The organism is Alistipes sp. CHKCI003 (assembly GCF_900021155.1).
Lineage (GTDB): Bacteria > Bacteroidota > Bacteroidia > Bacteroidales > Rikenellaceae > Alistipes > Alistipes excrementavium.
The window spans coordinates 1-57,671 of record NZ_FCNT01000006.1 but is presented as its reverse complement, the minus strand read 5'-3'; the positions used below and the strand labels follow the sequence as shown (position 1 = coordinate 57,671).

Sequence of the window (57,671 nt, the reverse complement as noted above, 5' to 3'; positions counted from 1 at the left end):
AATTGTCCTATCGAGAAGCTGGGCAGCACTTCATTCTCCATATAAGTCGAATTTTTCGACAAATATAAATCATAGAACAGTAATATTTAGTACGTTTTCACCTATTTTCAACTTTTAGAACAACAGCCGCGACGTCGGGGACTTTAATGCCCCGCCGCTTTACCGGACCTTTGTATCGAGTAAAACAAGTAAAATCCGAACCATGAAGAATCACTGGATGAAAACGGCGCTCCTCGCAGCGCTCACGGCCGCGGCGGCCGGATGCGGCGGCCGCACGCAGGCTCCACGGGAACGGACGGTCCGCGTTCGAACCGTCGCGGCTGCCGCCGACTCGCTGGCGCAGTCGCGCGAATACATCGGCGTCATCGAAGAGGAGACGGCCTCGGTGCTGAGTTTTTCCGTTCCGGGAACCGTGAAGCACATATCGGTGCGCGAGGGGATGCGCGTCCGCTGCGGCGAACTGCTCGCCGAATTGGAAACGGCCAATCTGCAAAGCGCCCACGAGGCGGCACAGGCCACGCTGCATCAGGCCGAGGATGCCATGCGACGTTTGCAGCAGCTCTATGACAAGGGCAGTCTGGCCGAAATCCAGTATGTCGAAGCGCAGACCAAACTGGCACAGGCCCGCTCGGTCGCCGAGATAGCAGCCGAGAATCTTGCCGACAGTCGTCTCACGGCCCCGTTCGACGGCGTGATCGGCCGCCGCAGCGCGGATGCGGGCGAAAACGTCATGGCCGGACAGCCCGTCCTGACGCTCTTCGACACGCATACCGTCCATGCGAAGATCGCGGTTCCGGAAAGCGAGATCGCCTCGCTCCGCACGGGCGACCGCGCCGTCGTCCGCGTGGCGGCGCTCGGCGACCGCACGTTCGAAGGCACGATAACCGAACGGGGCGTCGCCGGCAATGCGCTGTCGCACACCTATGAAGCGAGAATCCGGCTCCGGAACGGCAACGGAGCTCTCCTGCCGGGCATGGTATGCAGCGCCGCCACGCTGGACGCGGATGCCGCGCCCGCCATCGTGCTGCCTGTGCGGGCCGTGCAGGTCGCGCACACGGGCAGCCGTTATGTCTGGACCGTGCGCGACGGCCGTGCCGTCCGCACCGAAGTGGTCGCAGGAGCGCTCACCGCACGGGGTGCGGTCATCCTCGCAGGTCTTCGCAGCGGCGACCGCGTCATCACGGAGGGAGCCCACAAAGTCGGCGAAGGCACTAAAGTGGAGGAGCTATGAGACGTGCGGGATTCATCGAAGGGGCGATGCGCTACCACCGCATCGTCTGCCTCATCGCCCTGCTGCTCGTCGCACTGGGCATCTATGCCCTCTCGACGATGCCCAAACAGGAGTTTCCGCCCTTCACCATCCGGCAGGGCGTAGTCGTGGGCGTCTACCCGGGCGCCACGTCGAACGAAGTGGAGGAGCAGCTCGCCAAGCCGCTCGAACGCTTCCTGTTCACCTACGGCGAGATCAAGAAGGCCAAGACTTACTCCATGTCGCAGGACGGCGTCTGCTACATCATGGTGGAACTCGACGACGACATCCACGACAAAGACCGCGTCTGGTCGAAGATCAAGCACGGCATCGCGGGCTTCAAGTCCCAACTGCCCGCCGGAGTGCTGGCACTCGTGGTGAACGACGACTTCGGCGACACCTCGGCGCTGCTCATCTCGCTCGAATCGGAGGAGAAGAGCTACCGCGAGCTGGAGAGCTACCTCGACGATCTGGAAGGGCGTCTGCGGCGGATCGAGTCGGTCTCGAACCTGCGCCGTTACGGTTTGCAGCAGGAGCAGATCGGCGTCTACATCGACCGCGACCGCCTCGCGGCCTACGGCATCGACAACAAAGCGCTCATGGCCCACCTCTTCGCACAAGGTTTCACCACCGCGGGCGGGTCGGTCGAAAGCGGCGGATCGGAACTGCCGATCCATTTCGCCGCGAGCTACGATTCGGAATACGAAGTCGCGCAGCAGATCGTCTGGAGCGACCCGGCAGGCAATGTCATCCGGCTCAAGGACGTCGCGCGCATCGTGCGCGAGTACGACGATCCGGACAGCTACATCACCAACAACGGCCGCAAATGCCTGATCCTCTCGATCGAAATGCGCGAAGGCCACAACATCGTCGCCTACGGCGAGGAGGTGGACGAAGTGCTGTCCGAGTTCCGTGCCTCGCTGCCTGCAGGGGTTGCGATCGACCGCATCGCCGACCAGCCCAAAGTGGTGGGCGATTCGGTTCGCTCGTTCGTGCGCGACCTCTTCGTCTCGATCGCCGTAGTAATCCTCGTCATGCTGGTGCTCTTTCCGTTCCGCTCGGCGATCGTCGCTGCGGTCTCGATCCCCGTGAGCGTCTTCATCTCGCTGGCGGTGATGTACGTCGCGGGCATCCCGCTGAACACCGTTACCCTCGCGGCGCTGATCGTCGTGCTGGGCATGATCGTCGACAATTCGATCATCGTGGTGGATGCCTATCTGGCCAACCTCGACGCCGGCATGTCGCGCTGGTATGCCGCCGTGCGCAGCGCCAAAGATTATTTCGGGTCGATCCTGCTGGCCACGTGCTGCATCTGCATCATCTTCTACCCGCTGCTCGTAACCATGACCGGACAGTATCTCGACTTCCTCAAAGACTTTCCGTGGACGCTGACCATCTCACTCATGATGTCGCTCGTGCTGGCCATGCTCTTCATCCCCTATCTCGAATACCTGCTCATCCGCAAGGGCCTCGCCGCCGACCGGAGCAAAGCCCCCAAGAAGTTCGACATGCTGGGCGCCGTGCAGCGCTGGTACGGCCGTGCCCTCGACTGGACCTTCCGCTGGCCCCGGCTCACCATGCTCGCCGCCGCCGGATCGGTCATCGCGGCCGTCGCGCTGCTCATGGGACTCGACGTGCGGATGATGCCGCGTGCCGACCGCGACCAGTTCGCCGTGGAGATCTACCTGCCGCAGGGTACGGCGCTCGGCCGCACGGCCGAAACGGCCGACAGTCTGCGCCGCATCCTCGCAGCGGACGGACGCGTGAAATCCGTAACGTCGTTCATCGGCACCTCGTCGCCCCGGTTCCACATGTCCTATGCGCCGAACATGCCGTCGAAACACTATGCGCAATTCATCGTCAACACCGTATCGGTCGAAGCCACGCGGCAGTTGCTCGACGAGTACACCGACCGCTATGCCGACTACTTTCCCGGTGCCTACGTGAAATTCAAGCACCTCGACTACCAGACCGTCGCCAACCCCATCGAAGTCCGTTTCCGCGGAGAAGACATCGCGGCGCTGAAAGAGGTCGCCGACTCGTTGATGCACCGCATGCGCTCCATCGACGAACTGGTGTGGATCCACACCAACTTCGAGGAGCCGTTGGCGGGCGTCGAGGTCCGGCTCAAACCCGTCGAAGCGGCGCGGCTGGGCATAACGAGAGCCTCGGCCGAGCTGGAGACCGCGACCGCATGGTCCGGTTTCGCCGCCGGCACGGTCTGGGAGGGCGACTATGCGCTTCCGATCGTCCTGAAGGACGACGGCGCCGGCGACACGCCCGACCGGATCGGCGACCGCTATGTGGCCACGGGTATCCCGGGCGTCTCGGTCCCGCTGCGTCAGGTGGCCGACATCGTACCCGACTGGCACGAGGGGCAAATCGTCCGCCGCAACGGCGTGCGCACGCTGAGCGTCATGGCCGACGTGAAACGCCACGCCAACGAATCGGCCGCCTTCGGCAAGGTCGCCGAAATTCTCGACCGCGAAATCACGCTGCCCGAAGGAGTTTCGGCCGAACTCGGCGGCATCGTCGAAAGCGACCGCGAAATCGTCGAACCGATCGTGGAGACCATCGTCGCCGGCCTGTTCATCATCTTCCTCTTCCTGCTGCTGAACTACAAGAAAGTCTCGCTTTCGGTCGTGTCGCTCGTCTCGATCACGCTCTGCCTGTTCGGCGCCGCGTTCGGACTGTGGATCACCGGCACCGCCTTCGGACTGACCTGCGTACTGGGCATCGTGAGCCTGATGGGCATCGTCGTGCGCAACGTAATCATCATGTTCCAGCACGCGGAGGAGCTCCGCCGCAACCGGCACGTTCCGGCCCGCGACGCGGCCTACGACGCGGGCAAACGACGCATGCTCCCCATCTTCCTCACCTCGGCCACGACGGCCGTGGGCGTCGTGCCGATGATCGTCAGCAACAGTTCGCTCTGGACCCCGATGGGCATCGTCATCTGCTTCGGCACGGTAGCCGCCATGATTCTCGTGGTAACGGTGCTGCCCGTAACCTACTGGCAGCTTTTCGGCAACGCTAAAACGAATTCGGACTATGATACGAAATAAAATCCTGCTGCTCCCGGTCCTGCTGTGCACCGCATCGGTCTGCGCGCAGACGACCTACACCCTCGACCAATGCCGCACGATGGCGCTGGAGCACAACGTGAAAATCCGCAACGGAGCGCTCGACACCCGCATCGCGGATCAAAGCGCCAAAGAGGCCTTCACCCGCTACTTTCCCCAGATCGCGGCCGCGGGAACGATCTTCCGGTCGAGCGATCCGATGCTGCGGGCCGACATCGCGCTGCCGGATATTCCGGCACTCGCGGCGCTCGGATTCCCCGCGTCGATGCCCTTCGAACTGATGGACCGTGGCAAGGCCGCGGGCATCACGGCGATGCTTCCGCTTTTCGCAGGCGGGCAGATCGTCAACGGCAACAAACTGGCGCGCGCGGGCCGCGAGGCCAGCGCATGTCGGCAGACGCTCACCGAGAACGAAGTCGCAGCAACCACCGAACGTTATTTCTGGCAGATCGTGGCCCTCAACGAGAAACTCCGCACGATCGAAGCCGCCGAAGCCCAGCTCGCGGAGGTATACAAAAACGTCTCGACCGCCGTGGAAGCGGGCATTTCGACCCGCAACGACCTGCTGCGCGTAGAGCTCCAGCAACAACGCACGGCCAGCGACCGCCTCCGCGTCGAGAACGGACTGAAGGCCGCGAAGCTCCTGCTCCGCCACCAAACGGGAATCGAGACGCGCGACTTCGAGGTCGCATTCGACGGATTTCCCGCCGTGGAGCCGCCCGACCGCTACTACCTCTCGCCCGAGGAGGGGGCGGACCGGCGCGCCGAAATGCGCCTGCTGGAAGCTCAGGTCGAAGCGGCCCGCTACCGCAAACGGATGGCGCTCGGAAAAAACCTCCCGACGGTGGGTATCGGCGCAGGCTACGTCTATCACGATTTCACGGACAAAGACACCGATTTCGGGATGGTCTTCGCCAGCGTCTCGCTGCCGATCTCGGCATGGTGGGGCGGCTCGCACGCCCTCAAGCGCGAGCGGCTCAAGCAGCAGCAGGCCGAGAACGACCGCGAAGATGCCCGCGGCATGATGCTCGTCGAGATCGAATCGAAGTGGAACGATCTGCAAGAGGCCTACAGCCAGATTCTCCTTTCGGAACGCTCGATCGCCTCGGCCACGGAAAACCTGCGCCTCAACAACGACTATTTCCGCGCCGGCACGGTCCCGCTCACCGACCTGCTCGACGCGCAGACCCTCCTGCAACAGAGCCGCGATCTGCGCACCGACGCCTGCACGGCCTACTACGAAAAACTCACGGCCTATCTTCAGGCCACGGGTCGTTGACCCCGAGAAGCACCTCGGGAAAGGAGAGCCGCAAGCAGGGTAGAACGGTCGCTGCAGCAGATGCGGACGCCCCGATCGGGAAAGCGGACTAAGCCGCGGCACCGGTCCGCCCGATGCCGCAGCCGCAACGGGCTGCCGCTTCGGAAAGCAGCGGCAGGGACGGCGGTTCGCCCCCACGAGCTCCCGCGGCTCCGGTCGGTCAGGTCGGTCAGGTCGGTCAGGTCGGTCGGGTCGGTCCCCGGCCGCGGAAATTCCGACGGGACCGGCTCGTGCGGACCGGTATAGCGGCGCACAGGCAAAAATCTTCGTTGCTTTGCGCGGAAATCAGAAAATAAATGCTACCTTTGCACCGCTCTCAGGAGAGATGCTCGAGTGGTTGAAGAGGCGCGCCTGGAAAGCTCGTATACGTCTCAAGCGTATCAGGGGTTCGAATCCCCTTCTCTCCGCCAGAGGATGAGGATGTTACGACAAGTAACATCCTCATTTTGTTTTAGTTGCGCATCTAACTGTTTGATTGTTTGTCCGTTCAGCGTCCCTTTTTTGCTGAATATGACTACTTCAGGACGGCAAACAACTGATTATCAACAGGCAAATATCCACCTAATAGACATCTTGCGGTAACCTGTTCGTAACCGCAATAGACATTGCGCGTAACCCGACTACAAACGTCTGAAATACGACTACTTCTGACTATACTGCTTTGGCTTTCAGTAAATTATTGATATTTAACTTTGTATCACCAAATAACAGAGAGTATGAAAGCAGACAAAAAAGCAAGCAAGAACACCTTCAGCGTGATTTTCGTCATTCAGAAGGGCAAATGTCGTCCTGATGGCAAAGCACCCATCGTAGCACGCATTACCGTCAACGGGGAGATGGTACACTTTTCGACCAAGATGTACATAGAACCCGAACGATGGCTTCCCCTGGAGTACAAGACTAAGGGACAAATTCATGAGGAACAGGTGATCAACAGCACCCTGTTCGATTTTCACGCCACGATCAAACGCAAGTACAATGATATGATTTATCGCGGCGAGGTAATAACGGCAAGTAAGATCAAGAGTTCCATACTCTGCCAGGACGAGCGCAGTATGACACTCATTGCGTTGTGCAATAAATACATTGAGGACTACGAGAAACTTGTACTGACACAGGACTACGGCCAGGAGTCCTTCTTCCGATATAAGGTTTGCCGCAATCGCCTGCAGGAGTTTCTCCGGGATGAGTTCAAGGTAAGTGACCTTCCCTTGCAGGATATCAACAAGCGTTTTCTGGACAAACTATACCTTTGGCTACGCTCGGCACATCGGCTCAACAATAATACTGCAGTAAAGTTTATCCACCGCTTTGCCTCCATATACAAGATGGCAAAAGACAACGGATGGGTTGCAGCAGACCCTTTCAAGCAACAAAAACTACACCTTGACAAGGTGGACCGGGGTTATCTTACGATCGAAGAGGTTTCCCGTTTGTACAATAAGGAATTTGAAAGCCTGCGGCTGGAGCAGGTCAGAGACATATTTATATTCAGCTGCTATACAGGATTGGCGTACATTGATGTTTACAACCTCACGGAAGACCAGCTGAATGTATGGGCTGATGGCAATACCTGGATCAGTTTTCATCGACAGAAGACCAAAGTCCCGTTCAACGTGCGACTGCTGGATGTGCCGCTCCAGATTATTGAGAAATACAAACACTTCCGTAAAGGCAAACGTCTGCTCCCCGTACCGTCAAACCAGAAGTGCAACGAGTATCTGAAAGAGATTGCCGAAGTCTGCGGGATCAACAAGAACATAACTTTTCACGTTGCCCGTCACACTTTTGCCACAACCATTACCTTGGGAAATGGCGTGCCAATCGAAACCGTCTCAAAGATGCTTGGGCATACGAATGTGCGCACGACACAAATCTACGCCCGTATCACCGACCAGAAAATCAACGTAGATATGGAGAGTCTCGCCGCGAAGCTCAACGGAATCTTCACTGCTCCCCTGACTCCATCCAAGGAGTCTGTCCGTCGAGAGCAACATCAGCGTGAGGTACAGAAGTTCGCAGTAGCGGCCGGCCTGGCATAAAACCACTCCTCCATAGAGCCGACAACGGCAACCAGGCACCGACATAAGGTGCCTGGTTTTTCATTGCAATGTCCATCCCTTGCTTGTGGCGATTGCTTTTTGTGTTTCGGAGAGCTTGGCAAGATTCTTTGCTCCCAGCGTGCAGGTCTTATCCGTCACGCCATCGGCTAAAGCATTAAGCAGGGAGAGAAGACTCTCAAGCGTAAGTTTTGGGCAACCGTTAGCCCAAATATCTACCGAGATCGTACCGGTAAAAGATACACTCTCCAGGTTTCTGCAGGCGGTGAATGTAGTATCAATCTGCGATTTCACATTACTGAAGTCGAGAGGCTGGACAATTGTCACCAACGAAGAGCAACCGTGAAACAACTCCGATGCGGAGGTTATGGCCGAAGTATCCAATCCTTCAATACGGGTCAGAGTCTCGCAACCATAGAATGCCCACATCATATTGGTGACATTGGCCGTTTCAAGGACTCCGACCTGCGTGAGAGCCGTACATCCGTAACACATCTGATACATAGATGTCAACTGTCGGAAATCCAAGTATGCAGGCAATTTGCTCAATGACGTATTACCCTTAAAAAGTTGGTATCCCGATCGGACGTACTGTATACCACTCGGAATTTGCTTTACCTTGTACGCAAGTTCGTACAAAGTGTCCGTTAAGGTTGCAGAAGCCCCTTGGGCAGCGATATGAAGGGCAAAGAGCGAACGTACTTGTGAAAGGCGTGATATGAGAGGTGTAAAATCAGCCATAAGTTATCCGATGATTTGTGCGAGTGAAGCGGCAAGTTCCGCTATTCCGAGCGAATCCTCCAACTGAACGATCAATGATTCATAAGTTATTGCGTATGCCTGCCCTCCGCGCTCTATTTCCAACAGGTCGGTAGGCGACATTGTGCTGGTTTGCGTAAGATCTCCGATGGTTACGCCGTTTGCTGTTTCTGCCATACAATATATTTATTCAGTGTATTCTTCAAAGCAACACATTTGCAGGTAAGTTACCAACCACCAGCACTTGCCCGCATATATCCCGGGTACGGCAACAAGTTGCAGGATTCCCGCATAACACTTCACTCGTTGCATCCTGTCAAATCCGAAATCATTCTGCTTGATCGATGAGAGTATGCCCGACTCGGCATCGTCTACGGCAAGGATGATATCTGGAGAGGAGCGTGTTCTCACAGGTGTGTCATACAATGTCAGCACATTGCCGATATACTCGTTTGAGGTCGGAAGATTGATCCATATTTTATAGTCCTGATATTGCTCGCCAATTGTTTGCAGATTCATATTCCTGTCCACGGTGTACTTCCGTGTAGCGGTGTTATAGCGGGTGCCTTCTTCTCGCAATGTTTTGAATGGAATGCGTATATGCCCCGAGAATACACCCGTAGCCATTTCTATATGTCCATCTTCGTAGATTCGGGTCTTAGCCGTACCTGCATTCTGTATACCATCTGCTCCGGCAAAGAGCATCAGTTTACCGTGCTTCTCATCGACCGTTCCCGAAATGGCACTGCCGGCCATACCGGCCACAACCCGGGCATTATTCTCATCCTTTACCCCGACAAACCCTGACAATACCACACCGCTTTGACCATCTATTTCAGTCGTTACATCGCGGAAATTATCGCGCAGATATTCCAGGTCACTCTGTTGTCCTTGCTCTTCGGATGCGGCACGTATCGTTTTGACGATTATAGCGCGAGCCTCATAGTAAGCTGCAATATCCTGGAAATCGGGTTCGATGGTAATATACTCGGGAGTTGACCGGGTATATTTCTCGATAGCCGTTACCGCCAAAATATAGGCATTGACATAGTCATCCCACGCGGCATCCTTTTTACGGATGATGCGCAGCTGCGAATTTGCAATGCGGCCGGCTGTGGCGGTTACGCGTCTGTACTCTCTGACAAGATAAGTGTCGGCATCGAGAAGCAACTGCTCATACTCGGAACGTATGTCCTGCAAACGCTCTTTTAGAAAGGACTTCTCGACGGGGGACACCACTTCATCGGAGTTTATCTTTGCCAACGTATCACAAGCAGAATCGAGTTCTGCCTGAAGCGCATCAAGGTCTGTACCCTCCTCCGGGCGCAGGGGATCAATGCGTCCGAAACGTAATACTCCCCCCTTGAATGAGATTCCGCAACCACTTGTGCGGTTATATAGTTGCACGTCACCCGTTCGTGAGTCGAACCAGTTATCTCCCAATACGTCGCTTATGTATCCCTGGAGGTAGACGTTCTTCAGATAGGCAGAATAACCGCGCATATCAAGCCCGTGTGCTGCAAGATTCGCCAAATCTCCGAACTGTGCCGCGATGTTCTCCACTCCGATCGTCCAGGTATTCATTCCCACCAGATAGCGGTCATAGGTTCGCGTTGTATAGTGCGAAGCCTGGCGTGAGGTATCGGTAGTATTGCCTATTGCCACGATGTTCATCATCTCTATCGGATGATACGCAAAACCCTCGCGCAGTTCATATCTCCACTCTCCGAAAGTCTGCTCATCGAGACACTCAACCAGCCGGAAATAGCAGGTTGTAAATCCGGCAAAGGTCCGTATGCCTTTTGAGTCATCGCTGTCCTCCGTAGGCTCCGTGAAGTTCCCCACCGTTGAACTTTTGAAGATGCCCATACAAAGATCATCCCTACGCAACGATGCAACCTCGCCAGGTTCAAGTTTAAGGCTCAAGCGGCAATGGTCCTTGTCTACGGCCAACACGACACCGGCTCCCGGAGCACTCCATTTATCACCCACCGTGGTCTCGACACGGTTATAACGGAATTCAGGCACGTCCAGAAACTCCTCAAGGCGCAAATTGCGCATATAGGCATTGCCTTCGACCGAGAAGTTTCCTTGAATAGATCCTCCCGAACGGTTCAGTTTCTCATCAAGAGCCGACTGTAATCCTTGCACCTGGGCTATGGGATGCGTGTGTGCCTTGGGCGCTACCCGTTCCTGCAACTCCTTACCACGGATTTTCATCGAGGCCTCCGCCTGCGGAACATCAACAATGAACTCAAACTCATCGAAATGCTCCATCTGCCCTGCGGCCGAAGCCAACTCCTGTATGCGGATCTCGTTCATAAAATTTTATTTGTTTTTATTCACGCAATTAACTATCTTTGAAAAACTAACCACTACAACTATGAACAAGTTCTGGACTTTTATTGCAGGAGCCTTTTCAGGTATCCTTCTGACGATCGTTGTTCTGTTGATCATTGGTTCTGCCAAAGGCGAATCCTCCATCCCCGGCCTTACCACATTTGAAGAAAGAGGACAGATGATGGAAGCAGAACAATACAGCATCATACAGACATTAAGTGACTCATACGCTTTAGCCATGGAGATCAGCCTTGACAGGTTTAACGACCTTGATATATCCTCCTTGCCTTCCATGCTGACTCCCGTTTTACTTATTGGTGACGAAACCACGCATTTTTATGATGGTCTTGAAGTTAAAGTCACGAACAACAAGCGTTTCTATCAAGTGGGAACTTATAAATACGAAACCAAATCGGAGGATTGGAAAACTGTCCCGGCTGTTATGTTGCTTGAGCAGAAGTAACTGCGACCTATCCTCCTAAAATCGAGGTTTTGAAGTTCTCCTTGCCGAGGACATAGACCAAATCCCGACCCTTGGCAGTCAATTGACCGCCAAGGGTTATTTGTATCTTCTGCGATGCTCCGGAAGCCGGGAGCATAGCCTGCAGTTTCGACAAGGGCGCAATCACTTCAGGGTCTGCCACTGCATTGGGATTATCTCCGACCAGAGCGAGAGTCTTGCCATATGCCAGGCCTCCCGTTGCAAGAGCCGGGACACTATCCTTTGCATTCTTGTTGATGAGAGCCGTCATAATGGCAGCCGCAGCAACCATCGCTGCGCCTACGGCAATCGCGGCCCATGGATTCGCAAGCACAGATTTTAGAGCCGTTTTGAACGCAATAATCATCACTCCGAACTCGATAAGCTGCGCACCGATATTACGCAGAAACGAGGCAAACTGCGTAAGTATGGCTTTGAGCAGACCTCCGAATCCGAGATCTCCGGCAATGATTTGCCCCAATGCCTCGGCTGCAGCCACAATGCTGTCTGCAAGAAATGCGGATACCTGCTCATCGAAGCGTTGCATTGTTGTCGCCACGGTCTGTGAAACGTGTTCCAGAGCAACGGAAAAAGCCACTCCTTTGTTTGTCAGCGTCTGTGTATAGTTCCCCACCATCGCCACCGTGTCGGCAACATTCTTCTGCAGTAGCGTGCTGTTATCCGAGGCCCACCCATAGATGCCTTCACGCACCGAAGCCCATATCGCCCTCATCCGACGTGAGTATTCCGATGCAGCTATCTTTATATCATCGATCTTCAACTTCGGTCGGGGAAACGAAATCTCCATCTGCGGAGTTACAACAGCAGTATTCTTCCCGATCGGGGCAAGATCCGCCGGTGTTATATTTTGTAGCTGTTGCAACTCCTTGCGCAAGCGCTCAATCTCCACATTGCAGGCGGCAATATCCTCAATGGAACTCTCCGGCAACAACTTTTTCTTTTCGAGTTCTTCGATCTGCTTTTGCAGATGTCCGATCAACCCCAAAGAGGTTTCACCATGCCCGGCAGCCTGTTGCATCTTCTCCATCAGAGTTTCACTCTGTTGCTCGGCTACGGCCATCATGCGATTCATCTCCTCCTGTTGCTTCTGCTCCTGAGCCTGCATCTCTTTTTTGCGTTCTATGGCCTTTGTAAGCAGTTCATACTCCTTACGAAGTGGAGCCATCTGTTCAGGATCTGCAATCTTCTGAATGGTAAAACCCGCAATGATGCCATTGGGAACAATCCGGTTTTTTGTCGTAGCAGCCGCAATCTCTTTTTGCTTTTTCAGGTTCTCCTGCAATTTCCGCTCAAGGGTGGCCAAATCATCAGCATTGGCCAACTCATCGACCATTTTTTGCTTCTGTACCTTGGCATAGGCAAAGGCGGCCCCGAGAGCCAGCAGTGCTGAAACAATCAGACCTACAGGAGAGAGCAATGCCGTAAATCCGGCCGCCAGCATAGGGATGATCTTGATAACGCCTCCAATGCCAAGCGTAAGCGGTCCAATGGCTGCCACGACACCGGCAATCGCAACAACGACTCTCTTTATTTCCGGAGAAAGCGTCTGAAGCCAGGATACGATACCAGAGAGTGCCTTCGTGACCTTTGTGGCCAAAGGCATCATTGCAAAGCCGATCTGCTCAAGAAAATCGCCCCATGCATTCTGGAGTTGGCGCATGACACCTAACCCAACCGAAGCCGCGCCCTCGGCAAAACCTTTATAGTTCTTCAGAATAAAATCTACGGCTTCTCCATTTTTAAGTTGCTCTGTCGTCAGCTCCTTGAGTTTGGGAATGCTTTCGCCCAACTCACCCGTGAGCCCTCCGTAGGTCTTGGCAAGATTCTTTACAGCTGAGTCAAGCGTCATTCCGGTTGCGGCTGACAATTGCGCTGAAGCTTCGATGACTCGGCCAATCTGCTCCTCGGTCATACCCAGCGATGCAAGATAAGCCTGCTGACCGATGATAACCTCATCACCCAGCACTGAGCGTGATTGCAGTTCTCCGGCTTGAGCAATAAGCCTTTGTTGTACATCACTGCGGCCGCGCAAAGCTGTCAACAACCGTTTCTCGGCCTGTTGTTGGGTGTCGGCATTCTTCAACGCCACAACCCCCAGGGCTGTCAACGGAGCGGTGAGTGCAACCGAAAGCGTCTTGCCTACCGAGGAGAGTTTCTTCTGAAGAGACTCCATACTACGCTCCACCTGCCGGGCTTTCTGTTGAAACTCATAGGAATCCGCTCCAATCTTTATCAGAAGGTCGGCAATACGTCGGCTCATATGCTCTACGGTTTGTGGGTCTTATATAGTTGCCAACCCTGCTCCACATCGGCCAGAATGGCCGCACGACCATTCTCAACTCGGGAGATGGCCGCCGCGATACGCACCATCAGATCGTGATCGGACATATCCACATTGGACTCGGCCGGTAGCCCCGCACTCTCCGCCACGGCCCGGATATAGCCCTCGGTGTAGTTCTCAACGGGAGGTGCATAGCGGGAAATAATCTCGCGAATAGTACGTACTCCACGTTGATAATAGGAATCCAGCAGTACAAAGAGAGCCCGATACCCCCATGCCATCGATTCAAACTGTTTGAATGCCGGGTCTTTCGATGGCTGAACTTCACCCAGGTAGCGGGTGGGTGATTTGCGGATATTACCCGGGTTGCAGTTTCGCAAGCCTCGCGGTAGTTTTCTCTGTACCATAATGTTATTGCTTGTTTTGTTTGCGGGATCTGTCCAATTCGGCTCGTTTGACCAGCACGGGGCATTGCTCCGGAGGGGTCGTGCATTTATAGGCCTGGCGGATAACCAGACGATTGCGTTCCAGTTCCACATCCTTATGCTCGATAATGATCTCGAGTTTATCCACCTTTTCTTCAAGTTTCTCCACGCGGCCATCGAGCCGTGTAATCTGCTCCGATTGAATAGCCACAACCTTCTCTGTATTCTCCAGTTCCGCGAGATCGGCCTCGGCCATCTCCTTTCGTTTCTTTGACCTGAAAAAGAGAAGCGTCCCGACAAGACCACTTGCCAGCACGAAATTCAAAACAATGCTTACTATCTCCATAAAAGTTCAAATTAGTTTGGCGACACATATTTGTAGATTGCTCTTTCCCGGACGATATAGAGATCTCCATAGATGTAGAACAGCCCCAGGACGCTCTCCCCGGAGGCTTCCGTATTGCCTATGTATTGATGTGCATAGGTATGCAGATCGCAGATTGTTGGCGAGTCTCCAGCAAAGGCAATCTCCGCCAACGTGTGGTCACAATAAGTCGCGACATCACCGATACGTGCAATGAAGATATGATCGGTAATCGAAGTGCGCCGGTACAGGTTAAGCGAACCGTTCTCGTTGATGAGCATATATTTGTCCGAAATGGATACGATATGTTTGCCGGCCCCGATCTTGGTAAACCCTGAAATCTGGTGATAACGGCTATCATTGAACCCCGCCTCACGCGAAGTGCAGATGGTGAGGCAACCGTTCGTATAATCGACATGCACAAGATCTCCATAAAACTGGACATAGTTCAGTCCTCTATGGTACACAGATTCCTCTCCGGCAGAACGCAGTTCCGGTTGCTGGAAGTAGAGGTAATAACTTCGGGAACCATCAACGCGATTGATGGTATAACCCTGCACCAACAACGAAAAATAGCCGCTTCGATAGGTAGCCCAACCCTGGTACGTCTCCGGATAGATACTCATCACCTGTTGCACCGTACCACGATGGTCGCAATAGTAGAAGGTCTTGTTCTCCTCCCGCACAAAGCCCTCTTCAGCCGGGAAAACCTCAAAAGGATGCGAAGATCGATAGATTTCCCGCAAGGATCGCGAAATGACATCAAAGACGAAAAGCCGTCTGTCTGCACTCTGCACAAACAGAAAATTCAGGCAACGGATGATCCTCTTCACCGTAAAAGGCATTTCGACAATCTTGATACAGTCATCACCTTCAGAGGGTTGGTCGCTCTCGATCAGGCCGGGCATCTCCGTAAGTTCGCAGTTACTCATATCTTCAGCTGCCAATAATTCAATGGAATTTACCGAATAGGCCGCCTTCAGATATTTGTCATCGCATAATACGGTATTCATATCAAGATGTGCCGAGGTAAAGACATCACCGGCGAGTCGCTTGCTCGGCAGTTGTTTGTAGCGTAACGCGCCCTGAACAATATGGCCGACAAGCGTATCGTAGTCGTTCCGACCCTTCGTATGCCACAAGCGTGTAGGGTTGCCATCCGCATCAATAAAATAGAGCGCATAAAGCAAATGATCATTCGGTACATCCGGGATGTCGCTTACCGGGAGCGTGATATTCATCTCCACATTGTTGGCCGGATTTATAAGACTCTCCAGATGCAAGCCTTTATCATAGACCTCTCCGGCATCAATCGTTATATTCATTGCCGAGAAGGTGGCATTCTCCATATGTCCCGAGGTAGAGCCGATACGATCGCTATCCGAGTAGTTGATCTTTCCGATGAGTGTTTGTCGGAAGTAGAACTGCCAGGTGCCGTCCTTGGGAATTCCGGCAATTTCGATTTTGATGTTCTGTTCGGCTCCGGTTTTGACCTCCGACACGATATCCGTTTCTGCGCTTGACCAGGCTCCCGATTCCGTAAGATAATAGATTGCGCCAGCGGCTACAAGGCGCACACCATAGTGTACGCTTACGGAATAGTTCTCCGAGGGCGGTGAGTAAATACCCCAGCTCCATTGGCGATGATAGGTCTTGATGGAGAACTCCCATGCTATAGGATAATTGCACTGCCTGACCTCCCGTCCTGCCGTATAGATACTCTCGCCCTGGTGGGCATCATCTCCGCAGAAACACAAACTGTCACCGCTTTCGGTGAAGTCCAGGAATCCATAAGGATCATTCCACATCTCCTTATCGAAGAACCCCAGGCGGCCGGCAATGTTGTCGAGCGATTTGTTTTTGACATCGACCGTGATTCTGCGCAATGCAGGGACAATATCAAGCGTGCTCTCACCCATAACATAGATGCCGCGACTCCACATATTTTCCATGATATCACGCCCTGCGGAGGTAACTACGACAACTCTCGGCTCGGCGACAAGACGCGTTGCCTCGTTGTCTGTGGCAATGATACCCTGAGGCAGTTCAGAGCCGATCTCAAAGAATGTGACGGGCCGGGAGGTTTGGTACAACGATATGGCCCGGCGAATGTGTAACGCACCACTCGACTGGAAAATCTGTCCGGCAAATGGCAAAAGACAGAGTTCCAGAATATCGCGGTAGGTCGGCTTCTCATAGACATAGTAGAGTCTTTCCAGGTCGATGTAGGTCTGCGTGAGCGGGGAAAGGCTTTCGTTCATACCATCGGCATAAAGATCGAGCCAATCCGAGATTGGCATATCCAACTCCATCAGCTCCAGGCTACGAGACATCAACTCAAACAACGATTTCCGGCCCGATACACCGATCGTCATCAGATCGTAGAAGAGATAACTTGACAGGAGATTGAAACCATCGACTGCCTTGATCGTAACCGTATAGGGAGGGGCTGTAAAACTCTCCGAATAGAGATCGGCAGTGACGAAACCTCGCCAATAGAGTGCGCCACCACGATAGACCGATACACGAAATTGCCGCGGATCGGAAGTAAACAATGAGAGATAGTGAAAATTCTGTGTGCAGAGAATATTGATACTTGCCTCCGAAGCCTTGATCGGGGCATAGAACTCATCTCCCCGTTTCTCCCAGGTGATCTTCAACGGATCATCTCCATCGAATGTCATCTCCTCAGCAGATGCCGTATAGCCGCGCTCGGCAATCTCTACGCGCCACAACACCCCGAAATGCTTGCTTCGCATCTCGGCATAGTATTTCAAGCCAAAGTCTGCCATACATCTCCGTTTGGAGGTAAAAGTAGCTGTTCATGGCCTACTGACAGACGAACACTGTTCACCTATAAAAAAACCGAGACCTGTTGCCAGTCTCGGTTGCGGGAGGGAACAACAAATATCACCCTATCCGTACCCAGGAGTCTGCTTCGGGAATGACAGCCAGCCCGCCCCATGTCCCGTGCAGTTGTCCGAGGGAATCGATCATCTCAACGACTCCCTCACGACCATCATAGCGGTCGTCCTCACCTTCAAGATGGATGATCCGGATGCGGTCACCAATCTTAATGTTTTCGCTCTTTGCCATATGTTATTGGTTTCTGTCTTCACATTTCCATAGCTCCGCAAGCGCAGCGCGAATCTCATCATTAATCCTTTTGTTGGCCGCAAGAAGTTCATCATAACGTCTTGTGCAACTTTGCATCCTGGCACGCAGGGAGGTCATCTCCTCACGATTCCTTTCGAACTCGGCCTCAAGGCGGTCGATCTTGTGATGTAGACACTCCTTACCATGCTTCATAATATACTATATATGAACAATTTATCGTATTGCAAACATAATATTGCCTTTTGAAATACGCAAGTCTACGCCCGGATTATTGACCTTATTTTCAGGAATATACATAAAATGCATATTACTTTGTAAAGAAACTTGTATATTTGTGACAACACACAATCTAACAAAAACTACATATGAAGAATCTTAAAATATTACTTGCTCTTTTATGCGCAATAACTATTAGCAGTTGTGCATCACTTAAGCCTGTGTCTGTATCACGACAAAACCCCATCACTGGATATAGATATGCATATATTACACCTACATCCGGCTTAACATCAAGCAATAGCGGTGTTTATGGCAATGCTTATGGTCTTTATGGTTCTTCTCAAACCAAAAGTGTTAATCCAAGTGACATTATTTCAGGATCTCTCATAAAATATGGTTTTACTATTGTCCCAGAAATAACATCAGAGATTGCTGAAAAGACAATAATTGTCAATTATGGGGAGAGTGGCAGACGAAATGTTTTCTGGGGATACACGATTGAAATTACGTTACAGATTTTAGATGCAAACAACCACGAAGTCATCTGCACAAGCACTGCAGAAGGCATGGGCTCAACAGAGGCTGATGATATTCGAATCGCAATAAATCGTGCATTAGAGGGAATATTTACATCTAATGACTAATCTAAAATAGGATGTCAAAAAGCTCTCTAATTTATTAAGTTTAGAAGTTCGTTGTTATCCACTCCTCCTGACGGCGACGCGAGACTTTCGATGCAGTAATGGTTCGCTCGATACGGTGGATATGCCAACCGTATTCCCGGACATACTGCTCAATGAGCCGATGAGGGAACATCGTCAGCATAAACTTTCCCCTGACCTTTGCAAGCGTATCGAGCAAGTGTTGAAAATCCTCCTCGTTGAACGTGCCATTGTAATGCCCGCAATCACTTCCCACATAGGGAGGATCGACAAAATGGAATGCCCGATCGCAATCATAACGGCGGATAAGATTCGTGCCATCCTCGCATTCAACGGTCACATTCTCCAGGCGCGAACACAACTCCTCGGTAAAGGCATCTTTGGCATTGCGCAATTTCTGTGAGGTCGTGCCGGTTCGGTCGTATCCGAATGTACCGTCAAGCATACTTGCAAAACCCAACTTCGAACATACCCATACGGCCCAGGCCCGTTCCACGGGCGTGAAGAACATCGGATGTTGATTGATGTGTTTGGCGTGTGCATGGATTTCGCGGCTATGAAGCGTAGAATCGATCATCTCTTTGAGTGCCGCATACTTCTGTTGCGCCACACGGTAAAAATTCACCAACTCGGTGTTGGTGTCATTGATCACCTCACAGTCTGCCGGAGACTTGGCAAAGAGCACGGCACATCCGCCACAAAAGGCCTCGGTATATAACGAGTGGTCGGGAATAAGCGGCAGAATATGCTTCAGGAGAGTCTGCTTCCCTCCATAGTAAGATATGGGAGTCTTCATCTAAAACTTCAATTTCAGGATTAACAGTAACAGCAACAACGCCACAAGTGAAACTGCAAGCCACTTAAGCCAAAGCATCCCTGCAGTGTTGGGGCTCTCATCGACTTGCGACTGCTCCTCGCTGCGCGCTGCTGTATTGATACGGCTTCGCGAAATGCTGTCCGTATGAGTCGTTCGATCAAGAGCAGTTTCAATCTTGGTGTGAATAATGCGCCTGGGGGTCGGATGCGATACCGACACTTCGGGCATCAGGTCTTTGGCAACAAGCGTATCGGTGGGCGGCAACTGCGGTCGTGGAAAGTCCGAATATTCGATGATCGTCTGATGGAGCGTTGCCGTCATATGTTCCATCTGCTCATGGATAAGACGCACAAGAGTCGAGTCCGAGATTTCCATTGTTGTATGCTGGTGCGTCTGCACATTGCGCAGGGGCGAACACCCGGACATTAGAACAATCGCAAGAATAAGGATTATTTTTTCACACATTGCATCATCTGCTTTACTCGTTTCTGCCGCTCTTCAAGAGTCATCATATTGTTGGAGGGGACATTATCCCATGGCATCGGGAACATCTCCACCATCGGTTTCCGGTCTTTGCGCTCCAGCTGGATACTCGTCAATACCCACACCGACCACCGCTCTCGCTCCCAGTCCTGACGCTCGCGATCGCGTTCCCGTTTGGCCCAGCCCAACCAGGCATATGAAAACTCAGCCGGTGTCAAGGATTCGAATACATCGGGATGCAGTCCCATTTGTCCGACTCCTATGGCGTACCATCGCTCATAGGTCGCAGGATGGGACTCTTCATCTCTTCACTGTTCCGCTGGGAGAATATCTCCCAATCGGTCGGTCAAGGGGGTTATGCTCTCCGCAAAGAGCTCATAGAGTCTCGGGATGAGTGCGGGTTCATCATCCAGCATATCCCAAACCTCATCTTCCGTATATCGCGTGGTGAGTCCAGAACGGCGTGCGCCCTCGTTCAAGGCCTCCATTGTAAGCGAAGCCAGATGATCGAGCAAGGCAAACCCCATATTGTTTCCGCCCTCCATTGCGGACTGGAACTCCATACCATGTTTGCGAGCGAAATTGTTAATCACCCGCAACGAGAAATTGACAGGTGTTGTAACACCTTTGATAAGGATCTCTTTCATTCCTGTTCGTTATTGGTGGCCGGGGTCAGATCCCCGCTGCCCGAGAGTGAGAAGTTGTAGGTCGAATTGTCCCCGGCGGGGGTTGAGAGAGAAAAAGAGGTGATATATCCCTCTCCCGAGTAGGTCTTCGTCAGGCCCGATACAGGCGATTTGAGCACGACCTTGACGAGTTTCTTGGCGAGCACCAGCGCAAGGACATCCTCCGATGTGTGCGATGTAGCGATTGTAGGGTCGATGACCACCAACCCATCCCCGTCTACTGACCAGGTGATGTCGCCAGGGTACTTTTCTTTCCCCTTGGTATCCTTGGTACGGAGATCTTTGAGCTCAAGATCGACTTTCAACGAATGAGTTGTGGCGTGTAGCGTAGGCTTATCGTCAATGAGGATAATGATATCCTCTCCCTGTACTACCCGTTTGGATGTAGATTCCGGCATAATTCTATTGTTTTTATTGGTTTATACAATTCTGAAAAGGAGCGTTACACTGTGTAAATCGCAGTCAGGGAAATACTCCGTACTGCTGGACTTATAGCGACAATATTTGCCATCTATCTTCGCGCCTTCCAGTGCTGCAATGGCACGATGTCGCAACTGCTCAACCGAAGCGTAACGATTGTCGTAGAAGGTAATCTCAAATGTGGTTACATAACCCGCAATCCCCGATAGCGTACGCACGGGTGTCTCCTCCGGCACGGTATAGACGGCAAAGGGCGTGGCTGTACGTTCATCCACCGCTCCGGCCTGGATACGTTGTTCCATCTCCGGCAGAGCCGTCTCCAACAAGTGGAGTATTTCGATTTTGAAATCCGTCATTTGACAACCCGTTTGAAGTTCTTATTGATAAACTTCTCGACTGCCCGTGCGAGGTTATCGCCAAACGAAACAATCAGACGTTGTGAGTTCGCCGTATAGGCCTGCTCCAGGTAAGGTGTGGGCTTGATGCCTTTCACACTTCGGACAAAGACCTTCTCACCCTGCTCGTTAGTGAAGACCAGCAGATGCTTCCCTTTCTTGCGGGGTATGCGGGGATCTGCAGTTCCTTCGTGGATGAATTTGCCGTAGTACTGATTTACCGCACCATTCTTTTTTGTGCGCTCAAATACTGGTTTTACGGCAATATCTACTTCTGACTTGGGGGCTGTTCTGTCCTTGAAACGTACGATGCGTAGTTGCTTGCGCAACCTGCCGCTACGCACTGGAACTCTGTTTTTGGCCGTCTGAAGCATCGGTCGTGCAGAGGTTCGCAAAGCCGCCAACAACATGCTTTTCTGCATCGTATTGGGCAGTTCGTCCAGAATACGTTTGGCTTCGGCATAACCCTCGACTTTAACTTTCAGCATCACTCTTCATTGTTTTCAGATGCAACCGCCAACGACGACCCTCCGCGTGTATGGATGTTATCCGATGTTGTGCTCCTCCATCGTTTACAATCATACCCGCACGCAGTCCCTCCCGATAACGAATGGTGTAGACCACCTCGTTCTCATGCACTATACGGCCGGCATAAAGGTTCTCACGGCCTCCGGATTCTGTCCTCTGTGCATAGCATACGGCGACACGCATCAGCTCCTGAGTGCGATCGTTGTATTCATCGCGCATCTGACGATATTCCAGGATTTCAATGCGCGTATCAAACATCTTTATCCGAGGAATAAGGGTGTACACGCCAGGGTTGCAACAGTTTCTCGGCCGTAAGCGGCAACGTGGTTGCAGAACGTCCTACCAGCACATCGCTCTCATTATCGAAAAGAGTTCCCAGTGTCAGAAGAACGGCCGCTCGGATGGAAGCAGGGAGACTTTCAGCAGAAAACTCCTGCGTGAGTTTCCGATTCGTATAATCCTCGGCTATGGCGAAAGCCATCTCCAGATACTCCTCGACAAGCCGATCCATCGACTCATCGTCTCCGATGCGCAGGTGCGCCTTGGCAAGTTCCAATGACACGGGAACTGACATAACTCCGCTGATTAGGCCGTAGCGTGAATAAGTTTTTTGACAGGATGTGTACCCGCATCGAGTAAGGTGCCGTCTACGCGGGCAAACCCAAACAGCCCGATGGAGAGGTATTCCGCCAGCAACTCATTCAGCCTCACAACCTTGAAGTTCTGCACCATACGAATCTTGTACTTCGAAAAGTCTCCGAAGAGTACCGAGGCGGCACCTGCTCCGATGTCGGCCACATCATCGTTCAGGATGTAACTCTTGCCGAACAGCATGGCCGGTGTTCCCTCCCTGGCTCCTTCCTGCCAGATGTAGTTGCCGTTGTTATCCTTGACTTTTGCGAGCTCCCACAGCGTATTGCGGTTGAGCATGAATTTCCCCTTTTGCGCATATGCCGCATCCACCGACCGAATAAGGTCGATAAGGTTGTCGAGCGTGATGGAGGTTGCGGCGGCTTTTGTTGTACACTCCGTGGCGGCCGTGACGATCCCCTTGGGTTGCGATGAGCCGGACCCGGTGGTCAGATGCTCGTTGATACCACGCCCGAATGACTCGGCAAGAAGACCGCTGAGAAGCGAGTCCAGATCAAAGGCGGAGTCTTGCAGCAACTCCAACGATACCGGGATGATTGGCGTGCGGTAGGTGTGAGCCTTCAAGAGTACCGAACCAAAGGAGGGCGCACGTTTCGTAGACTGCTGGTACTCGGCAACGATGGTCGCCTTGGCAGACGTGTCATCAATGGTCGGCATGGTCAGGTCATCACCCTTGGAGGTCGTGAAGATCTGGCCGGCTTCGAACATACCTCCATAGCTTTTCAGGGCAACCTCAATGGAAGAGGCCAGGCTTCGGGGAATAATGACACCGCCCGAGAGTCCGGAGATCCCGGCTCGAGCTTCAATGGCAGTACGACTCTCGGCCGAGATACCCGTCACACCGTGCAACAGGTAGTCAGTGAAAGCCGCCCGATACTCTGCCTCTTTCTGATCATTGGTTGTACCCTGGACACGATGATGGTGTGCTTCGACCTGCCTGCGTTCGATATCGACGAACCGCTCTTCCGTCTCGACAGCCTGGTCCGCACGATCATAGTCCGCAATAAGGGCATCCCACCTCTGACGCTCCTCTGCGTTCATCTCCCGGCCATCGGTTGCCTTGCGCAACTCATCAATCTGCGAAAAGATTGTGGCGCGCTGTTCCTTGAGTTGTTTGAGTTTTCCCATATTTCAGTTTTTGAGTTTAAGTTGCATGGTCAGCCGTTCGCGGCTTACAGAATCGTACTTCGCGGAGGACGCACAACGTTGCCATTGGGCCTTACGCTCCTCAAGGTGACGAAGACTCGCCTCCGTATCGGGATAGGCCGGATAGACTACAAGCGATACGTCGTAAAGTTTGGAGATATGGCGCACTGTCCGTTCATCATATTCCAGCCCATTCTCCTTGTCTGCGTATCGCCACTCATCCGCATCGACCGTAAATTTGAAGGAGCATCTGGCAATGTCACCACGTTGCACCAACTCCACCATATCATTGCCCAGAGAGGTGTTGGGAGCTTCAAACGAGAACCGCAGGCCTACCTCATCCGTAGAGAGGGTGAGTGTACCGCTGGAGGTGCGGGCCAGGATACTCTCTGCATTGTGATTGTAACACATCACCACATCGCTGATATCACATCCCGAAAAGGCCTCACGTGCTATACGCTCTCGGAACCACCCCATAATCGGCTCACTCCAGCACTCAAACTTGACGGCATAGCCGACAATCGTTCGGCCGGCAGCCGGTTCACTGCGTTGCTCGATGCGTACATCAGAGAGTGCACAACGCACCTCCACAGGCTCATTCGACCTTATTTCCTTTATCTGTGTCATTATCGGCATCTGTTTTTCCTTGATTATGCTCTCCGGAGGATAATGCCAATGCCGTGCGCACCGGCTGCATATTCGCCTGCACAAAGTACTCATCACCTCCATCGTAGGTATTCATATCTTCAAGCGAGCGGATCTCATTGGCGGACATCGCACCCACCATATTCATGTTTTTGTAGAACTCCGACCGTGTTTTGGCATCTCCCCGTAACAGACCGTTCAGGCCAAAGAGGAAATAAAACGACCCGGCTTCATCTTCGCGCAACAACTTGCGGTTGAACTCCTCCTCCAGACGTACAAGATAGGGCATCAGGCAGTATTGGACGAATTCCATTCCCTGATGCTCGATGTTGTTGTTCGTAGCGCGCTCCAGATCGGCAATCATATGCGGTGGCACTCCATAGATGGTAGCGATCTCTGTCTTCTGAAACTTGCGCGTAGCAATGAACTGCGCATCTTCGGGTGGAATGGAGATCCGCTCATAGGTCATACCTCCCTCCAGGAGCAACGGGACATGCGAATTGTGCAGTCCCGAGCTTTGGGCTATGAGGTCACGCTTGAGTCGCTGGTATGCTTCCGGTTTCAAGGTCGAAGGGTACTTGAACACGCCCGACATATTGCCTCCCTGATTGAAGAAGCGTTCACCGTACTCCTGCGCTGCCTGCGAAAGATAGAGGTTGTCACGATGTACGGCAATGGGGCTCTTACCTTTATAGCCGTTGGTCGAGAGTCCCCGCAGGTGGATAACATCATCCGAAGAGAGCATTTCTCCCGAAGAAGTGCGGTAATAAAGCACATCATCGGCACTCAGAAGAGGCTCGATCTCGGCCGGGTGCTGTAGTTGCAGGCGCACGGGACGGTAGAATTTATCGCGATAGATGCGAGCATACCCATTGCCCCACAATGTACACGACACCATCAGATGGTGCATCAATGCGAAACGACCGGTATACGAATTGGGACGCTGAAGCAGAAGATGAGCGGGATGTGAATACGCCTTCTCGCGACCTTGTGACGTACGTTGGTAGAGATGAACGGGCAATGTTCCCACGGTTTCGGAAAGGATGCGCACACAAGCCCACACGGCCGAAAGATTGAGCGAGCCCTCCTCGGATATGTAACGTTGCGCCGTATTGTCGGAAACGGTGTCGGAGAGGAGAGCCGCATTGACCGCCTGTTCAAACTCTGAAGACGATACGCGGCTCTCCCTCCGGCTCCTGGCGGAGCGCGTGCGAGAGAAGAGATATGAAAGCCAGCTTGACACCGTTATTTGCATCTATGTACGATGCAAACATAAAGCGACTACTGGCTTTAACAGATGAACAATGTTCAGTTATAAGAATTCCTTGCGCCGCCGACGGCTGATTGCCAGGTGCAACGAACGGATATCGGCATAGCGGCGTGAGCCGAAGATGTTTTGATAGTACTCTTCCAAACGTTCATACGCCTCGACCTGCGTTGGATAGAGATCACACATTCGGCGATAATACCGGATAAAACCATCGGTAGAGAGCAGTTCTCGGTGTTCCGACGAGAGAGGAGCAAGACTTTCAAGCCGTTGCTCCATATCGGCCCGCAGAGCCAGCTGGTGTGCAGTATTTCTCCTTCGACGACTCATAGTTGCAACAACCCGCGTTGATTATAGGGATTTTCGTCTTCGGAAGCCTGAGCTGTCATCCACTCCCCCAAAGCCATAATCGAAGCTACGATACCATCGATCTTCTGCATTGACTTGGCCTTGTCGGGTTTGATATTGCCGGCCGGATCGGTCATCACTACGGTCGAAGCGAGCATCCATCGCAACACCGGATTGCCGAAATGTTCGATCTTCCCCGTGAGAACCATCTTCTCAAACTCTTTTGTGGGAGCAGACATTGAGCCGTAACCCTGCCCGAACGGGTTACACACCATACCTTCGTTCTGCAGATCGATAATTGTCTGCGAGGAGTTCCATCGGTCATACGCTGAAGCCTGCAAATCGTAGTCCGCAACAATACGCAGGATATCCGCCTTGACAAAATCGTAGTCGATGACATTCCCCGGTGTAACAGTGACGTATCCCTCGGCCACCCATCGCTCATAGTTGATGTTCTCCTTGCGGATCTTCTCCTGCATCTTCTCCTCCGGAATCCAAAAGTATGGCAACAGCTGGAAGTGGTCGTTTTCGTGAAACAACAGAACGTAAGCCGTAATGTCCGAGACGTTCGAGAGATCGAGGCCTCCCCAGCAGGCACAGCCCTTCAACTCCTCGCGAGGAGTCGTGCCGATGCATTCCATCCACTTCTCGTCCAGAATCCATGTCCGCTCGGCATCTACCCACAGGTTGAAGTTCTTGGTCAGCACATTGCGTACGGCTTCGGGGCGATTCTTCGCATCCTTGACCTGATCGGCAAGGTAGTCTGAAGAGAGCGACACCCCGAGATTGGGATTGGACTTGCTCCACATCTTCGGGTCGTCCCACTCCTCTTTTGAGTCCTGGGTATAGATGATACCGAAGAGCGAGTCGTCCTCGTTCACTCCACGCAACACTTTGATGACATTATCCCGATAGGCATAGCAAGCCCCCGCTTTGTTGAAACCTGCCGTAGTAATGATAAACATCAACGGCTGGCGGCGAGCTCCAAAAGCAGACTTGAGGACATCGAACATTCCCGAATCCTTATGTGCATGGAACTCATCGATAATGGCACAACTCGGATTCAAGCCATCGTGCGTGCCGTAATCCGAAGAGAGCGGTTTCATCGTGCCTCCTTTCAGGTCGTAGACGATCGAGTTGCGAAAAGGTGTGAGGTAGTTCTTCAAATCGGTAGCCTTGACAATAGCCACGGCATCCGAGAAGCAGATCTTCGCCTGGTCTTTGATCGTTGCAGCGGAATAGACCTCCGGACGCGACTCCCCATCGGCAAAGAGCATATAGAGGGCGATGCCGGCCGCAAGAGCGGTCTTGCCGTTCTTGCGGGCAATCTCAATGTAGGTGTAACGGAAACGGCGTGTCCCATCGGCATGTTTCCAGCCAAAAATATTCCACACCACAAATTGTTGCCACGGCTCAAGACGAAAACGGCTACCGGCCCACTTGCCTTTGGTATGCTTCAGGCATTCGATGAAGTGGATGGCACGAATCGCTTCTCTACGATCAAAAAACCAACCTCTGTCGAGAGCCATATCCAGGTCGCGGTAATATCGACCGACAGCCAAACGAACATACTCACACGCCAGAATCTCTCCTGAACGTACCCTCCGGGCATACTCCTCGGCCAGATGTAGTTTCTGCTTCTCTTTACTCATCTCCTGTCACTGTTATCTCTTCAAATTCCGCAAAGTCATTCTTGGGGGTGTTGTTCGCGAGAAGTGCTACGACACGATTACGACTCGATGGAGTCATTCCGAACTCCGCAGCAAGCGACCGGGCAGCCGCCAATGCACCCTCGGCAATCTTGCGTTTGGGGTTGATGATGGTTGCCGAGCCGTTCTTGGTCTCTACCTCGACGGTTGCACCCTCTCGCTCGACATTACGCATCAAGTCGTGATACAACGCCATCTCGCGGGCATACGCCACGACCAGATCCACACCTGTAACATCCAGCAGGCCTTTGTGGATAAGCTCCGTGGCAACAACGGCAAATATCTTCTTCGCGGTGCCCTTTAACCCTGTACGTGGCAGAGCCACAACTGCAGTGGTCGGTGGAATCGCCACGCTGTTACTCATCCGGCATGGCTGGTCTGTTCCCCGCATGGATTTCAAGGCATCAGGTATTTTCTTGCGTCCTTTCATAAAAAATATCTTCCTTTGCAACACGTCGGCATATTCCGATAAAACAATTAAATTCAAACAATATGATAGAGAGTTTATTAATCGAAATCGCTATCATTATTTTGGGTTGAATTGTATGGCGTATCTTGGATGCGGCATACGACCAAGCCAAGATGTGATGACGACGTAGTAAAAAACATTAATTGTTTCCGCCTTCGGGCGGTTTTCTTTTTTATCAATTTTGCACGCGCGTCTTCTCGACTTGGGGCGCGATTGGGTTTGGCAGGGTGTGAAGGAATATGACCCCCTATCCCCATACACGATGTGTAGTTAATTGCACCATTTCCGCGATGCTTTATCAAAGAGTTACGGCGATTTTGGTGGTTCATTCCCAAAATTCAAACACTTTGTCATTCAAATCCTTAACACTGCAATTAATCACACCTTCATTAAACTGGTTATCAACTCTTTAATGTTCCCGGGGGTTTGGTTACCATTGCTTCGATTATCCGGCTGGGGTTCTGATCCAGCAGACGACGCTTCTGCGCCATGTCGATATAGATGCGTGTAGTTGCCGAGGAGGTATGTCCGAGCAGATCCCTGATAAGCTCGATATCCATGCCGCTCTCAACGAGCAGGCTTCCGCAAGTATGACGAAGCGAATGGGCCGTTATCTTCGGATCATTAATGCCAATGGCTCGCAAACGTTGCTTTACCAGGTGCGAGATGGACTGCGTAGTAAGACGTGTTGAACTCCGACCTTTGCAGTGATTGACAATCAAAGCATCTCCCCATCGAAAATCCCGTTCGGCAAGGTACTCCTCATAGAGTGCTGCGGTGAATTCGGGGAGTGCTACCACATCATGTTTGTCAAGGTGACCCTTGCGCTGTATGCGAAGCAATGTGCGATCTCCGTCACGTGCAACGTCTTCAATATTGATCCGGCACACCTCGCACGACCGCAAGCCATTCAGGAGCATCAGTGCGACGATGAGTTTGTCGCGCTTGCCCACGATACTCTCCGTGGAGATGCTCTCCAGGAGTTGTTGCGCCTGAAATGCCGAGAGCGGGTACTTGTAGTGTTCGCGCGAACGGATGCTTGAACGAATGCCCTCTCCGATATCTTCGCAATAATGCCGCTTGGCACAGTGGCGATAGAAGAGCCGCACGACTGTGATGTAGCTGAAATACGTGTAACGGCTCTTGCCCTCATAAAGTAACTGTTGCCTGAAAGCGAGGATATCATCACGTCTCGGCTCCCGGGGATCCTTACCCTTCGCAACAAGCCACCGGAACCACAGCCGTATTTTACGGCGATAGTCGGTCTGCGTTGAAGGAAGACCATCGAGCGAGGCGATCCACTCTTCGATGATTTGATTTAACGATAGCGTTGTTCTCATCTTCTTTGCCTGATGTAAAAATGGGAGGAATGCAGATGCCACATGCCATTAAGGACTGATTGCAAACCACCATCCGCACTCCTCCGGAAAGATTTACTTCATAGGCAATACAATTTAATGGTTAATAACTATTTATCCCGTGCCGATTTACGGCTGTGACATCTGTTGCATAACGATTGCAGATTCTCAATATCCAGCGGAGCTCCGCCCTTATTGATCGGAATGATGTGGTCGACCATCTGTGCCGGGGTGTGACGTCCCTGACGCAGACACTCCTCGCAAAGCGGGTGTTTCTGCAACTGCACAAGACGTAGCTTCCGCCATGCTACAGATTGATAGAAGGACGTATTGTGATGGCGATATCCCTCATAAGGCTTTCGCAGGGGAAGCCACGGCCGTGGTGTGTTTCGTTTCAAACGTGGCATCAGCGTATTATATCGGGGTTAACAGGTAATGACGGATCTTCCGTGCGGAAGCCTTTCACCCGCAGAATTCCAGCTTCGGGGAAACGCTCTCGCAGTGCCTCTGCCGAAAAATCGAAATAGGCAAAGTCGTCCGTAAAAGCGAACTGCTCATAATCCAGAAGGTTACGGCGCAGGGCAAGTAGATCGTAGTCATCCCATAACAGGATCTCGCCATTGTGTGTGGCATATTTGCGCTTGCCATTGGTCAAGCAGAAGATTACTCGATACTCTTTCATACCAGGCGTTGTTTATAGTCCTTCAGTTCGATGAACAGTTGCAACTCCAGGCGAACAATACTTGCCGCAGGATAGCGTCCGCTCTTTCGGCCGCGCACATACTTGCGGTGCAGACGTTGCAGAAAAATCTCGGCATCGCGCCTGTCAATCTGCTCCGCGATAAGTTCATAGCCCAATGGTGTATCCGTGGATGGCGGAATGATGGTCTGGAATCGGCTCTGCGCATAATTGTAGCAGAGGGACACGATTTGGATGGGGATCTCATTCATAACATACTGATCATTTACGCAGGCTCTCGCCGCTGAAATGGACACTTCGACACAGATGTGCCAGGCGATCCATCGTGCGCTCACCATAGCGGTTATAAATCTGTTCTTCACAGAGGTTCGTAGTGATAAAGACCGGACGATGATAGCGCTCGGCCGCATTAAGCACCAGATTGAAACCCTCATATCGTTCGCCATAATCATTGAGCATCGGCTCGACACCCAACTCATCGATAGCCGGAAACGATGAATGCAACAACCGATCAATGTAAAGCCACGGCCGGTGGCTGCGAAACGTTTGCTGATCGGGAATCTCCCTGCCCATATCCTGCGCATGGACGGGCTGCAATACGCGGTTCTTCATACGGAACAGTACCGGGAGAACCCCGTTCAGAATTACGCTCTTGCCCCGTCCGCAATCGCCCATCAGAAGCAGGCCTTTATCCTGCGTAGAGATCATCCACGCAATAATATCTTCATATTCGGGCAAATGGTGATATTGCTCGAAAGTGGAGTCCACGGAGCGGAAGATTGCCCGAAAAAGTTGATTGCAGGTCGTCCTGTCTCCCCAGGACCACGACCATATTTCGCGATGATCGAGCACGCCCTCGCGGGTCATCTGCGAAATCAGTTGAGAAATGTTGTTTGCCATAATATCTATCGATTGGTTTCAGTATCCGTTTTGCCTGCATCTCGCAGTTTGTCGATGTAATGTTGTCGCCGTTGCGCATCTTTGCTCTGCATAATTTGCCCGATACGTTGTCCGTATTGTCGGCCGCATTGTTGTGTCGTATGACGCAACGAGAATAATCCGGCCCAGTTATTCGCCATACTTTGATCGACAATGGCGGACGCAAGAACGACATCATCCTCCGAGAGCCGACGAAGCAGGGAGAGACATTTTTTTGCGCCCATCTCACTCCGATAGCTCTCATGCCGCAGTCGCTTGTATTCAAACCAGGTCGCCAGCACCGCACGCCACGGCTCATCAAGAGAATCCAGGAACTGCCCCTGATTGAATCGTTGGCCTTCTCTCTTTTTGGCGCAACTTTTTCTCTCTTGCGACGTAGAGGTCAGCTTTTCTTTTTTCTTGATTTTTTCTTTTATAATATCTCTGTTTAGTTTATATATGTGTTCATTTTGAAACGCAGTCTGCAACACAAAATCCCCATTTGTACCCTCCTGTGTTTCACATTGTATTGCAAACTGTGTTGCAGATTGTGTTGCAGAGTCCGTTTCAATTTGAAATACAGGAGGACTCTCCAATGCAATAAGCCGATAGGTACAGCAAGTATTGCCCCCGTGCGACCGAAAGGCTATACGCCCCATTTTGCGCAACCGCTCCCTCTCACGGTAGATTGTGGTGCGTGACAATCCGGTGCGAAGTTCCAAAAGAGAATAGGGAACTTTCATAGCCGGACGCCAGCCACTTCGATTGGAGATGGACATCAGAGCATGCCACAACGAAATGGCCGAGGCTGGAAGCGGATTGGCCTCCAACCAATCGTAGAAGAGTTTTATTTCCGTCAGATAGTTCATCGCTTCAACCGGTTATACTGGCGCAGTATACGGTCGAATTCTGTGGCATTATCACCCGTCACGGATTCCACGGAAGATTCACCCGGCTCCAGGGCGTACCCCATATGTCGCATGATATCGCGCTTGCTGATACGAATGCCGTTATTACACCTCTTGCGCTCGATGTTGTACTTGATACAGTCCCTATCAAGTTGCCGAAGTCCCTTGCCCAACATATCGGCGGCCTCCTGCCGCGTGATGTAGACATCACAAGTAGAAGAACCGTCCAAACAACGGAGTTCATTCAGGCTACTTTGCAACGACAGCAACTCCGTCTGAATCTTATTGAGGATATCAATATACTTCATAGCATCGCTGTTTTATTCCCGGAACAAAATTCCGAACAATAAAAACAGAAAGTGCAGGGAGTCCAGGCTGAACTCCCCACAAAAAAATTTATATCATGCTATAAATCAGGTGCTAAATTTTGGTATTTTCCATCAAGCAGGCAGAGAGAAGTGAGATAAAAGCCGCAGGATTACGCTTGATGTTAAGAATAATATCCCGCTCGTTATAGGCACTGGATTCTGAAATGGAGAGGCGTAACCGTTTGGATACGGAGGCCACGACTCGGGCATAGGCGGCAGGTCGTCCTCGCTCATCGATGAGGGCCTCTGCCCGGCATAGTGCCGTGAGAAGTTCTAACAAATCTCGCTTGGTGAACTTTTCCAAATTCCACCGGAACGGTGACGATTCGGGCGAGCGTACAGGAATAAATAAATCCGGAAAGGTAAGCCGCTTTTCGTTTTGGGCGATGAGCGTGTTGATGTTGGCTCGACAACGATGGATTAACGCATTGTGCGGCTCATTTTTTTTTGCGGAGAACCCGCGAAAGTTGGGATTTGAGATCTTGCAGTTGGAAATCGATCTCGAGATAACCGGCCGTCCCAGCGACAAAATCCCGCAACTTGGCCTGAAATGCAACGAACGCAACATCCAGCTCCGCATAATCCATCTTCTGTGAGTCTCCGCTCACAACCGCTTGCATAAAGCGGCAATCGTGTAATTCTTTCATTTTACAGAATAATGGTTAAATCTTCATAAAAATATAATCATAAAATTTGCAAACACAAAATGGATTCTTATATTTGTGGGAATCAACGTGAATCATCTATGTTCAAAATAGTTTGGGATAAACCACATAATGGAGTAATACTCACAATGTCATCGGCTGGAGAGGCCCTAGGGATAGCCCCAAGGCCAGTTTTCTACGAAGAACTGGATCTTTTGGAGTTAAATCGTTTAGGCTGGACTTATCCACATTCTGAGGCTCCATTACTTTGGGCTTGCGATCGTCGATATTTCTATTGCGGAGTATTGGTAATGGAAGTAAAAGGAGGCAACCTATTTGACAAACCAGAGGTTATGCTAACTCCCGAGGGCGAAAAGCTCGACTTAGTCCCAATTGACCTTGAAAAGTTGCGCGACGCCAATTCTGACGCAATGTTCTTAATTGAACATGAAGCGATGGAATTTATCAATAATATTTATCGACGTTATAAAGGTATTACCCAAGCTTCTAAAATCAACCCCGACATAGATTTTCAGGCATTAGCGGCCCGTCTAGAAAAAAGGACTGGCCAAAAGCAGGTTGTCGTAAAAGAATCGTGCGACAGTTTTGATATTATGCCAGAAAGTGAAGCCAATGCACAGGGGAAAAGCGCGGTATTGGCAAGTAAGATTGATCAATTCGTAGTTTCTTTCTCTGGGGGCAAAGATTCTCAGGTGCTTCTTGATCTCGTAGCTCGCGTCATCCCCAGCACCGACTTTTCTGTCATATATTCAGACACGGGGTACGAACTACCCACCTCTATTGAATTATATAAAGAGACTAAACAGTTTTATACAAATCTTTATCCCAAACTTGCTTTTTACATAGCGAAAAACGAACAGCCCATTATGTACTATTGGGATAAACTAGGTTCTCCTAGCCGCATTCATAGATGGTGCTGTAGCGTTATGAAGTCTGCCCCTCTAGCAAAAAAACTAAAGGAAATAACTGGTGGTAAGAAGCAACCACATGTCCTTTTATTTGACGGAGTTAGGACTGAAGAAAGTGTTAGCCGATCAGGGCGGTCAAGAATTGGCAAAAATGTCAAGCATAACAACATGATAAATGTAAGTCCTATTCTTGACTGGAATGCCACTGAAGTTTATCTCTATTTGCTGTTTTATGCTCTTCCCTTCAACGCTTCCTATAGAAAGGGATTGTCTCGAGTAGGTTGTATTCTTTGCCCCTATTCTTCTGGATGGAGTGAAGACCTTTGCGGCAAACTATATCCGAAAACCATTCAGCCGTTCATTTCGTGGATTGAGAATAACCTTCATTCGAATAACGTAGAGGGCGTACAGAATTACATAAAAACTGGTCGGTGGAAAATGAGAGCTGGGGGACGAGATCTAAAGATTCAATCCTCCATTAATATAGTCTCTATAAACCCAACATTCAAGGCGATTCTACATACGCCACAAGAAAGTTTATTAACTTGGCTAAAGATACTCGGGCCATATACATATTCTCAAAATAACAATATCACAGAAGGTAAACTTAATTACAACAAAAATATTTACTCATTTAGAATCCAATATTTTAAGGATGATTCTCTATCTTTTGAGTTCAGTGATACCGGCGGGGATGTAATTCTCATCAGCCGGTTAAAAAAAATATTATTTAAAACCACCTATTGTGTTCATTGTGAAGTTTGTGAAGTAGAATGTCCAACCGGAGCATTAACAGTGACACCTATAGTCATTGTAGATACGAACAAATGCGTACACTGCTTTAAATGCCTTGATTTTAACGAAAAGGGATGCATAGCAGCCGCTTCAGTAAGTGCATCCTATGGCGATACACCGACAACTAATAACTCAAATAATATGAAATCTACCAAATCAGGCATCAACCGATATAATGACGGTATGGGGTTGCGCGAGAATTGGCTTCGCAAATATTTTGACAACTCCAAGACATTCTTTGAGAGTGAAGACCACGGCCTTAACATGACCTACCAAATTCCACCATTTACAAATTGGTTAAGAGAGGCTAAGGTTATCAAAACAGACAATAAAGATATTTCAGAGATTGGAATGAAGCTCCAATCGATTTACGCTACAAATTCCAAACTCGTATGGGAAATTATTTTTATAAATCTCTGCTATAACTCAGAGATTTGTAACTGGTTTCACTCATCCATTGAGTTTGGCACATTGTATTCGAGAGCCGAATTGGATGTAATATTACAGGACGCATACCCCAATCTAAAAGGTCGCACCCTAAGTAATCCCTTAAACTCTCTCATCAACACATTTAAGGATAGTTCATTAAGCAATGACCCGCAACTAGTAGTCTTAACAAAAAAGAATGGGAAACTGGCAATAATGCGTAATCCCCATAATGACATTTCACTTGCTGCGGTCGCCTATTCTTTATATTTATATGCAGAGAAGATGGATCGCTATGCCATTTCCGTTTCAGAATTTTATGCTGAGGCCCAAAAGGAAGGAATTTACCGACAGTTTGGCATTGATCGGCCGTCATTCGAACGCATACTTCGAACACTTCAGGAGGAGCGGCACCACGTTCTTAATGTTCAACTCAACCTCGGTCTTGACAATATAAACCTCCGTGAAGATATTTCATCAACGGATATAATTAAAATGATGCTTTAGAAGAACCTCCTCATTCGAGATATTATGGCAAGCTACTCCGACTATATCAAAATGCTAAACTATCTGCCGGTCTACGACATAACGGCAGAGTCTAGCAACCGCTTATGGGCTTCTTTCATCCCCACAAACCAATTCTGCGACTTGCTCCAGCAAACGATGACGGCAGTAGCCTCATCTGATAAATTTAAGCGCAAAAGCATTTGGGTACAAGGAACATTCGGAACTGGTAAGTCTCATGCCAGCTCTGTGGTAAGGCATCTTTTGTGCGATAAATACGAAGACATAAACTTCTATTTCAACAAAATAGAAGATACTAGTTTGCGCAATCTGGTGGATAATTTCCGCAAGAATAAGAAGCTTTTCTCTGTCGCCATCAAAGGTGTTGAAGGTGCATATGATCTTCCGCGCTTCTCGCTCTCTTTACAACGTCAAGTAAAAGAAGCTCTTATTGCTGCAGGGCACTCTGGGATCACTGTCAAATCCGACTTTGAGAGTGCAATACAATATGTGGAAGAGCATAAACAATATACACAGGACGCCATTGACAAACATGAAGATCTAAAGGACATTGCGCCCACTCCTGAAGATGTAATCGCTCTCCTCAAGACTAACAATATCCAGGCTTACATGGAACTTGAGGAGGCCCTCTACAAAACCGTAGGCGTTCCATTAACCACCAAGAATGTCAGCGAATGGCTCGCTGAGGTAGAGCACGCTATTGAAGAAGTTGGTATAGCAGATGGTCTGATTATCTTCTGGGATGAGTTTACCTCCATCATGGAAGCGATTGGTAGCGACCGTATCAACGTTCTTCAGAACATTGCCGAGAAATCGCAAAGTTGCAATCTTTTCCTCTTTTTAATTTCACATCGTGTAGAGGATCAGATATCCACCGGTAGCAAACGGGACGATGTGAAAACCATGAATGATCGTTTCTACACCATTCGCTATACGATGGATGAAGTGTCCACATATAAAGTGATGCGACATACATTCGATCTTAGCAATGAGGATGGCTACTGCTCACTCAGATACAATCACACAGACAGACTGAATGAACTGATCGACTATCTTTGCGAAGGCGGTGTTGAGGATGAGCGTAAGAGTATCATGGAACTGTTCCCTATGCATCCTTACAGTGCATTTTTGTGTTCCAAACTCTCGGACTATGTAGGCTCGGCCAATCGATCCGTCGTTAACTTTATGAACGACGACAAGAAGGGCTTCCGCAAATTTATCACTGATGAATCCATATTCGAATTACGAGGTCTTCTCACGGCAGAATGGCTTTGGGATTTCTTCTTTGATAGTTTTGCGGCAAACCCGCTTTGTGGTGCATTCACTTCCAATTATCGCAACCATATTCATCGAGTTCAGGCTGAAGGAGACGATTATGTACGCGTATACAAAGGAATTCTTCTTTTGAATACTCTTTCTACTCAGTTTGCATCCAAAAGCACTGATATTATCGCCCGTATCTCCCCTAACGAGAAGAGTATTCGCGGCCTATTTGCCGAAGATCGCTTAGAGCCGAAGATGGATGATATTCTGCGTTTCCTGGATACTAATCAGATTATTGCCCGCGATGTATTCGGAGAGTTCAAGATATCTGTTAGCTCGCTAAATCCGGCTGAAATTGCAAAAGAAAAAGAAAAAGTAACGGCACAGTTCAAATCTGCAAATGACTTTTTGAACTACGACAGTGCGGCCAAATCAAACATCACCAAATTCTTCGCGGTCGGCACATACTTAATTCGCAAATGCGACCCTCAAATATTCGCATGCTCAGACTCTGAATCAGTCGTCCGTGCAAAGTTAAGCAAGTACACATCTGAGAAACCCAACACACTTCATATCGCCATTTATCTTGGTGTCTTGGAAGAAGAACGTCGTGCGTTTGAGAGTCGTATAAAAGATTTCTCTGTAGAGTTTCCAAACACCATTCACATTATACCAGACGAGGTCTTAACCAATGAATCCCGAACCAAATTCATTGACCTCATTGCGAATCGCAACGTAGCCAAGAGCCATTACCAGGAGTCTATAGAGAAAGAGAGTGAACTCGCAGCCGAACAATTGATAAGCAAATGGAGTACCCGGCTTGTAAATGGATCGTTCTCCTTGTATTTTAATGGAGAGCAAACGCGAGAAGGCATTATTGGTAATATTCATACGCTTATCAACAGAAAATTTAGCCACAGGGTATTCCCTAAAGGATTGGAGGCCATTAAGGCATTTCGGTCTGGTGTGACTGACACATTCCTAGTAAATAAGAATTTCCCTGCGCTAGTGTTGCAGATGCTACAATCGCCCACACGCGATAAACTCACTAAATTCACCGGAGCTGATGGCCCTGCAAAACACATCTTTGAGGAAAACGACAACCATCTCATCGATGAAGACTGCCGACTTACCCCTGCAGCTTTTACGAATGGAACTTGGATTGCGCAAGTATGCGAAGAGGTCGATAAATGCATAGAAGGAGCGAAAAAGAAGTATGTGGATAAATTCTCACTCTCTGAGATTTTCGCTCCGCTGATACGTCCACCTTTCGGATTCTTTCCATCTCGAGCAAACTGGGTTGCTTTTGCCTATGCATTACGCAAACATAAAGCAGACCTGTTCGTCACCACTATCTCTCAACCCATATCCGACGAGAAGTTAACGGACATGATTGTAGAGATGTTCAAGATGTGGAACGACGGCCACTCGGAGGCAAACAATAAATTAATGCTACGCTTTGGCTCTAAGGAGGAAAGTGAATTAACCCAGTTGCTTTTCGAAGTATTCCAGCTTCAGTTGATTAAGGACATACCTGAAGGTAAAAGCCTCAGCAATGTCCACTGGGGCATCAATGAATTCTGCAAGCAAAAGTCCAAATATCCACTTTGGGTGCTTACCTATTGTGAAAATATCAATGAAACTAGATCTGCCATTATTAAGCTTCTCATTGAAGTACTTGAAGCGGATCAGAATCCGGATATCACAAAGATTAAGAATCTGTATCGCTTAATTAATAGCGAAAAGGTGGATATTGCACAACTCGTTTCCAACCCCAACAACTATGAAAATGGGTTCGTGAACTTCATTAACTCAATGAAGACTGTCAAGATACAGAAAGAGTGGTGGAATGAACTGATTGAAGAAATCTCACATCTCCAATCCGAGGTCGCTTTCCGTAAGGAATCTGACGTGCGAGAATGCGTATATGCATTCTATAACACAAAAAGAGATGAGTTAAATCCCGTTCAGCCTATTCCGCAACCGGATCAACCTGCCGAGCCTAACAAGCAGGGCGATACGCCATCAGTGTCGCCCAAGAATGACATAGTGCCTTCTGTACCTCCCACACCCGCAACACCTACAGCGAATCCCGATACGGTTAAGAAGGCCAAGAATCTAGTCAAGGAAACAAATATGCCTGGCGTGTTGTGGCAGAAGGTTGTTTTGGACATTATTGATGCGAATCCAGAGGTGGCTGAATTCATCTCGAAATATCTTTCATAGTATATGGATGCTTCTGAGAAAATAATCCGCTTCGATTCCTACGAAGCCCTGCTAGAGGAAATCCAGCGTGACATGAATAACGGTGACCCGATCTGTTGCCGTTATCCTGTCCGTTTTATTATGCTCAACAATTTTAATGTTTGGCATCAGCTAGCACAGGATTTGGCCTGTTTGGGAGTACAACCTCTCGACTTAGAGGAACTAATTAAGGATAGCCATGAACGTTGGATTACTACTGATGAACTCAGTCGTACCATAAAGGCATGTACGGTAACCTCCGTTGTTACACCATTCTCTGAATTAGTCCGTTTTTACTCAGACACCAATTTCCGGGGCTTCTTTAATGAGATCATGTTAACCGAAGACATTGATCGCCCTCAGAAGCGAATTTACATCCCATTAATTGGGCTACAGAACCGTTTCAACAATTTTCTTAATGGATTTGCGCGTATTGAAGAAAGTGCGCCAGTTTGGGCGTATTTGACTGAAGAGCACAAAACAAAGGTTTTCTTGACAACCATCAAAAACGAGACCGACGCATTCGCTGGACACGAAAACATCAAATGCCTCAATACCCTATACGATTGGTTACGGTTTTGGAAAACCCACGCTCCTCAAGAACAGATTATATGTTCATCAGGGCCAATCAATCGGAAGGAAAAGTTCTCCGACCCTGACAATATTTTCACCTTTGAATACATCAAGAACTCCTATGAGTACATAGTATCGTTCTTAGGTGTTAGCATCCCATTCATTTATAATGAGACAGAAGAGAAATATTGGTCTTTGTTACTGGCTGACATCATTAAAAGTGATCCTGCCGTATTCAATCTCTCTACATTCATTTCGAACCATTTAGGAGCTTTGCTGGTTTCACCGCGAGACTTGTTTTATCGTTGGGGACAAGCAGACACAACGCCCTACGATCGTTGGCTCTTGAAAAATTATTTTTTGACATCCGCATCCTCCGAGGAATTTCCATATCTTAAGATATGCGTCGAGGAACTTTCTGCATACGACGATTATTGCGAACTCCACGCGAAAGTTGCCGAACGGATTTTCTATGTCTATGACTCTACAACTCAGAAGAAATATGCAAAAGAGCGAGAGATTTTAATAAAAGACTCCGCCATCATATTTAATGAGTTTATCAATGAGGCAACTAAAGATTACCTCAAAACCTGCATCTCAGAAATTGCACAAAATGATGTTCAGTTAGCAATTACCCTCACAACAGGAGTTTTCGATTTTGAAAAAGTCCTTTTGTTGGCATGGTATGCAGATAGCGACCAGACAGGCTTGAAGCTCGAGGATGCTGCAAAAAAATATCCGGACTTAGGGATGTACCTCTCTAATCTCAAGCCATCAGAAAAGAAAAAAGACAACTGGCATCTTGATTACCTAGAAGCGTATCGTGATGCTAAACTTCACAATGTAATAACTGAGAGTGTTGCCTCATATATCAAAACCAAAAATCACAATAGTGACTCATTCTATGGATGGTATTATTCCTTTAATGAGACGCATGATTTATTACATAAGCACGCAGGGGTCACAGATATGCGCCCTGACAAAATCTATTGGATAGATGCTCTTGGGGCTGAATTCATGCCCTATCTGCTCTCTTTCTTTAAGGAAAAAGGATGCGGATATCGCGTTGCGTATTCAGAAATAACTCGTTGCACTATACCTTCCGCAACGGCACAGAATCGGTTTGATGCGGTTTCTAAATTTAGCGAACTGGACGCTATAGCACACGATAGCAAAGGTTACAAAAAGAACATTTCGCTAGTTAAAGAACTTAGAGAATTATTCTCAATATTGCGAAAGATTGTTGATAGCAATACTCACGGGGAACACACTATTGCTATTGTTTCAGACCATGGATTAAGTTGCCTTTCGTGTCTCGCAGAGTCCAAGAAGTATGACGCTAAGGTAGAACATGACGGACGCTACATTAAGGTCAATACCAATGGTAAAATATATGAGGACGCAGACTATATAGTCCATGTAAATGAGAACGATGGTGAGCGATATAAAGTAGCACTTACCCATTCCTCTTTGGGGCGAAAACCAGTCCATGAAGTTCATGGTGGTTGTACTCCAGAAGAAGTTCTTGTTCCATATATCATCATTACTAATAAGGCACAAAATTTAATCAACTACAAATATGAGCTCATTACCAAAGAGGTAGAGGTGTCCGAACCAGTGATTACCATTGCGGTAATGCCTCAACCGGCTAGTGTAACGCTTCATATTGGCAATAATAAATATTCTATGAATCGCAACGGCCGTATGTGGTCGGCCCAAGTTGATGGGGTGAAAGAAGGTGTATACAAAGCCGAATTTACCATTCCAGGAGGAACCTCCTTTACGGTAGAAGTACAAGTTAATGGCACGGGCTTCGGCGGAAATGACTTTTTAGACTTTTAACGATGAGTGAACTAGGTAATAAAATTCGAACTGTATTCGGCTCTGCTGCGATTCTGAAGAATCCTCAGAACTATGACGTTTTTCTGGGAAGGAATCTACCTTCTTTTGTGAAGGATTTTCTCATTTCTCAATACGCCACGCCCGATGGAACACTTCGCAAACAAGAATTAGCCCGGTACTTGGACGAGCATATTCCAAACAATAATAATGCGGTGAAAGCTCGTCTTCGTAATGGAGAGACTCTTACTTTGCTTACACGTTTTATCGTCAACACTAATCTCCTTGCCAACAAGGTGCAGTTTCAAATCCCTGACATGGGAATAAAGCCAAAGGAGACCCTCATTCCATTATATTTGGTAGAAAGGTATCCGACCGATTTAATTGACGGAGAAAAGTGGGGACTCTTAAAGGTGGTATACCTTCCGCCTGACGAAAGCAATCCTGGGCATATTGAGATGGTTGACTTCAAGCCTTTTAAGCCTCTTCAAAAGTTAGACCTCAACCTTTATCGTAAATTTAGAGCGGAGTTCACGACTGAAGAATGGATTGATGTTATCATTTCTGCAATGGAATACAATCCCGCATCCTTCAGGAGCCTCACACAGAAGTTGGAATTCATCACCCGTCTTCTTCCTTTTATTGAGCCTCGCCTTAATATGGTGGAATTGGCTCCTAAGGGGACAGGTAAGTCATATGTATTTGGCAACCTCAGTAAATACTCTTGGCTAGTTAGCGGAGGAGCGGTGTCTCGTGCAAAACTTTTCTTTGACAAGTCTCGTCGTACACCAGGCATTATGCATGATCACGACTTGGTCGCATTTGACGAGATTCAAAGTATAACCTTTACAGATCCAATGGAGATGCGAGCGATTCTTAAAGGTTACCTAGAATACGGCAAGGCGTCCGTGGATGATTATGAATTCATGTCGGAATGCGGACTTATGCTTCTAGGCAACATAGAGCTCACCTCTGAAGGCTTTCCGCGTAACAATCGATACTTTGATGAACTCCCAAGCGTATTCCGGGAATCCGCACTTCTCGATCGTTTTCACGGATTCATCGAAGGTTGGCTGTTGCCTCGAATGAACAATGATATGATTCTGCGCGATTGGACTATCAACGTAGAATTCTTCTCCGAGGTAATGCATAAGCTTCGCGTATCACCTGAATATGCCGAGCTTGTTAATAATGCTATAGAAATCCCCTCAAGAGCAGATACGCGCCACTTGAATGCAGTCAAACGAATCGCTACTGCTTATTGTAAATTGTTGTTCCCACACATCACCAACGTAAATGACTTAAACAAGGAGGAGTTCAATCAATATTGTCTCCAGCCAGCCATTCATCGTCGTGATCAGGTTCGCCAACAGTGCGCAAATATTGACAACGAGAGTTCCTTCTCTCAACCAATGCCGGATATTCGTACTAAATAGAAATGGATATGGAAAGAATCGAGGACGCTCAGACAAAAAAGATTGGTATTGATCCTTCTGATTCCGGGATTCTACCATACCTTAACTACGTATACGAGAAAATTATATCCATCGAATTTCCTACACCTGCATTCTTGCTTAATGAGCTTCGTTCAAGATATGCATCTGAACTTGCATTCTATCAGGAAATTCTCAATTTGGATGGCGCATTAGCGTGCAGTTTACTTGGAATAAAAGAGAAAGCAGCAAAGCGGTTTGACGAACTATGCGACATGATGCGCAGAATTGTAGCTTGTCATGAAACAAGAATTCTATTTGAAAATAGCGACATCGCTGAGCTACTTACCCTGCGACTCGAGCATCTAATAAGTAATTACGACATTCAAACTTTTCATGCATATCAGAAGCTGTTGAAGGGATGTGAAGGGTCTATCGTAATCTTATATCTCCGAGTAATTGGGTTGCCTCAACATAGAATTAAAGTCCCTGGATTGGGAATTGAACGATCACAAGCTCTGTTTGATTATCTAAAAACCCAGCTTGCGGATATTAACAGGTTTCTCCTTGATCAATCAAATAATTCTCAAGGCACTAATAAACATAAACTATCGCTCATACGCAAACTCATATCACACAAGTTTGAACTTTCGGATGATGACCTTGATCAGATTGTGATGACCAATGACAGAATTGGCCACTTCCCACTCTTTACTTTTATTGCATGTCTTTTCTCAAAGGTTGAAAACCGAACGCAGACAATTGCACGTAGGACTATAAACCTTATTTTCAATAATCCTATTGAAGATTTATCGGATGTTGCTCTTTCACTAGACCTCTCTCGCGAAAGAGTGCGGCAAATCCGCGATGCATGTCTGAAAGATCTTCTCAACTATCCTCAGATTGCAGTGAATGCAGACTTGTTGGATGGTTTCTCATATCAAATTCAATCCGATTACGATTTTAAGAAGATTAGAGCGGAAGAGAATGTAAACTTCAGCAATGAATACATCTCAATCTGTATCTCAATCACAAATTCTACTCTATCCTTAATTGGCAATAGTCGTGATGCATTATTGAAGCCTTTAGATTTAGATTCAGCTTCACATTTCTTGTATCTTGTTCCGAAATCTCTTCACGACATTTTTAACTTTGATAAATTTCGGGATGCCATAGACGATATGATTCAAGAAAAACGGTTTTATCCGTATCGCGATGACCTTGATTTTTTTGTAAAGAATTTACTTAACCAGGATATTGCCAACGAAGATTTTTACGCCATAGTTAAAGAATGCCGTCAGATTCTACTAAAGGGGTATCCCAACTATATAATCAATAGCCAAATCGTCATCCCAGCAAATGCCAGAAAGACGATCCCGAATCTTATTGAGGATATTTTACGTGAGTTCAATCGACCAATGACGGCCGAAGAAATTTGTACGCAATTAAACCAGCGTTACCCAGACCTTGATCAAGTGCCGTCCAAGATTGGCCCTAATGCTCTTCGAAATAGTAATATCATTGCAGTCAGCCGTACTAGCACTTATGCACTCACCGAATGGGATTCAACTGAAAAACGAGGTGGCACGATTCGAGACCTAGTAGCTGAGTATCTCAATAGTTTATTCCAACCCATTGCACCTCTTACTGACATTTGCGAATACGTTGCGCAATTCCGCGATGAAGTCAAAGAAAGTAGTGTCAAAACAAATCTATTAGCAGAGGCGAGCAACCGATTCTGTCTATACTACAAAGGAGATACTATATACATTGGGTTTAGCGATTATCCTTTCGGAGAAGAATACGAGCAACAAGAAAAACGAAAAAACTGTCGTCGTTCTTTCAAGGATAGCATAAACATTCTTGAAGATTTTATTAAAGAGAAAGGCCGCTTCCCATATTCATCCGGAGTTGACGAAGAGGAAGTTCGTTTAAGTCGCTTTTATATTGTTGCTAAAGCGAATCAAAGAAAGGGCAATCTATCTGATGAAGACCTCGCAGAACTCGAGCGAATCGACACTAACTATGGACAATTTAAGTTTAAGAAAGGACGTATTAGCTGGGAAGATCGATTTGAACGTTTTGTAAAATACATCACAGACAAAGATCGCTTGCCATTTCATAGTTCGAAAGAGTTCGCATGGTATGAAGAGACTCGAAACTTATACGATGCAGGAGAACTTGAGCCTACGCGAGCTCAATCATTCTCATATCTCATAAAAATTGTAGACCGAATGACTAGCGATTCTATAATCAAGCAGAGAATTTAACATTCACTTGCATTATCCAAATTAAGTTCTGAACTTAGCAGGCGAAGTATTTGTTCTTTGACAACCAGATCGGTATAGCCAAGTAAGTCGTAACCACTACAAGTATGCACACGGACAGAGCGAGTTACAACGGGAAAAATAGCGGAGCAATACACCCCTAAAGAAGCCTTAAATGAAGGATTTATAGAGGACGATGACTACACCTGTGACGGAGAGTAGTCATCTCCGTTGTCACCGATGTGTGACCTCGCCCGTAAATTACTCATGCAAATTGCTAATAATCAAATAATAGCAGATTGCAATTCCGTAACCCTTCTCTCCGCAATAAAGGGTGTAAATCACAAAGTTATGAGATTTACACTTTTTTTATACCCAATATCAACATTGAGTGGCTGTCTATTGTAAGATAGCTTTTCCCTCTCGTAAACCTAATTAACTCTAATGGGGATGCAAACAAAAAAATATATAGCTTTGTATCAAGTTACGTACTCAAACATTTTGAGTACAGCGCGCTGCGAGTTGTCGATAATAATTGCCAATATCCGCTGAATAAAGACAAGGATCCACAGGTGCAAATATAATAACTAATAAGAAGGTAAGATATGACAAATAATTACGTCGAAATATTTTTGGAACCGTTACGAGAATGTACCTTGTATCGTCCGAAATTTTAATATTGATTCGTCAACTACTGACTTTAGTCATATTTCCGTGTCATTCAAGGAAGATACGTCTCTCTATGAAGCAACAGAGTTGAAGAACAATTATTTAGCATTACTACGTAAGATATTCGATTCGACAAAAGAGGAACTGGTTGGGCAAGTTACGATATATTTAAGCGATTCGAGGTTCTTAAAGGAAGAAGGGATGTATGATAAAGTAATTACATCTCCTCCTTATTCTAATAGAATTAGTTATATTAGATAATTGCGCCCGTATATGTATTGGCTAAAATTCCTTGAAACGGGAGAAGAGGCAGGTGAGTTAGACTGGAAAGCAATAGGCGGGACTTGGGGCAGCGCAACAAGTAAATTAAATACATGGGAGCAAACTATTGATTGTCTGCCTCAATCATTGATTGAAACTTGTAAACGTATAAACGAGGCTGATAATAAAAACGGTTTTACCATGTCGCAATATGTTTTAAAGTTCTTTGATGATATGTATCATCATTTATCGAATCTAAGACAGCACTTGAAAGAAGGAGCCGATTTGAACTACATACTTGGGAACTCATCTTTTTATGGAAATTACGTCGATACAAATGAGATTATCAAGGAAATGCTTTCTAAATTGGGCTATTCTGAAGCAAATTCTATAATTATTAGGAAACGTAATAGCAGGAGTCATTTATATGAATATTTGATTTCTGCAGTTTGGAAAACAAAATAAGCAGTCTATTAAATGGCTGCTTTTTTTATCCTCTTATCTGTGTTAATTTCGAGCAATCGAACAATTACAATTTGAATCCCCTGTTTTTCTTGGATCTTCTGCAGACTGTCGTAACCCTTCCCTTAATTTATTAAATTGTTTTTTGAACTGAGGCTGGGCACAAAAAAAGAACAAGCACTTAGTGATTAAATGCTTAACTTTTTTTATTTGTCTATAATTTCCCCTCATGTGGCAAGTTTTAATATAATATCTTACTGTGTATATTGTCTTCTATATTTGGATGGCGACATCCCTATTGATTTTGTGAAAACTCGGATAAAATACGGCAAATCGTTAAACCCAACAAGGTAACATATTTCGGATACGGACTTCTGCGAGTGCTTCAATAACTCACAAGCCGTGTTCAAGCGGTATTGGACAACGAACTGGGAAAAAGTCATCCCTTTACATTTCTTGAAATAGGAACAGAATGCAGAACGGTTCATACCCACTTCCATCGCAATATCGTCCAAAGAGATGGAATGGACATAATGTTTCATCACGTATGCGCAGATTTGCTGCATCCGCCGCACATTCCGTTCTATCCGCATCGGTTTTCCGGCAAACGTATGGTCTGAAGAGGTGAATACGACCGGCAGCAGGCGAAGCATTGTACTCAAACGTCCCAGTTCGTCCATGTCATTCATTTTCGAGAGCAAATGCCGTATGGTGCGTGAACTTTCCGCCCCGAAATTCAGCGCATCGGTTGGGAACACCAATCCGGACAGCCTGTTCCTTAATTCGGGAAATACCTCCATACACCGTTTCACTAACGAATGTTTGAAAGCCACCATCAGATAGCAGACACACCCATCTTTGTCCACATTGTCGGCGGCATACTTCCAACGATGAAGCATAGATGGCGGAATTAAAGCCACATCTCCTGCGGTAAATGGTTGTAAGGTATCACCTGCCATACGGTTGCCATGCCCGTAGACTACATAATACAGTTCCCATGCATCGTGGCGGTGCAATTTGGCTTCGAGGTCTGGTTCCACCCGTTGGTTAATGAAAAAGAACGAATGGTTCTCCATCTCCGGCAGTTCGTATGGTATGGCAATGTCTTCCATAAAATCAGGGATTGAATTTGCTAAATACAAATTTACGACAAATATAGGATACAATAACACAAATAACAAACAAAAACATGACGTAACTTTGCAACCGAAAAGAATAATAACTTCTTAAATTAAAGCGTATTGATATGGAATTGTACGAAGTATTGGAGAAACGCCGTACGTACCGTGACTTCTCCAACCGTGAAGTGAATGACGAGATTCTGAACAGAATAATCAGTGCCGCATTCAAGGCGCCGACCAACGACCATTTACGCCAACTTGAATTTGTCGTAGTGCGTGGGCGTGAGAACATTGCCAATGTAATCGCCCCTCTCGCCAAGAACATGGAGGCATTCAAGAAACTCGTTGCCGAAGTGGACGAGTCGGATGACAAAGACAAGATGGCGATGTTTGCCGACGCATTGCCCAAACAACAGAAAATGCTTATGGAAAGTGGGCTGCTTATCATTCCGTTTTTCCGCCAACTGACTTGGCCTCTGCTCAAACCTGCGGAGCAAAGTTCGCTCAACTATTTTGCCTCGGCATGGTGCGCATTGGAAAATATGCTCCTTGCTGCTACCGATGAGGGGCTTGGGGCTGTATTCCATATTCCTGTAAGCGATGAAGCGGACAAGATAAAAACGATCCTTCATGCTCCCGAAGACTATGAAATGACCTGCCTGCTCACCATCGGTTATCCGGCAGAGGACGCCTTTCTACCTAAACAGAAAGAAATCAACATAGAAAGCAGAATACATGAGAATATCTGGTAAAACCCTTTTCGTTTTAAGGAAACAGATTTGCGTTCTTTGCCCGACAGACAAGGATTGCAGCGAGTGGGTTTATCTCTGCAATCCTTGGTTGTGCACCATCAATTTCCCAGTCATACACCCCTCGGGCAATATCATCCACCTCATTGTAGGTGTGTGGGTCAGTTCGATAGATTCAAGCGGGTTCAGACTTTCTGCGTAACTAACAAGCCATTTCCCGATAGATTTTTATTGTTCGGGATCCACGCCGCCGTATGAACGCATGAGCTCCTTGATGTCTGCCGCTTCGGATGACGAAAATACGGATTTGTATTGCGAGGTGGCAAAATCCATGATGGCTGCGACGGCACGACAAAATACTTCGACTGTTCGGTACAACAGGTCTGCCAGCGCATCGAACAGTGTTCTTCGATGCGTAAACAGCATCGAATCAACGCAATAACACCCGAGATAAGACTTTTTTTACCGAGCGAACTCGGTTTAGACAGACTGCGCCTCGGCAGAGGCCGAATAAACTCGGCTCGGCTCTCGCCTTGCACTGTCTTTCGCTTCCCTCTGCCCGAATTTCGGAAATCCGGCTATATTTGCAAGCGGAACAAGGCGAATAGAGCTTGTAGTTCAGCGCTTTGAAACCTTCCCAAAACCGTCTTTGCCTTTCGGAACAGAGCAACGGGATAGTAACATAACTTCGGTTTCAGTCGGCTTTTCGATGGCTTCAGTCTGGCTTTGCCCTCACGGTTTGTTCCTCCCCCCTGTTCACAACCTTCTTGCTCCGATCCGCTCCAACTCTCAGTTTTTATCCTTATCTTTGCTGCGTATAAAATATCGCAAGGACAGGTGCCGTCCGGACATATCCCGCAATCGGTTGTTCCACACTGCACGGTACGGTCTGCGCCCGAACCCCGAATCGAATCATGGAATCGCTCAAGGAGCTATACAAAATCGGCTGCGGACCTTCGAGCAGCCACACGATGGGCCCCAAACGGGCTGCCGAGCAGTTTGCCGCACGTCCCACGCTGCCCGACGCCTACCGCGTTACGCTTTACGGCTCGCTTGCAGCGACCGGCAAAGGCCACCTCACCGACTCGGCCATCCTCTCCGTACTGGAACCGATCGCTCCGACCGAGATCGTCTGGCATCCCGAAATCGTCCTGCCCTTCCATCCGAACGGCATGCTTTTCGAAGGGTTGAAAAAAGGAGAGGTGATCGACAAATGGACCGTCTACAGCGTCGGCGGCGGGACTCTTGCGGACGAACGCAAGGGCGTCGAAAAGCCCGCCGAAATCTACCATCTGAATACCATCGCCGAAATCAAGGACTGGTGCTACCGCGAAGGCAAGACCTACTGGGAATATGTCAACGACTGCGAAGGGCCCGAAATCTGGGATTACCTCGACACGGTCTGGATCACGATGTGCGAAACCATCCATCGGGGGCTGAACAACGACGGAGTACTTCCGGGCGGTCTGAAGGTCGCCCGCAAGGCCAGCACATACATGGTCAAGTCGCAAAGCTACACGGATTCGCTCCGCTCGCGCGCACGCATCTATGCCTATGCGCTGGCCACGTCCGAAGAAAACGCCGCGGGCGGTACGGTCGTTACGGCGCCGACCTGCGGATCGAGCGGCGTGATGCCCGCCGTGCTCTACCACCTCTCCACCACGCGCGACTTTCTGCGGGTGCGCATTCTCCGCGCCCTCGCCACCGCCGGCCTCTTCGGCAACGTCGCCAAGACCAACTCCTCCATATCCGGTGCGGAAGTGGGTTGTCAGGGCGAAGTAGGCGTCGCTTGCGCCATGGGTGCCGCTGCCGCCTGCCAGCTTTACGGCGGCACACCCTCTCAGATCGAATATGCCGCGGAAATGGCCCTCGAACACCATCTGGGGCTCACCTGCGATCCGGTTTGCGGATTGGTGCAGGTACCCTGCATCGAACGCAACGCCATAGCCGCAGCCCGTGCGCTCGACGCGAATATCTATGCCACGCTCTCCGACGGCGCACATATGGTCAGTTACGACAAAGTAGTCGAAGTGATGCGCGAAACGGGACACGATCTGCCGAGCCTCTACCGCGAGACCGCGGAAGGCGGACTGGCCAAACGATACCGGGAACGATAGATTTCAGTCCGCTCCGCCGGCAAAGACACGGGTGCGATATGCCGGATTCGATCCGCACACCCGCACACGATCCCTTCCAGCTGCAACTCCGGGCTGCGCATCCACTCCTCGAAAGGCACGTCCGCGGCACATGCCACTGCGATCGTTCCGGCTCTTCCGGCCGTAACCACCGCACCCGCTCCGATGCCGGTGTGCTGCGGGTCCGTCGCCAGCGAGCGGGCATAACGCCGCGCACGCCTGCGTCCGTTCACCAAAAGCGGAGCGAACCGGCATTCGCGGCCGCCGGCATGAAGCACCGGTGTCAACAGCAATCCCTCCTCGACGCCGATTCCCGCTGCACGAATGCGATAGGTCATCCGCATGTACATCCGTCCGTTTCGCAGCAGCAGCGTGTCGGACTCGACCGTTACCGCCGGACGTCCGGCGAGCGGCTGCCCGACGGCCGAGACCGCCCCGAAGAGCAGCATTCCGGCGGCGAACATGCCGCACAACAGGCTCGTTTTCATGGCATACGATTATTTAATCACAAAACCGAAAGAGATCCCGACCTTCGTGGGACCGAAGTAGTTCTCGTGCCCTTTCCCGAGGAATCTGCCGCATTTCTGCCGGACGTAACGGTCGTATTCCAAACGGGCATACCCAACCCCGAGCGTCAGCTCCAGATTCCAGCGTTTTCCGATCAGCCACAGAAATCCATAGGAGACACCCGCGCCGTAGAGACAGCCCTGATAGCGCCGGTCGCCCATTCCGAGCGCTCCGATTCCGCCCGCATTGTAGGCGGCATAATGGGCATGAAACCCGAAAAAAGATCCGCCGAAACGTTCGCAGGTCCAGATCCGCAACTCGGGCTGTACGGACCAGTTGCGCAGCTTCCGGTTGTCGGCAAACGTCCACGGGTTGTAGGTACCCGCGAGATCGAGCGTCGTCCGGCGTCCGAGCCCGATCTCCAGCGCGAGGTTGCAGGTCGTCGTCGCCCAATAGAGGGCGTTGGTCTTCACGGCAAGCACGGGACGGCAGAGGTCGAACGGTTCCGGCCGCTGCTGTCCGGCAGCGAAACAGACCTGTGCGACACAGAGGCATGCCGCACCGAGAATCCCGAGTAGTCTCTTTTTTTCCATGGCATCGAAATTTGCACCGAAGGGTATCAACCGTTTCTGACGACCTGCTCCGCGATCCACGCCCAAAGATTAGCCGTCAGGCGGTCGAAATCGCTGGACACCGTGCCGTCCGTATTGGCCTGCGTGCTGAGCCGTCCGACTTCATTCAGATTGGCGTCGCCCAGATAGACGATCCGTCTGGCTGTATTGACCCCGACGACCATATACCTGTCATACCCCGTCTTATCGCCGACGACCAAAGGCACCACCGAAGCCGGATAATCGGAACAATAGCCCGCATAACCGTCCGCACGCGCGATGGTGGCGTTCGCCGCCACTGCGCCGAACGGGCCGTCGAAGAAAGGATCGCTGCCGGCCGTCGGCGCCGCACGTTTGAACATGTTCGCAATGGCAGTGATGTCGTAGGACCAGCTGCCCTCCCCCTTCGCCTTCAGCAGCGTCAGCAGATTCGCATTCGTGCCGCCGGTGTCGGTCCCTACGATCAGCACCCGATGCGTGCTTCCTTCGAGCCATGCGAGCACGACTTGGGCCAGTTCCGTCGAAATGGACGTATTATACGAAAGATACACGACATCCTGCGCGTTGATGAGCCCCTTCACGCCGCGGAACGTCCCCTTGTCCGCCGTACCTCCCGTACCCGTCGCCTGCATCTCCGATGCGGAGGTCCGCACGAAAGCGAATCCGCCGATCGGGACCTTTCCCTCCGGCGAGAAATTGGCCGGATTCTCCAATATATACCGCAGCGCCCTTCCTTGGGCCGTGGTCGGCACCGTCGCACCGAGGTCGCCGAGCGCCGCGACCGACAGAACGCGGATGAAACGTCCGGCATATTTGCCCACCCCCTCCTGCACGACCCGCACGTCGAAAGACCAGCTCCCGCCCGTGATGCGGAGCGTCGCCGAAAGATCCGCAGCCGCCGTATTCTTTTGCAAAGCGGTAAACACCAGATGCGTTACATCCACCGGATCGTTCGTTTTCCGCACGATCGACGCAGTGAAGCTGCTGCCTTTCGACACGGTGGCACCCACGCCGGACACAGCACTGCCCGAAGGCGTGCCCGACGCATCGAGCCACTGAATCGTATAGGGCAGCGTAGCCTGCACGTTCAGCGTATCCCGACTGCCCGCAGCATATCCTACCACGCTTTTCCGCGAAGAGACGCCCAGATAATTCTCTCCCTCGAAATACATCTCGGTCGTGAAATCGGCCCACGGCTCGACTTCGGCTACGATACCCGTCGATTCGGAGGTGGCCGCCGACTCCGGATCGGGCCACCCCGCACCCGTAACTTTGATGATGCGGAACACGTACTTGTAATTCCGGAGAACCTGTCCGAACGGATGACCGGCCGCTCCCGAATCGAAGTCGATGCGGTAATACGACAGTTCGGTCGCATCCCGGTAATAACCGCCCACGACGAGGCAGGTAGCCGCGGTCAACTGCTGCACGGGATCGGCGATGCTCAGCGCCTCGGGAAGATACACCGGCTCGAAGGAAGCGGGGTCGGCTCCGTCCGCAGGGAGTGTTTTCAGAGGTGCGGCCAACGGCGCGGCCGACGAGGGAACCGATGGAGCCGCGACCTTGGGTGCGGACGGGTCTCCCATATCGTCGGGGATCATCCGTATACGGTCGTTGGCGCGATAAATGTAAAGCGCCCCGAACCGGAACGGCGCCGAATCGGCAGCGAGCTCCTTGACCACATCCGCACGCGCCACACCGCGCAGCATCCGCACCGTGAAGTCGTTATCGGCAGAGGCATTCAATCCGTCCGGCAGGACGATCTCGCCATACATGGGCAGACCGGCCGTCATGCCGGAATAACTGCGGCACAATCCCTCCCGGACCTCCGCTTCGCCGCTTCCCGCCGCAGGCGCATATGCCGCGAAAGCATCGCCGTAGTTGGCCGCCAGCATCAGCTTCATCGGTTTGTCCGAACGGATCAACTTCGCCTGAAACTGCGTCGCGTTTCCTCCGGCCGTTCCGAGCCGCTCGCCTTCGGCCCTGTACCGGTAGACATAGGCCCCGTCCGTCTGCTCGAAAACGAGGACGGCGACCTCCGATATTCCACTCTCGGCATCCGCAGCTCTCGTCCCGGGCTGCGCCGGACCGGAGGCGAGCACCGTCAGTCGCACGAGCGCGCGTTCGTCCTGCACGGCGGGTGCGTCGGCCCCGGCATCGCGGGTGCAGGCCCCTGCGAAAAAGAGACACGACAGCACGAGAGCCGCCGCTCGGCGGCTCATCCGCCCCGCATATGTCCGAATTTTGTTTCCCATAGGTCATCGTACGTATTATCACCAAGCATCCCATTGATACATTTCGCCCCATCGTGTAACTTCCACACGAATCTCGGTTTGCGTTCCGCGCAGATCGATCAGCAGGTGCGTCGTCCGCCCCGAGGGCAGTTCGAGCGGAGCGCCGTCGTCGTCCGTCGTAACCGCAACGACCAGCCGGTCGTCCGTCCGCACCGGTTCTTTCCGGTAGAGGCTCACCGTTACGGCTCCCTCAGCGGAGCCTTCCGTATGGATCAGGTCGAATGGATCGGCCGAAACGAAATCGCCGTGCGCATCGTAAGCACCCGCACACCGCAACAAGGCCGGGTTTCCCGAAGGCATGCCCAGAAAGTCGTATCCGTCTGCGGCCTCTTTTACCGTAAAATAGTAGTTTTCCGCAGGAACCCGTGTGTCCAATCCCCGCACAGTGATCCGCAGACGGGCATTCTTGCGCAGGAGCGTAACTTCGAGGGGCTGCTCCGCAGGCGATCCGAACCGCCCGATCCCGAAGAACAGATCATCCGAAGCTACGCGGAAACCGTCGTTTCCCACCGGGAGCGCAATCGCCTCGTCCCCGATGAAGGCGAACGACTCGTCGAACTGCTGTTCCGTCCCCGCATTCCCCCAAACCGAAATCCGGTATCCGGCGAGATCGCCCGCCGCAACCGGTACAGGAATACGTCCTGCGATCTGCACCTCGTCCGCAGCATACCGCCCGACATAGGCCCCGTCCGGTCCGAACAGGAACAGCTCGGCATGACGCACCGCCCCGTCTGCGGTAAGATCTTCCCCGCTTTGCGCATCGGCTACGCGGAGCAGCACGGCATTCCCTTCGGGTTGCGGCGGGCAGTCGCTCCGATCCTCGGCGATACATCCCCCCAAGAGCAGCATCGACCAAATGCAGCCGCCTGCCCCCAGATGCAGACATCTATGACGCAACACATTCACCGTTCCGCATTTTTATCCGTCCGATCCGATCGGCGACAACGCTTTCGGGTCCTACCACTCTACATTCTGGATCAGATCGGTTTCCCACGCCTGCGGTTCCACCGTAACGGTGAGCGATGCGGGATCTGCCGGCACTTCGGGATCGCTGCTGCCGCTGCCGAGTCTCTTCAGGGTTACGTTGATCACATAGCCCGTATTCCGCTTGATATACGTACCGTCGCTGGTCTGTCCGTCGGTTCCGATCTTGTCGTTGATTCGGAAGGGGTAGTAAACCGGTTCGCCGTCATAGGTTCCGGCGAGCGTGAGCAGCGTGGTATTCTTATCGTCGTCGTCGCTGGGAAGCACATAGAAGTAGCGGTTCGCATAGTCGTCCGCAGCGATGTCCTCGGTCAGATAATCCTTGGCCGTACTCTTCGTCCCGGCCATGCCGCCGTAAAACAGATCCGGCGTATAGGCCACGGTCGGAATGCCCATCGTGGCCGAACCCCGCGCCTTCATGATCATCACCTTGTCGAGCACGAATTTCGACGCATCGTGCCCTGCGTCGGGTTCTATCTTCACGGTGCCGAGCTTGACCTTCGCCACCAGCCGGCTAATCGAAACGGTCGCCGCAGCCGTCTGGTCGGCAACGAGCGTTACGGTCCCCTCGCCGCTCATGAAGAGTCCGTTCGTAGCGACCTCCTGCGTGCCGAGTTCGATGACGTTCGCCGCATCGGCGAACCAGTCGTAACCGATTCCGTCGGGGAACACGACGCCCGACGGTACATTGGCCAGCACGACCACCTTTTTCGGACCGGCCAGCAGTCCCGTGATGGTCTCCGTCAGGCCGGTCGTCGAGAACTGATGCTTCTTATCGAGCGTCCCGTTGTTGTTGAACACGAAAACCGTAACATTTTTCAGCGCATTCTCGGCCTCTTCGAGGGCCGTCAGTTCCGGATCGGTCGTGGGAGCCACGGCGCGCGAGCCGGCCGTTTCGCCGCGCAGCGTAACGGTCATAGAGGCATTCGCTTCCGACCGATCGTCGGCCGATCCGGAATCGTCCCTGCTGCAACCCAAAACGAACGACATACATGCAAAAAGACCGGCCGTCAGCAACCGGCTCCATCCGAAAATCCTGATTCTTTCCATGGCAAAACTATAATTTGGTATTTGAAACAAACCGACGCAAGCAAATTCGGGACCGATACGATCGCATTTCGAAACAAAATCAAAAAAGGGGCTGTCTAACAATAAAATGTTAGTCAGCCCCCTTTGGGTTTTTTCAGAGTTCATGCCGCAGCCATGAGATTTTGGTTAAGCGATAAAATGCGTTCCTTCGATGTGCGTTTATGTTCACAATGAGCATATCCATCTAATAAATCACCTTTTAATGTTATTAGCTTTCGTAAGTTGTGTGCGAGTGCTACGAGGCCGAATTCGACGTTTACTTTCTGTAATGACCTGAGGTGGAATCTCCGGAATATATGATTGGCTTTTATCTGTCCGAACACAGCTTCGGGTTCTATGGGTCTGATGGATCGGTGATAGATTCCCCGTTGAGATGTCAGCAGTTCACGGACTTTTTTCTTATATTCGTTCAGTCGGTAATTCACCCTTATGATTCTGTTCCCTTCGGCATTGTGGCACTCTTTGCGTAATGGACACTCGGTGCAGTCCGTCGCCTGATATAGTCTGGATATTGTTTCATATCCCAAATCGGTTTTGAGCTTTTGTATGGATATATGCACAAGTTTTCTTTGGGCCGGGCATGTATATTCGTCGTTTCGGGGATCGTATCTGAGATTGTGTTGTAAGAAGGGATTGTTGCGAAACTCCCGTGTCAGCTCCTTATGGAAATAATTGTACTTGACGTAAGGAATCATTCCGTTAGAAAACATGTACTCGTAGTTCTGCAGGCTTCCGTATCCGGCATCGGCGACGATCTCGCGGCTTTGCAGACCGTATTTCTTATGAAAAGATTCGAGAAAATCGATGAGCGTACCCGTATCCGTAGGTCTCTGAAAGATCCCGTAGTTTGTGATGAATTGATTCTCGGTAGCGATCTGCACGTTGTATCCGGGTTTTAGTTGCCCGTTGAGCATGGCATCCTCTTTCATGCGCATAAACGTGGCATCCGGATCGCTCTTGGCGTATGAATTACGCTCGCCCATGAGGGCGATATGGCGCTCATACTCTTTCATCTTGGGTAGAGACTTGCGCTCCACGTCTCTGACGGCTCGGCGTTGCTCTTTGGAGAGATTTTCCGTATCCATCCGCTCCTTGATACGCTCCACGCGGGATGCAAACTCTTCGCTCGAAAGCGTCTGCTCCGTATCCGGCTCGCGGTTCTCCTCGCAGATAACCTGCTCTATCTCCCGCAATACGGCATCGGTCTTTTCCCGCAGACGTTTGTCATACTTTTCCACAGAGCCCCGCCATACGAAACCGTATTTGTTCGCAGCCGATTCGAGCTTCGTACCATCGATATATTGTACTTCGAGCGATACGAAGCCCTCCTTGTGAAGCAACTCCACGACTTGACGGAACAAATCATCGAAGATACCCTTCAGGCGTTTGCCTCGAAAATAGTTGATCGTCCGAAAATCGGGCTTCGCACCGCCTGAAAGCCACATGTAGTGGATGTTCTCAGAGAGTTGTTGTGCTATGCGGCGCGACGAATAGATGTTGTTCAGGTAGGCATAAACCAGAATCTTGAGCATCTGACGAGGATGGAAACAGCTGTTACCGCCTCCGCGATAAGTATGAAGAATATCGTCTACATCCAGACAGTCGATAATGGCGTTAACCACTCGCACGCTATGCGTAAGAGGTATTAATTCGTCC

Annotated in this window: 55 protein-coding genes and 1 tRNA gene (1 of these 56 running past the window's edge); 15 read left to right on the top strand and 41 right to left on the bottom strand. The window is 50.1% G+C overall.

What is annotated here, in order from left to right; genetic code table 11:
- Positions 1 to 41 carry the beginning of a helix-turn-helix domain-containing protein gene (locus tag BN3659_RS00650; protein ID WP_091533744.1) on the bottom strand. The gene continues 871 nt to the left of window position 1, outside the view, so 41 of the gene's 912 nt are visible here — the first part of the coding sequence; its start codon is at positions 39 to 41; its stop codon lies off the left edge, out of view.
- Between the two features lie 161 nt (positions 42 to 202).
- Between BN3659_RS00650 and BN3659_RS00645 the strand changes: the two genes are divergently transcribed.
- The 5 genes from BN3659_RS00645 to BN3659_RS00625 all read left to right on the top strand — a co-directional run bounded on the left by BN3659_RS00645 (position 203) and on the right by BN3659_RS00625 (position 7,692).
- Entirely contained in the window at positions 203 to 1,231 is a 1,029-nt protein-coding gene (locus BN3659_RS00645; RefSeq protein WP_224757889.1) for an efflux RND transporter periplasmic adaptor subunit, read from the top strand.
- Entirely contained in the window at positions 1,228 to 4,314 is a 3,087-nt protein-coding gene (locus tag BN3659_RS00640) for an efflux RND transporter permease subunit (protein WP_091533742.1), read from the top strand. The genes BN3659_RS00645 and BN3659_RS00640 overlap by 4 nt, the downstream gene beginning before the upstream one ends.
- Entirely contained in the window at positions 4,301 to 5,611 is a 1,311-nt protein-coding gene (locus BN3659_RS00635; RefSeq protein ID WP_091533740.1) for a TolC family protein, read from the top strand. Before BN3659_RS00640 ends, BN3659_RS00635 begins: the two co-directional genes overlap by 14 nt.
- A 358-nt stretch (positions 5,612 to 5,969) precedes the next feature.
- Positions 5,970 to 6,060 (top strand) — tRNA-Ser (locus BN3659_RS00630).
- 306 nt (positions 6,061 to 6,366) lie between these two features.
- Positions 6,367 to 7,692: a site-specific integrase gene (locus tag BN3659_RS00625; RefSeq protein WP_091533738.1), complete on the top strand. Its 1,326-nt coding sequence runs from the start codon at positions 6,367 to 6,369 to the stop codon at positions 7,690 to 7,692.
- A gap of 60 nt (positions 7,693 to 7,752) precedes the next feature.
- Here BN3659_RS00625 and BN3659_RS00620 read toward each other — a convergent pair whose 3' ends face one another.
- The 3 genes from BN3659_RS00620 to BN3659_RS00610 are packed head-to-tail and all read right to left on the bottom strand — an operon-like array spanning position 7,753 to position 10,791.
- Positions 7,753 to 8,451, bottom strand: a complete 699-nt coding sequence (locus BN3659_RS00620; RefSeq protein ID WP_091533736.1) for a BspA family leucine-rich repeat surface protein — start codon at positions 8,449 to 8,451, stop codon at positions 7,753 to 7,755.
- Between the two features lie 3 nt (positions 8,452 to 8,454).
- A complete protein-coding gene (locus BN3659_RS00615; protein ID WP_091533735.1) occupies positions 8,455 to 8,646 on the bottom strand; it encodes a hypothetical protein in 192 nt (63 codons plus the stop codon).
- Between the two features lie 9 nt (positions 8,647 to 8,655).
- Complete coding sequence (locus BN3659_RS00610; RefSeq protein WP_191442116.1) at positions 8,656 to 10,791, bottom strand: hypothetical protein; 2,136 nt, start codon at positions 10,789 to 10,791, stop codon at positions 8,656 to 8,658.
- Positions 10,792 to 10,852: 61 nt separating this feature from the next.
- On the opposite strand from BN3659_RS00610, the gene BN3659_RS00605 reads away from it, so the two are divergent.
- A complete protein-coding gene (locus tag BN3659_RS00605) occupies positions 10,853 to 11,272 on the top strand; it encodes a hypothetical protein (protein WP_141682438.1) in 420 nt (139 codons plus the stop codon).
- A 7-nt stretch (positions 11,273 to 11,279) separates the two neighbouring features.
- Here the strand turns inward: BN3659_RS00605 and BN3659_RS00600 are convergent, their stop codons facing one another.
- The 5 genes from BN3659_RS00600 to BN3659_RS00575 all read right to left on the bottom strand — a co-directional run bounded on the left by BN3659_RS00600 (position 11,280) and on the right by BN3659_RS00575 (position 17,477).
- The gene (locus BN3659_RS00600) at positions 11,280 to 13,571 is read right to left on the bottom strand and encodes a hypothetical protein (RefSeq protein ID WP_091533731.1); all 2,292 of its coding nucleotides are present in this window, start codon (positions 13,569 to 13,571) and stop codon (positions 11,280 to 11,282) included.
- 5 nt (positions 13,572 to 13,576) lie between these two features.
- Positions 13,577 to 13,999, bottom strand: coding sequence for a structural protein P5 (locus BN3659_RS00595; RefSeq protein ID WP_091533729.1), 423 nt, complete (start codon positions 13,997 to 13,999; stop codon positions 13,577 to 13,579).
- Between the two features lie 4 nt (positions 14,000 to 14,003).
- A complete protein-coding gene (locus tag BN3659_RS00590) occupies positions 14,004 to 14,363 on the bottom strand; it encodes a hypothetical protein (RefSeq protein ID WP_091533728.1) in 360 nt (119 codons plus the stop codon).
- An 11-nt stretch (positions 14,364 to 14,374) separates the two neighbouring features.
- Complete coding sequence (locus tag BN3659_RS13230) at positions 14,375 to 17,173, bottom strand: hypothetical protein (protein WP_191442117.1); 2,799 nt, start codon at positions 17,171 to 17,173, stop codon at positions 14,375 to 14,377.
- Between the two features lie 118 nt (positions 17,174 to 17,291).
- Positions 17,292 to 17,477, bottom strand: a complete 186-nt coding sequence (locus BN3659_RS00575) for a DUF4314 domain-containing protein (RefSeq protein ID WP_091533726.1) — start codon at positions 17,475 to 17,477, stop codon at positions 17,292 to 17,294.
- Positions 17,478 to 17,863: 386 nt separating this feature from the next.
- Between BN3659_RS00575 and BN3659_RS00565 the strand changes: the two genes are divergently transcribed.
- Complete coding sequence (locus BN3659_RS00565; protein WP_091533723.1) at positions 17,864 to 18,361, top strand: YajG family lipoprotein; 498 nt, start codon at positions 17,864 to 17,866, stop codon at positions 18,359 to 18,361.
- A gap of 40 nt (positions 18,362 to 18,401) precedes the next feature.
- On the opposite strand, the gene BN3659_RS00560 is transcribed toward BN3659_RS00565, so the two are convergent.
- The 24 genes from BN3659_RS00560 to BN3659_RS00450 all read right to left on the bottom strand — a co-directional run bounded on the left by BN3659_RS00560 (position 18,402) and on the right by BN3659_RS00450 (position 32,842).
- Entirely contained in the window at positions 18,402 to 19,175 is a 774-nt protein-coding gene (locus tag BN3659_RS00560) for a DNA adenine methylase (RefSeq protein WP_091533721.1), read from the bottom strand.
- A complete protein-coding gene (locus BN3659_RS00555) occupies positions 19,176 to 19,661 on the bottom strand; it encodes a hypothetical protein (RefSeq protein WP_141682437.1) in 486 nt (161 codons plus the stop codon). It abuts the gene before it with no gap.
- Positions 19,646 to 19,927, bottom strand: a complete 282-nt coding sequence (locus BN3659_RS00550) for a hypothetical protein (RefSeq protein WP_091533718.1) — start codon at positions 19,925 to 19,927, stop codon at positions 19,646 to 19,648. The genes BN3659_RS00555 and BN3659_RS00550 overlap by 16 nt, the downstream gene beginning before the upstream one ends.
- 60 nt (positions 19,928 to 19,987) lie before the next feature.
- Positions 19,988 to 20,326: a hypothetical protein gene (locus BN3659_RS00545; RefSeq protein WP_091533717.1), complete on the bottom strand. Its 339-nt coding sequence runs from the start codon at positions 20,324 to 20,326 to the stop codon at positions 19,988 to 19,990.
- On the bottom strand, positions 20,323 to 20,763 hold the full coding sequence (locus BN3659_RS00540; protein WP_091533715.1) for a phage tail tube protein: 441 nt from the start codon (positions 20,761 to 20,763) through the stop codon (positions 20,323 to 20,325). Before BN3659_RS00540 ends, BN3659_RS00545 begins: the two co-directional genes overlap by 4 nt.
- A gap of 21 nt (positions 20,764 to 20,784) precedes the next feature.
- Positions 20,785 to 21,141: a hypothetical protein gene (locus BN3659_RS00535; RefSeq protein WP_091533714.1), complete on the bottom strand. Its 357-nt coding sequence runs from the start codon at positions 21,139 to 21,141 to the stop codon at positions 20,785 to 20,787.
- On the bottom strand, positions 21,138 to 21,668 hold the full coding sequence (locus BN3659_RS00530; RefSeq protein ID WP_091533712.1) for a hypothetical protein: 531 nt from the start codon (positions 21,666 to 21,668) through the stop codon (positions 21,138 to 21,140). Before BN3659_RS00530 ends, BN3659_RS00535 begins: the two co-directional genes overlap by 4 nt.
- Positions 21,655 to 21,966 (bottom strand): phage head closure protein, encoded by a 312-nt coding sequence (locus BN3659_RS00525; protein ID WP_091533711.1) that lies wholly within the window; start codon positions 21,964 to 21,966, stop codon positions 21,655 to 21,657. Before BN3659_RS00525 ends, BN3659_RS00530 begins: the two co-directional genes overlap by 14 nt.
- On the bottom strand, positions 21,959 to 22,282 hold the full coding sequence (locus BN3659_RS00520) for a head-tail connector protein (RefSeq protein ID WP_091533710.1): 324 nt from the start codon (positions 22,280 to 22,282) through the stop codon (positions 21,959 to 21,961). Before BN3659_RS00520 ends, BN3659_RS00525 begins: the two co-directional genes overlap by 8 nt.
- An 11-nt stretch (positions 22,283 to 22,293) precedes the next feature.
- The gene (locus BN3659_RS00515) at positions 22,294 to 23,487 is read right to left on the bottom strand and encodes a phage major capsid protein (protein WP_091533708.1); all 1,194 of its coding nucleotides are present in this window, start codon (positions 23,485 to 23,487) and stop codon (positions 22,294 to 22,296) included.
- Between the two features lie 3 nt (positions 23,488 to 23,490).
- A complete protein-coding gene (locus BN3659_RS00510; protein ID WP_171847663.1) occupies positions 23,491 to 24,132 on the bottom strand; it encodes an HK97 family phage prohead protease in 642 nt (213 codons plus the stop codon).
- Positions 24,101 to 25,393, bottom strand: coding sequence for a phage portal protein (locus BN3659_RS00505; protein WP_171847662.1), 1,293 nt, complete (start codon positions 25,391 to 25,393; stop codon positions 24,101 to 24,103). Before BN3659_RS00505 ends, BN3659_RS00510 begins: the two co-directional genes overlap by 32 nt.
- A 69-nt stretch (positions 25,394 to 25,462) precedes the next feature.
- The gene (locus tag BN3659_RS13010) at positions 25,463 to 25,606 is read right to left on the bottom strand and encodes a hypothetical protein (RefSeq protein ID WP_171847661.1); all 144 of its coding nucleotides are present in this window, start codon (positions 25,604 to 25,606) and stop codon (positions 25,463 to 25,465) included.
- Positions 25,607 to 25,743: 137 nt separating this feature from the next.
- Positions 25,744 to 27,417 (bottom strand): terminase large subunit, encoded by a 1,674-nt coding sequence (locus tag BN3659_RS00495; protein WP_091533702.1) that lies wholly within the window; start codon positions 27,415 to 27,417, stop codon positions 25,744 to 25,746.
- The gene (locus tag BN3659_RS00490; RefSeq protein WP_141682436.1) at positions 27,410 to 27,961 is read right to left on the bottom strand and encodes a phage terminase small subunit P27 family; all 552 of its coding nucleotides are present in this window, start codon (positions 27,959 to 27,961) and stop codon (positions 27,410 to 27,412) included. The genes BN3659_RS00495 and BN3659_RS00490 overlap by 8 nt, the downstream gene beginning before the upstream one ends.
- A 383-nt stretch (positions 27,962 to 28,344) precedes the next feature.
- Positions 28,345 to 29,283 carry a tyrosine-type recombinase/integrase gene (locus BN3659_RS00485; RefSeq protein WP_141682435.1) on the bottom strand — a complete coding sequence of 313 codons (939 nt, stop codon included), beginning with the start codon at positions 29,281 to 29,283 and terminating at the stop codon, positions 28,345 to 28,347.
- A gap of 128 nt (positions 29,284 to 29,411) precedes the next feature.
- Positions 29,412 to 29,708, bottom strand: coding sequence for an HNH endonuclease signature motif containing protein (locus BN3659_RS13635; protein ID WP_091533697.1), 297 nt, complete (start codon positions 29,706 to 29,708; stop codon positions 29,412 to 29,414).
- Positions 29,708 to 29,983 carry a hypothetical protein gene (locus BN3659_RS00475; protein WP_091533695.1) on the bottom strand — a complete coding sequence of 92 codons (276 nt, stop codon included), beginning with the start codon at positions 29,981 to 29,983 and terminating at the stop codon, positions 29,708 to 29,710. The genes BN3659_RS13635 and BN3659_RS00475 overlap by 1 nt, the downstream gene beginning before the upstream one ends.
- Positions 29,980 to 30,252 (bottom strand): hypothetical protein, encoded by a 273-nt coding sequence (locus tag BN3659_RS00470; RefSeq protein ID WP_091533694.1) that lies wholly within the window; start codon positions 30,250 to 30,252, stop codon positions 29,980 to 29,982. Before BN3659_RS00470 ends, BN3659_RS00475 begins: the two co-directional genes overlap by 4 nt.
- A gap of 10 nt (positions 30,253 to 30,262) precedes the next feature.
- On the bottom strand, positions 30,263 to 30,901 hold the full coding sequence (locus tag BN3659_RS00465; protein WP_091533692.1) for a P-loop NTPase family protein: 639 nt from the start codon (positions 30,899 to 30,901) through the stop codon (positions 30,263 to 30,265).
- Between the two features lie 5 nt (positions 30,902 to 30,906).
- Positions 30,907 to 31,788, bottom strand: coding sequence for a hypothetical protein (locus BN3659_RS00460; protein ID WP_091533690.1), 882 nt, complete (start codon positions 31,786 to 31,788; stop codon positions 30,907 to 30,909).
- Positions 31,785 to 32,135, bottom strand: a complete 351-nt coding sequence (locus BN3659_RS00455) for a hypothetical protein (RefSeq protein ID WP_091533689.1) — start codon at positions 32,133 to 32,135, stop codon at positions 31,785 to 31,787. Before BN3659_RS00455 ends, BN3659_RS00460 begins: the two co-directional genes overlap by 4 nt.
- Before the next feature lie 112 nt (positions 32,136 to 32,247).
- Entirely contained in the window at positions 32,248 to 32,499 is a 252-nt protein-coding gene (locus BN3659_RS12705; protein WP_141682434.1) for a hypothetical protein, read from the bottom strand.
- 133 nt (positions 32,500 to 32,632) lie between these two features.
- A complete protein-coding gene (locus BN3659_RS00450; protein ID WP_091533687.1) occupies positions 32,633 to 32,842 on the bottom strand; it encodes a hypothetical protein in 210 nt (69 codons plus the stop codon).
- 59 nt (positions 32,843 to 32,901) lie between these two features.
- Between BN3659_RS00450 and BN3659_RS00445 the strand changes: the two genes are divergently transcribed.
- The 6 genes from BN3659_RS00445 to BN3659_RS12700 all read left to right on the top strand — a co-directional run bounded on the left by BN3659_RS00445 (position 32,902) and on the right by BN3659_RS12700 (position 46,528).
- Entirely contained in the window at positions 32,902 to 35,496 is a 2,595-nt protein-coding gene (locus BN3659_RS00445) for a phosphoadenosine phosphosulfate reductase domain-containing protein (protein ID WP_091533685.1), read from the top strand.
- 24 nt (positions 35,497 to 35,520) lie between these two features.
- Positions 35,521 to 39,003 carry a hypothetical protein gene (locus BN3659_RS00440; protein ID WP_091533684.1) on the top strand — a complete coding sequence of 1,161 codons (3,483 nt, stop codon included), beginning with the start codon at positions 35,521 to 35,523 and terminating at the stop codon, positions 39,001 to 39,003.
- A gap of 3 nt (positions 39,004 to 39,006) precedes the next feature.
- A complete protein-coding gene (pglZ, locus tag BN3659_RS00435; RefSeq protein ID WP_091533682.1) occupies positions 39,007 to 41,436 on the top strand; it encodes a BREX-4 system phosphatase PglZ in 2,430 nt (809 codons plus the stop codon).
- Between the two features lie 2 nt (positions 41,437 to 41,438).
- Positions 41,439 to 42,869, top strand: a complete 1,431-nt coding sequence (brxL, locus tag BN3659_RS00430) for a BREX system Lon protease-like protein BrxL (RefSeq protein WP_091533681.1) — start codon at positions 41,439 to 41,441, stop codon at positions 42,867 to 42,869.
- A gap of 8 nt (positions 42,870 to 42,877) precedes the next feature.
- Positions 42,878 to 45,136 (top strand): hypothetical protein, encoded by a 2,259-nt coding sequence (locus tag BN3659_RS00425; protein WP_141682433.1) that lies wholly within the window; start codon positions 42,878 to 42,880, stop codon positions 45,134 to 45,136.
- Positions 45,137 to 46,075: 939 nt separating this feature from the next.
- Positions 46,076 to 46,528, top strand: coding sequence for a hypothetical protein (locus BN3659_RS12700; protein ID WP_141682432.1), 453 nt, complete (start codon positions 46,076 to 46,078; stop codon positions 46,526 to 46,528).
- A gap of 251 nt (positions 46,529 to 46,779) precedes the next feature.
- Here the strand turns inward: BN3659_RS12700 and BN3659_RS00420 are convergent, their stop codons facing one another.
- The gene (locus tag BN3659_RS00420) at positions 46,780 to 47,637 is read right to left on the bottom strand and encodes an AraC family transcriptional regulator (protein ID WP_091533677.1); all 858 of its coding nucleotides are present in this window, start codon (positions 47,635 to 47,637) and stop codon (positions 46,780 to 46,782) included.
- 134 nt (positions 47,638 to 47,771) lie between these two features.
- Between BN3659_RS00420 and BN3659_RS00415 the strand changes: the two genes are divergently transcribed.
- Entirely contained in the window at positions 47,772 to 48,398 is a 627-nt protein-coding gene (locus tag BN3659_RS00415; RefSeq protein WP_091533675.1) for a nitroreductase family protein, read from the top strand.
- Positions 48,399 to 48,623: 225 nt separating this feature from the next.
- Here the strand turns inward: BN3659_RS00415 and BN3659_RS12695 are convergent, their stop codons facing one another.
- Positions 48,624 to 48,821, bottom strand: a complete 198-nt coding sequence (locus tag BN3659_RS12695; RefSeq protein ID WP_141682431.1) for a hypothetical protein — start codon at positions 48,819 to 48,821, stop codon at positions 48,624 to 48,626.
- A gap of 488 nt (positions 48,822 to 49,309) precedes the next feature.
- Here BN3659_RS12695 and BN3659_RS00410 point away from each other — a divergent pair, with 488 nt between their 5' ends.
- Positions 49,310 to 50,512: an L-serine ammonia-lyase, iron-sulfur-dependent, subunit alpha gene (locus BN3659_RS00410; RefSeq protein WP_091533673.1), complete on the top strand. Its 1,203-nt coding sequence runs from the start codon at positions 49,310 to 49,312 to the stop codon at positions 50,510 to 50,512.
- On the opposite strand, the gene BN3659_RS00405 is transcribed toward BN3659_RS00410, so the two are convergent.
- The 6 genes from BN3659_RS00405 to BN3659_RS00380 form a co-directional block, all read right to left on the bottom strand.
- A complete protein-coding gene (locus tag BN3659_RS00405) occupies positions 50,461 to 51,018 on the bottom strand; it encodes a DUF3868 domain-containing protein (protein WP_141682430.1) in 558 nt (185 codons plus the stop codon). The genes BN3659_RS00410 and BN3659_RS00405 overlap by 52 nt on opposite strands.
- A gap of 9 nt (positions 51,019 to 51,027) precedes the next feature.
- Positions 51,028 to 51,630, bottom strand: coding sequence for a DUF3575 domain-containing protein (locus tag BN3659_RS00400; protein WP_091533669.1), 603 nt, complete (start codon positions 51,628 to 51,630; stop codon positions 51,028 to 51,030).
- A gap of 26 nt (positions 51,631 to 51,656) precedes the next feature.
- Positions 51,657 to 53,903, bottom strand: a complete 2,247-nt coding sequence (locus tag BN3659_RS00395; RefSeq protein ID WP_224757890.1) for a hypothetical protein — start codon at positions 53,901 to 53,903, stop codon at positions 51,657 to 51,659.
- A gap of 18 nt (positions 53,904 to 53,921) precedes the next feature.
- Complete coding sequence (locus BN3659_RS00390) at positions 53,922 to 54,842, bottom strand: FimB/Mfa2 family fimbrial subunit (RefSeq protein ID WP_141682429.1); 921 nt, start codon at positions 54,840 to 54,842, stop codon at positions 53,922 to 53,924.
- A gap of 57 nt (positions 54,843 to 54,899) precedes the next feature.
- Positions 54,900 to 55,976 carry a fimbrial protein gene (locus BN3659_RS00385; RefSeq protein ID WP_224757891.1) on the bottom strand — a complete coding sequence of 359 codons (1,077 nt, stop codon included), beginning with the start codon at positions 55,974 to 55,976 and terminating at the stop codon, positions 54,900 to 54,902.
- A gap of 140 nt (positions 55,977 to 56,116) precedes the next feature.
- Positions 56,117 to 57,671: IS1182 family transposase (locus BN3659_RS00380; protein WP_091533665.1), on the bottom strand; the 1,555-nt coding region annotated here is incomplete at its 5' end.

Excerpts from the sequence above, each read along its gene's own strand:
- BN3659_RS00475 (WP_091533695.1), bottom strand. The coding sequence starts at position 29,983 with ATGAAAGAGTATCGAGTAATCTTCTGCTTGACCAATGGCAAGCGCAAA.
- BN3659_RS00590 (WP_091533728.1), bottom strand. The coding sequence starts at position 14,363 with ATGGAGATAGTAAGCATTGTTTTGAATTTCGTGCTGGCAAGTGGTCTT.
- BN3659_RS00605 (WP_141682438.1), top strand. The coding sequence starts at position 10,853 with ATGAACAAGTTCTGGACTTTTATTGCAGGAGCCTTTTCAGGTATCCTT.
- BN3659_RS00425 (WP_141682433.1), top strand. The coding sequence starts at position 42,878 with ATGGAAAGAATCGAGGACGCTCAGACAAAAAAGATTGGTATTGATCCT.
- BN3659_RS00520 (WP_091533710.1), bottom strand. The coding sequence starts at position 22,282 with ATGTCAGTTCCCGTGTCATTGGAACTTGCCAAGGCGCACCTGCGCATC.
- BN3659_RS13635 (WP_091533697.1), bottom strand. The coding sequence starts at position 29,708 with ATGCCACGTTTGAAACGAAACACACCACGGCCGTGGCTTCCCCTGCGA.
- BN3659_RS00635 (WP_091533740.1), top strand. The coding sequence starts at position 4,301 with ATGATACGAAATAAAATCCTGCTGCTCCCGGTCCTGCTGTGCACCGCA.
- BN3659_RS00445 (WP_091533685.1), top strand. The coding sequence starts at position 32,902 with ATGGATTCTTATATTTGTGGGAATCAACGTGAATCATCTATGTTCAAA.
- BN3659_RS00410 (WP_091533673.1), top strand. The coding sequence starts at position 49,310 with ATGGAATCGCTCAAGGAGCTATACAAAATCGGCTGCGGACCTTCGAGC.
- brxL (WP_091533681.1), top strand. The coding sequence starts at position 41,439 with ATGAGTGAACTAGGTAATAAAATTCGAACTGTATTCGGCTCTGCTGCG.
- BN3659_RS00530 (WP_091533712.1), bottom strand. The coding sequence starts at position 21,668 with ATGCTGAAAGTTAAAGTCGAGGGTTATGCCGAAGCCAAACGTATTCTG.
- BN3659_RS00640 (WP_091533742.1), top strand. The coding sequence starts at position 1,228 with ATGAGACGTGCGGGATTCATCGAAGGGGCGATGCGCTACCACCGCATC.
- BN3659_RS00485 (WP_141682435.1), bottom strand. The coding sequence starts at position 29,283 with ATGAGAACAACGCTATCGTTAAATCAAATCATCGAAGAGTGGATCGCC.
- BN3659_RS00555 (WP_141682437.1), bottom strand. The coding sequence starts at position 19,661 with ATGTGTGAAAAAATAATCCTTATTCTTGCGATTGTTCTAATGTCCGGG.
- BN3659_RS00450 (WP_091533687.1), bottom strand. The coding sequence starts at position 32,842 with ATGAAAGAATTACACGATTGCCGCTTTATGCAAGCGGTTGTGAGCGGA.
- BN3659_RS00460 (WP_091533690.1), bottom strand. The coding sequence starts at position 31,788 with ATGAACTATCTGACGGAAATAAAACTCTTCTACGATTGGTTGGAGGCC.
- BN3659_RS00540 (WP_091533715.1), bottom strand. The coding sequence starts at position 20,763 with ATGCCGGAATCTACATCCAAACGGGTAGTACAGGGAGAGGATATCATT.
- BN3659_RS00565 (WP_091533723.1), top strand. The coding sequence starts at position 17,864 with ATGAAGAATCTTAAAATATTACTTGCTCTTTTATGCGCAATAACTATT.
- pglZ (WP_091533682.1), top strand. The coding sequence starts at position 39,007 with ATGGATGCTTCTGAGAAAATAATCCGCTTCGATTCCTACGAAGCCCTG.
- BN3659_RS00620 (WP_091533736.1), bottom strand. The coding sequence starts at position 8,451 with ATGGCTGATTTTACACCTCTCATATCACGCCTTTCACAAGTACGTTCG.
- BN3659_RS00420 (WP_091533677.1), bottom strand. The coding sequence starts at position 47,637 with ATGGAAGACATTGCCATACCATACGAACTGCCGGAGATGGAGAACCAT.
- BN3659_RS00615 (WP_091533735.1), bottom strand. The coding sequence starts at position 8,646 with ATGGCAGAAACAGCAAACGGCGTAACCATCGGAGATCTTACGCAAACC.
- BN3659_RS00405 (WP_141682430.1), bottom strand. The coding sequence starts at position 51,018 with ATGAAAACGAGCCTGTTGTGCGGCATGTTCGCCGCCGGAATGCTGCTC.
- BN3659_RS00575 (WP_091533726.1), bottom strand. The coding sequence starts at position 17,477 with ATGGCAAAGAGCGAAAACATTAAGATTGGTGACCGCATCCGGATCATC.
- BN3659_RS00495 (WP_091533702.1), bottom strand. The coding sequence starts at position 27,417 with ATGAGTAAAGAGAAGCAGAAACTACATCTGGCCGAGGAGTATGCCCGG.
- BN3659_RS00625 (WP_091533738.1), top strand. The coding sequence starts at position 6,367 with ATGAAAGCAGACAAAAAAGCAAGCAAGAACACCTTCAGCGTGATTTTC.
- BN3659_RS00610 (WP_191442116.1), bottom strand. The coding sequence starts at position 10,791 with ATGAACGAGATCCGCATACAGGAGTTGGCTTCGGCCGCAGGGCAGATG.
- BN3659_RS12695 (WP_141682431.1), bottom strand. The coding sequence starts at position 48,821 with ATGCTGTTTACGCATCGAAGAACACTGTTCGATGCGCTGGCAGACCTG.
- BN3659_RS00470 (WP_091533694.1), bottom strand. The coding sequence starts at position 30,252 with ATGAATGAGATCCCCATCCAAATCGTGTCCCTCTGCTACAATTATGCG.
- BN3659_RS00395 (WP_224757890.1), bottom strand. The coding sequence starts at position 53,903 with ATGGGAAACAAAATTCGGACATATGCGGGGCGGATGAGCCGCCGAGCG.
- BN3659_RS00595 (WP_091533729.1), bottom strand. The coding sequence starts at position 13,999 with ATGGTACAGAGAAAACTACCGCGAGGCTTGCGAAACTGCAACCCGGGT.
- BN3659_RS00510 (WP_171847663.1), bottom strand. The coding sequence starts at position 24,132 with ATGACACAGATAAAGGAAATAAGGTCGAATGAGCCTGTGGAGGTGCGT.
- BN3659_RS13010 (WP_171847661.1), bottom strand. The coding sequence starts at position 25,606 with ATGTGTGATCTCTATCCAACGCAGGTCGAGGCGTATGAACGTTTGGAA.
- BN3659_RS00415 (WP_091533675.1), top strand. The coding sequence starts at position 47,772 with ATGGAATTGTACGAAGTATTGGAGAAACGCCGTACGTACCGTGACTTC.
- BN3659_RS00400 (WP_091533669.1), bottom strand. The coding sequence starts at position 51,630 with ATGGAAAAAAAGAGACTACTCGGGATTCTCGGTGCGGCATGCCTCTGT.
- BN3659_RS00645 (WP_224757889.1), top strand. The coding sequence starts at position 203 with ATGAAGAATCACTGGATGAAAACGGCGCTCCTCGCAGCGCTCACGGCC.
- BN3659_RS00600 (WP_091533731.1), bottom strand. The coding sequence starts at position 13,571 with ATGAGCCGACGTATTGCCGACCTTCTGATAAAGATTGGAGCGGATTCC.
- BN3659_RS00465 (WP_091533692.1), bottom strand. The coding sequence starts at position 30,901 with ATGGCAAACAACATTTCTCAACTGATTTCGCAGATGACCCGCGAGGGC.
- BN3659_RS00455 (WP_091533689.1), bottom strand. The coding sequence starts at position 32,135 with ATGAAGTATATTGATATCCTCAATAAGATTCAGACGGAGTTGCTGTCG.
- BN3659_RS12700 (WP_141682432.1), top strand. The coding sequence starts at position 46,076 with ATGTATTGGCTAAAATTCCTTGAAACGGGAGAAGAGGCAGGTGAGTTA.
- BN3659_RS00515 (WP_091533708.1), bottom strand. The coding sequence starts at position 23,487 with ATGGGAAAACTCAAACAACTCAAGGAACAGCGCGCCACAATCTTTTCG.
- BN3659_RS00560 (WP_091533721.1), bottom strand. The coding sequence starts at position 19,175 with ATGAAGACTCCCATATCTTACTATGGAGGGAAGCAGACTCTCCTGAAG.
- BN3659_RS00545 (WP_091533717.1), bottom strand. The coding sequence starts at position 20,326 with ATGAAAGAGATCCTTATCAAAGGTGTTACAACACCTGTCAATTTCTCG.
- BN3659_RS00535 (WP_091533714.1), bottom strand. The coding sequence starts at position 21,141 with ATGACGGATTTCAAAATCGAAATACTCCACTTGTTGGAGACGGCTCTG.
- BN3659_RS00550 (WP_091533718.1), bottom strand. The coding sequence starts at position 19,927 with ATGGGACTGCATCCCGATGTATTCGAATCCTTGACACCGGCTGAGTTT.
- BN3659_RS00440 (WP_091533684.1), top strand. The coding sequence starts at position 35,521 with ATGGCAAGCTACTCCGACTATATCAAAATGCTAAACTATCTGCCGGTC.
- BN3659_RS13230 (WP_191442117.1), bottom strand. The coding sequence starts at position 17,173 with ATGGCAGACTTTGGCTTGAAATACTATGCCGAGATGCGAAGCAAGCAT.
- BN3659_RS00385 (WP_224757891.1), bottom strand. The coding sequence starts at position 55,976 with ATGGAAAGAATCAGGATTTTCGGATGGAGCCGGTTGCTGACGGCCGGT.
- BN3659_RS00525 (WP_091533711.1), bottom strand. The coding sequence starts at position 21,966 with ATGTTTGATACGCGCATTGAAATCCTGGAATATCGTCAGATGCGCGAT.